Source organism: Natrinema hispanicum, from assembly GCF_004217335.1.
Lineage (GTDB): Archaea > Halobacteriota > Halobacteria > Halobacteriales > Natrialbaceae > Natrinema > Natrinema hispanicum.
This window is the reverse complement of sequence record NZ_SHMP01000003.1, coordinates 388997-444983: the sequence shown is the minus strand read 5'-3', so window position 1 is coordinate 444983 and position 55987 is coordinate 388997. Positions and strand designations below refer to the sequence as shown.

56 protein-coding genes (2 of these 56 cut by a window edge) are annotated in these 55987 nt (G+C 61.7%); 25 read left to right on the top strand and 31 right to left on the bottom strand.

Annotated features, from left to right (window positions below):
• A protein-coding gene (locus BDK88_RS02960; protein WP_130499102.1) for a hypothetical protein crosses the window boundary here: on the bottom strand, nucleotides 1–227 show its 5' portion. The gene continues 40 nt to the left of window position 1, outside the view; only the first 227 of its 267 coding nucleotides appear in the window; its start codon is at nucleotides 225–227; its stop codon lies off the left edge, out of view.
• Between the two features lie 123 nt (nucleotides 228–350).
• On the opposite strand from BDK88_RS02960, the gene BDK88_RS02955 reads away from it, so the two are divergent.
• Nucleotides 351–908 (top strand): Rieske (2Fe-2S) protein, encoded by a 558-nt coding sequence (locus BDK88_RS02955; RefSeq protein WP_130499101.1) that lies wholly within the window; start codon nucleotides 351–353, stop codon nucleotides 906–908.
• A 48-nt stretch (nucleotides 909–956) separates the two neighbouring features.
• Here the strand turns inward: BDK88_RS02955 and BDK88_RS02950 are convergent, their stop codons facing one another.
• From BDK88_RS02950 to BDK88_RS02940, 3 genes are all read right to left on the bottom strand, one after another.
• Nucleotides 957–1838, bottom strand: coding sequence for a TIGR01548 family HAD-type hydrolase (locus tag BDK88_RS02950; protein ID WP_130499100.1), 882 nt, complete (start codon nucleotides 1836–1838; stop codon nucleotides 957–959).
• A gap of 98 nt (nucleotides 1839–1936) precedes the next feature.
• A complete protein-coding gene (locus tag BDK88_RS02945; protein WP_130499099.1) occupies nucleotides 1937–2146 on the bottom strand; it encodes a TOBE domain-containing protein in 210 nt (69 codons plus the stop codon).
• Nucleotides 2147–2252: 106 nt separating this feature from the next.
• Nucleotides 2253–2654: a UPF0146 family protein gene (locus BDK88_RS02940; protein WP_207225246.1), complete on the bottom strand. Its 402-nt coding sequence runs from the start codon at nucleotides 2652–2654 to the stop codon at nucleotides 2253–2255.
• A 39-nt stretch (nucleotides 2655–2693) separates the two neighbouring features.
• On the opposite strand from BDK88_RS02940, the gene BDK88_RS02935 reads away from it, so the two are divergent.
• Nucleotides 2694–3215, top strand: coding sequence for an archaemetzincin family Zn-dependent metalloprotease (locus BDK88_RS02935; protein WP_008010665.1), 522 nt, complete (start codon nucleotides 2694–2696; stop codon nucleotides 3213–3215).
• Nucleotides 3216–3281: 66 nt separating this feature from the next.
• On the opposite strand, the gene BDK88_RS02930 is transcribed toward BDK88_RS02935, so the two are convergent.
• From BDK88_RS02930 to BDK88_RS02900, 7 genes are all read right to left on the bottom strand, one after another.
• Nucleotides 3282–4454, bottom strand: a complete 1173-nt coding sequence (locus BDK88_RS02930; RefSeq protein ID WP_130499098.1) for an extracellular catalytic domain type 1 short-chain-length polyhydroxyalkanoate depolymerase — start codon at nucleotides 4452–4454, stop codon at nucleotides 3282–3284.
• Between the two features lie 81 nt (nucleotides 4455–4535).
• The gene (locus BDK88_RS02925) at nucleotides 4536–6350 is read right to left on the bottom strand and encodes a ribosome biogenesis/translation initiation ATPase RLI (protein ID WP_130499097.1); all 1815 of its coding nucleotides are present in this window, start codon (nucleotides 6348–6350) and stop codon (nucleotides 4536–4538) included.
• 1 nt (nucleotide 6351) lies between these two features.
• Nucleotides 6352–6666 carry an EMC6-like membrane protein gene (locus BDK88_RS02920; RefSeq protein WP_130499096.1) on the bottom strand — a complete coding sequence of 105 codons (315 nt, stop codon included), beginning with the start codon at nucleotides 6664–6666 and terminating at the stop codon, nucleotides 6352–6354.
• Nucleotides 6667–6879: 213 nt separating this feature from the next.
• A complete protein-coding gene (locus BDK88_RS02915; protein ID WP_449406695.1) occupies nucleotides 6880–10029 on the bottom strand; it encodes a DUF7289 family protein in 3150 nt (1049 codons plus the stop codon).
• Between the two features lie 558 nt (nucleotides 10030–10587).
• Nucleotides 10588–11124, bottom strand: a complete 537-nt coding sequence (locus BDK88_RS02910; RefSeq protein ID WP_130499094.1) for a hypothetical protein — start codon at nucleotides 11122–11124, stop codon at nucleotides 10588–10590.
• Nucleotides 11125–11226: 102 nt separating this feature from the next.
• On the bottom strand, nucleotides 11227–11769 hold the full coding sequence (locus BDK88_RS02905; RefSeq protein ID WP_130499093.1) for a DUF7344 domain-containing protein: 543 nt from the start codon (nucleotides 11767–11769) through the stop codon (nucleotides 11227–11229).
• 130 nt (nucleotides 11770–11899) lie between these two features.
• Entirely contained in the window at nucleotides 11900–12784 is an 885-nt protein-coding gene (locus BDK88_RS02900; protein WP_130499092.1) for a bactofilin family protein, read from the bottom strand.
• A gap of 481 nt (nucleotides 12785–13265) precedes the next feature.
• Here BDK88_RS02900 and BDK88_RS02895 point away from each other — a divergent pair, with 481 nt between their 5' ends.
• The 6 genes from BDK88_RS02895 (at nucleotide 13266) to BDK88_RS02870 (ending at nucleotide 18789) form a co-directional block, all read left to right on the top strand.
• On the top strand, nucleotides 13266–13811 hold the full coding sequence (locus tag BDK88_RS02895) for a hypothetical protein (protein ID WP_165396897.1): 546 nt from the start codon (nucleotides 13266–13268) through the stop codon (nucleotides 13809–13811).
• 74 nt (nucleotides 13812–13885) lie between these two features.
• Nucleotides 13886–15070 carry a CARDB domain-containing protein gene (locus BDK88_RS02890; protein WP_130499775.1) on the top strand — a complete coding sequence of 395 codons (1185 nt, stop codon included), beginning with the start codon at nucleotides 13886–13888 and terminating at the stop codon, nucleotides 15068–15070.
• A gap of 162 nt (nucleotides 15071–15232) precedes the next feature.
• Nucleotides 15233–16411 (top strand): signal peptidase I, encoded by a 1179-nt coding sequence (locus BDK88_RS02885; protein WP_130499090.1) that lies wholly within the window; start codon nucleotides 15233–15235, stop codon nucleotides 16409–16411.
• 151 nt (nucleotides 16412–16562) lie between these two features.
• Nucleotides 16563–17747: a DUF5305 domain-containing protein gene (locus tag BDK88_RS02880; protein WP_130499089.1), complete on the top strand. Its 1185-nt coding sequence runs from the start codon at nucleotides 16563–16565 to the stop codon at nucleotides 17745–17747.
• A gap of 289 nt (nucleotides 17748–18036) precedes the next feature.
• Nucleotides 18037–18330 (top strand): MarR family transcriptional regulator, encoded by a 294-nt coding sequence (locus BDK88_RS02875; RefSeq protein WP_008010686.1) that lies wholly within the window; start codon nucleotides 18037–18039, stop codon nucleotides 18328–18330.
• Nucleotides 18331–18375: 45 nt separating this feature from the next.
• Entirely contained in the window at nucleotides 18376–18789 is a 414-nt protein-coding gene (locus BDK88_RS02870) for a hypothetical protein (RefSeq protein ID WP_130499088.1), read from the top strand.
• Nucleotides 18790–18837: 48 nt separating this feature from the next.
• Here the strand turns inward: BDK88_RS02870 and BDK88_RS02865 are convergent, their stop codons facing one another.
• Together BDK88_RS02865 and BDK88_RS02860 are read right to left on the bottom strand one after the other, a co-directional pair.
• Nucleotides 18838–19734: an NAD+ synthase gene (locus tag BDK88_RS02865; protein WP_130499087.1), complete on the bottom strand. Its 897-nt coding sequence runs from the start codon at nucleotides 19732–19734 to the stop codon at nucleotides 18838–18840.
• Between the two features lie 190 nt (nucleotides 19735–19924).
• Nucleotides 19925–20533 carry a hypothetical protein gene (locus tag BDK88_RS02860; protein ID WP_130499086.1) on the bottom strand — a complete coding sequence of 203 codons (609 nt, stop codon included), beginning with the start codon at nucleotides 20531–20533 and terminating at the stop codon, nucleotides 19925–19927.
• Between the two features lie 150 nt (nucleotides 20534–20683).
• Between BDK88_RS02860 and BDK88_RS02855 the strand changes: the two genes are divergently transcribed.
• The 4 genes from BDK88_RS02855 to BDK88_RS02840 all read left to right on the top strand — a co-directional run bounded on the left by BDK88_RS02855 (nucleotide 20684) and on the right by BDK88_RS02840 (nucleotide 24599).
• Nucleotides 20684–21424, top strand: a complete 741-nt coding sequence (locus BDK88_RS02855; protein WP_394342660.1) for a bacteriorhodopsin — start codon at nucleotides 20684–20686, stop codon at nucleotides 21422–21424.
• A 296-nt stretch (nucleotides 21425–21720) separates the two neighbouring features.
• Nucleotides 21721–22596 carry a bacteriorhodopsin gene (locus tag BDK88_RS02850; RefSeq protein ID WP_130499084.1) on the top strand — a complete coding sequence of 292 codons (876 nt, stop codon included), beginning with the start codon at nucleotides 21721–21723 and terminating at the stop codon, nucleotides 22594–22596.
• A gap of 166 nt (nucleotides 22597–22762) precedes the next feature.
• The gene (locus tag BDK88_RS02845; RefSeq protein ID WP_130499083.1) at nucleotides 22763–23545 is read left to right on the top strand and encodes a lycopene cyclase domain-containing protein; all 783 of its coding nucleotides are present in this window, start codon (nucleotides 22763–22765) and stop codon (nucleotides 23543–23545) included.
• Nucleotides 23535–24599 (top strand): Brp/Blh family beta-carotene 15,15'-dioxygenase, encoded by a 1065-nt coding sequence (locus BDK88_RS02840; RefSeq protein WP_130499082.1) that lies wholly within the window; start codon nucleotides 23535–23537, stop codon nucleotides 24597–24599. Before BDK88_RS02845 ends, BDK88_RS02840 begins: the two co-directional genes overlap by 11 nt.
• Before the next feature lie 292 nt (nucleotides 24600–24891).
• On the opposite strand, the gene BDK88_RS02835 is transcribed toward BDK88_RS02840, so the two are convergent.
• On the bottom strand, nucleotides 24892–26766 hold the full coding sequence (locus tag BDK88_RS02835; RefSeq protein ID WP_130499081.1) for a PINc/VapC family ATPase: 1875 nt from the start codon (nucleotides 26764–26766) through the stop codon (nucleotides 24892–24894).
• Nucleotides 26767–27102: 336 nt separating this feature from the next.
• Between BDK88_RS02835 and BDK88_RS02830 the strand changes: the two genes are divergently transcribed.
• Together BDK88_RS02830 and BDK88_RS02825 are read left to right on the top strand one after the other, a co-directional pair.
• Nucleotides 27103–28746 (top strand): globin-coupled sensor protein, encoded by a 1644-nt coding sequence (locus BDK88_RS02830; protein WP_130499080.1) that lies wholly within the window; start codon nucleotides 27103–27105, stop codon nucleotides 28744–28746.
• Between the two features lie 90 nt (nucleotides 28747–28836).
• Nucleotides 28837–29922: a M20 family metallopeptidase gene (locus BDK88_RS02825; RefSeq protein ID WP_130499079.1), complete on the top strand. Its 1086-nt coding sequence runs from the start codon at nucleotides 28837–28839 to the stop codon at nucleotides 29920–29922.
• Nucleotides 29923–29950: 28 nt separating this feature from the next.
• Here the strand turns inward: BDK88_RS02825 and BDK88_RS02820 are convergent, their stop codons facing one another.
• A complete protein-coding gene (locus BDK88_RS02820) occupies nucleotides 29951–30319 on the bottom strand; it encodes a hypothetical protein (RefSeq protein ID WP_130499078.1) in 369 nt (122 codons plus the stop codon).
• A 165-nt stretch (nucleotides 30320–30484) separates the two neighbouring features.
• Between BDK88_RS02820 and BDK88_RS02815 the strand changes: the two genes are divergently transcribed.
• The 8 genes from BDK88_RS02815 to BDK88_RS02780 all read left to right on the top strand — a co-directional run bounded on the left by BDK88_RS02815 (nucleotide 30485) and on the right by BDK88_RS02780 (nucleotide 38757).
• Complete coding sequence (locus tag BDK88_RS02815) at nucleotides 30485–32017, top strand: carboxypeptidase M32 (protein WP_130499077.1); 1533 nt, start codon at nucleotides 30485–30487, stop codon at nucleotides 32015–32017.
• Nucleotides 32018–32099: 82 nt separating this feature from the next.
• Nucleotides 32100–32843, top strand: a complete 744-nt coding sequence (locus BDK88_RS02810) for an SDR family oxidoreductase (protein ID WP_130499076.1) — start codon at nucleotides 32100–32102, stop codon at nucleotides 32841–32843.
• 57 nt (nucleotides 32844–32900) lie between these two features.
• The gene (locus BDK88_RS02805) at nucleotides 32901–33398 is read left to right on the top strand and encodes a hypothetical protein (protein WP_130499075.1); all 498 of its coding nucleotides are present in this window, start codon (nucleotides 32901–32903) and stop codon (nucleotides 33396–33398) included.
• Between the two features lie 134 nt (nucleotides 33399–33532).
• On the top strand, nucleotides 33533–34372 hold the full coding sequence (gene truA / locus BDK88_RS02800) for a tRNA pseudouridine(38-40) synthase TruA (protein ID WP_130499074.1): 840 nt from the start codon (nucleotides 33533–33535) through the stop codon (nucleotides 34370–34372).
• A gap of 161 nt (nucleotides 34373–34533) precedes the next feature.
• Nucleotides 34534–36327: an oligoendopeptidase F gene (gene pepF, locus BDK88_RS02795; protein WP_130499073.1), complete on the top strand. Its 1794-nt coding sequence runs from the start codon at nucleotides 34534–34536 to the stop codon at nucleotides 36325–36327.
• A gap of 123 nt (nucleotides 36328–36450) precedes the next feature.
• Nucleotides 36451–37683 carry a proteasome-activating nucleotidase Pan2 gene (gene pan2 / locus BDK88_RS02790; protein WP_130499072.1) on the top strand — a complete coding sequence of 411 codons (1233 nt, stop codon included), beginning with the start codon at nucleotides 36451–36453 and terminating at the stop codon, nucleotides 37681–37683.
• Nucleotides 37684–37819: 136 nt separating this feature from the next.
• The gene (locus BDK88_RS02785; protein WP_130499071.1) at nucleotides 37820–38299 is read left to right on the top strand and encodes a pyruvoyl-dependent arginine decarboxylase; all 480 of its coding nucleotides are present in this window, start codon (nucleotides 37820–37822) and stop codon (nucleotides 38297–38299) included.
• Nucleotides 38300–38358: 59 nt separating this feature from the next.
• Nucleotides 38359–38757: a DUF5811 family protein gene (locus BDK88_RS02780; protein WP_092930545.1), complete on the top strand. Its 399-nt coding sequence runs from the start codon at nucleotides 38359–38361 to the stop codon at nucleotides 38755–38757.
• Between the two features lies 1 nt (nucleotide 38758).
• Here the strand turns inward: BDK88_RS02780 and BDK88_RS02775 are convergent, their stop codons facing one another.
• The 3 genes from BDK88_RS02775 to BDK88_RS02765 form a co-directional block, all read right to left on the bottom strand.
• Nucleotides 38759–39163 (bottom strand): DUF6276 family protein, encoded by a 405-nt coding sequence (locus BDK88_RS02775; RefSeq protein ID WP_130499070.1) that lies wholly within the window; start codon nucleotides 39161–39163, stop codon nucleotides 38759–38761.
• Between the two features lie 43 nt (nucleotides 39164–39206).
• A complete protein-coding gene (locus BDK88_RS02770) occupies nucleotides 39207–39959 on the bottom strand; it encodes a V-type ATP synthase subunit D (RefSeq protein WP_130499069.1) in 753 nt (250 codons plus the stop codon).
• Nucleotides 39960–40067: 108 nt separating this feature from the next.
• A complete protein-coding gene (locus tag BDK88_RS02765) occupies nucleotides 40068–40271 on the bottom strand; it encodes a zinc ribbon domain-containing protein (RefSeq protein ID WP_130499068.1) in 204 nt (67 codons plus the stop codon).
• Nucleotides 40272–40334: 63 nt separating this feature from the next.
• Between BDK88_RS02765 and BDK88_RS02760 the strand changes: the two genes are divergently transcribed.
• Nucleotides 40335–40541, top strand: a complete 207-nt coding sequence (locus tag BDK88_RS02760; protein ID WP_130499067.1) for a hypothetical protein — start codon at nucleotides 40335–40337, stop codon at nucleotides 40539–40541.
• A gap of 46 nt (nucleotides 40542–40587) precedes the next feature.
• Here BDK88_RS02760 and BDK88_RS02755 read toward each other — a convergent pair whose 3' ends face one another.
• From BDK88_RS02755 to ahaH, 9 genes are all read right to left on the bottom strand, one after another.
• On the bottom strand, nucleotides 40588–42201 hold the full coding sequence (locus BDK88_RS02755; RefSeq protein ID WP_130499066.1) for a long-chain-fatty-acid--CoA ligase: 1614 nt from the start codon (nucleotides 42199–42201) through the stop codon (nucleotides 40588–40590).
• 182 nt (nucleotides 42202–42383) lie between these two features.
• Nucleotides 42384–43796 carry an ATP synthase subunit B gene (locus BDK88_RS02750; RefSeq protein WP_130499065.1) on the bottom strand — a complete coding sequence of 471 codons (1413 nt, stop codon included), beginning with the start codon at nucleotides 43794–43796 and terminating at the stop codon, nucleotides 42384–42386.
• Nucleotides 43797–43798: 2 nt separating this feature from the next.
• On the bottom strand, nucleotides 43799–45562 hold the full coding sequence (locus BDK88_RS02745; RefSeq protein ID WP_130499064.1) for an ATP synthase subunit A: 1764 nt from the start codon (nucleotides 45560–45562) through the stop codon (nucleotides 43799–43801).
• A 3-nt stretch (nucleotides 45563–45565) separates the two neighbouring features.
• Nucleotides 45566–45898: a V-type ATP synthase subunit F gene (locus BDK88_RS02740; protein WP_130499063.1), complete on the bottom strand. Its 333-nt coding sequence runs from the start codon at nucleotides 45896–45898 to the stop codon at nucleotides 45566–45568.
• Nucleotides 45895–46962 carry a V-type ATP synthase subunit C gene (locus BDK88_RS02735; protein WP_130499062.1) on the bottom strand — a complete coding sequence of 356 codons (1068 nt, stop codon included), beginning with the start codon at nucleotides 46960–46962 and terminating at the stop codon, nucleotides 45895–45897. Before BDK88_RS02735 ends, BDK88_RS02740 begins: the two co-directional genes overlap by 4 nt.
• Nucleotides 46959–47540, bottom strand: coding sequence for a V-type ATP synthase subunit E (locus BDK88_RS02730; RefSeq protein ID WP_130499061.1), 582 nt, complete (start codon nucleotides 47538–47540; stop codon nucleotides 46959–46961). Before BDK88_RS02730 ends, BDK88_RS02735 begins: the two co-directional genes overlap by 4 nt.
• Nucleotides 47541–47562: 22 nt before the next feature.
• Complete coding sequence (locus BDK88_RS02725) at nucleotides 47563–47808, bottom strand: hypothetical protein (RefSeq protein ID WP_130499060.1); 246 nt, start codon at nucleotides 47806–47808, stop codon at nucleotides 47563–47565.
• Nucleotides 47809–47810: 2 nt separating this feature from the next.
• Complete coding sequence (locus BDK88_RS02720; RefSeq protein ID WP_130499059.1) at nucleotides 47811–50039, bottom strand: V-type ATP synthase subunit I; 2229 nt, start codon at nucleotides 50037–50039, stop codon at nucleotides 47811–47813.
• Nucleotides 50026–50358, bottom strand: coding sequence for an ATP synthase archaeal subunit H (ahaH, locus tag BDK88_RS02715; RefSeq protein WP_092930519.1), 333 nt, complete (start codon nucleotides 50356–50358; stop codon nucleotides 50026–50028). The genes BDK88_RS02720 and ahaH overlap by 14 nt, the downstream gene beginning before the upstream one ends.
• Before the next feature lie 157 nt (nucleotides 50359–50515).
• Here ahaH and BDK88_RS02710 point away from each other — a divergent pair, with 157 nt between their 5' ends.
• A complete protein-coding gene (locus tag BDK88_RS02710) occupies nucleotides 50516–51139 on the top strand; it encodes a methyltransferase domain-containing protein (RefSeq protein WP_130499058.1) in 624 nt (207 codons plus the stop codon).
• A gap of 6 nt (nucleotides 51140–51145) precedes the next feature.
• On the opposite strand, the gene BDK88_RS02705 is transcribed toward BDK88_RS02710, so the two are convergent.
• Both BDK88_RS02705 and BDK88_RS02700 read right to left on the bottom strand, forming a co-directional pair.
• Nucleotides 51146–51643 (bottom strand): type IV pilin, encoded by a 498-nt coding sequence (locus BDK88_RS02705; protein ID WP_130499057.1) that lies wholly within the window; start codon nucleotides 51641–51643, stop codon nucleotides 51146–51148.
• Nucleotides 51644–51713: 70 nt separating this feature from the next.
• Nucleotides 51714–52943, bottom strand: a complete 1230-nt coding sequence (locus BDK88_RS02700) for a DUF7096 domain-containing protein (protein WP_449406694.1) — start codon at nucleotides 52941–52943, stop codon at nucleotides 51714–51716.
• A gap of 201 nt (nucleotides 52944–53144) precedes the next feature.
• Between BDK88_RS02700 and BDK88_RS02695 the strand changes: the two genes are divergently transcribed.
• Nucleotides 53145–54515 carry a helix-turn-helix transcriptional regulator gene (locus BDK88_RS02695; RefSeq protein ID WP_207225245.1) on the top strand — a complete coding sequence of 457 codons (1371 nt, stop codon included), beginning with the start codon at nucleotides 53145–53147 and terminating at the stop codon, nucleotides 54513–54515.
• 32 nt (nucleotides 54516–54547) lie between these two features.
• On the opposite strand, the gene BDK88_RS02690 is transcribed toward BDK88_RS02695, so the two are convergent.
• On the bottom strand, nucleotides 54548–55258 hold the full coding sequence (locus tag BDK88_RS02690; RefSeq protein WP_130499055.1) for a hypothetical protein: 711 nt from the start codon (nucleotides 55256–55258) through the stop codon (nucleotides 54548–54550).
• A gap of 282 nt (nucleotides 55259–55540) precedes the next feature.
• On the bottom strand, nucleotides 55541–55987 hold the end of the coding sequence (locus tag BDK88_RS02685) for a radical SAM protein (RefSeq protein ID WP_130499054.1). Its footprint extends 549 nt past the window's final position; only the last 447 of its 996 coding nucleotides appear in the window; its start codon lies beyond the right edge, outside the window; it ends in the stop codon at nucleotides 55541–55543.

Below are 55987 nucleotides of genomic sequence, written 5' to 3'. Positions count from 1 at the left end.
CTTTCTTCCTCGTTTTCGTCCGCTTCTTCCTCCTCGTCTTCGTCGGTCTCACCCGATTCTTCGTCCGCTTCACCTTCGACTTCGACCGTCGCTTCGACTTCGATCGTCAACCCGCTGGCCTCGAGTTCGGCCTCGAACTCGCGTTCGTCTCCGACCTCGATCTCGAGTTCGTTGGAATCCACTTCGACTTCGACCTCGACGTCGACGGTGACTTCAGTGTCGTCCATACCGACTCTTTGCTCGGCCATCCTATAGGAGTACCGCGCGTCGTCGGGAGCCGAACGCGTCTGCCATCGTTGGTGAGCGATCCGGCCCGGAACATATTTTTAGGCTGGCCAAAAACAATAGGTATGGCCGATTCCGTCCGGGTAACGCTCGAGGGAGCCGACGAATCGACGTCGATTCGCATCTACGGCGACGAGGGAGACGTTTCGACCGGCGACGCGACGTTTCGTTTCAGTATCGATGGTGGACACGACGAGGATGAAGACGAGGGTGCCGACAGTTCATTCACGGCCGAAGCAACCGATTGTGACGACCCTCGCCGTATCGCCCCGCTTGCAGATATCCCGACCCATGGAACGCTCAGGTGCGAGGCCCGCTCCGGGAATCGGGGGACGGAGCTGATCCTCCGCCGAGTGGGCGACGACGTGACTGCGTGGCGAAACTCGTGTCCGCACAAACCCGAGGTCAGGCTCGACCCCGGCTCCGGCGCGATCGTCCACGACGAGCAGCTGGTGTGTCACGAACACGGCGCGCGCTTCGAGTGTGGCAACGGCGTCTGTACAGCGGGTCCGTGTCGTGGCGACGCGCTCGACGCCATCGACGTGACCGTCCGTGACGAGAGCGTCTACCTGACCGACGATCGGTTTGAGTCATGCCGGCGACTGGACGATCCGACCGCGTGACGATAGCCGTCCTCTCTCCGACGAGCAATCGTGATCGGGCGTGTCGTCCTACGACTCGAGCCAGCCGGGAACGGCGTTGACCGATTCGAGCACCGCCGTTGCGCCTTCGCGCTCGTACTTTCGTCGCCCCTCATCGCCGGTCAAGCCGCCGGTCAGGACACCGATCCCGTGGTACTCGCGGTCGGAATCGGTCTCGCTTGCGTTGACTGCCGTTCGGATGTCGTCTAACGTGTCACCGACGAACGCAACGCTGGTCACGTCGAACCGCTCTGCGAGGGTCGTCAACGCTTTCGGGTGCGGTTTGCCCTCCTCCCAGTCGTCCATCGTGAACCGACGGTCGACCGGAATCGCGTTGTCGAGTCCGACCCGCTCTAAGGCAATCTCGGCTTCGGCCTCCGGCCGGCCGGTCAGCACACCCACGTCGTATTCCGCGAGCAACCGGTCGCGGGCCTCGCGCTCGAGTAACACCGGTTCGTCGTGGATAAATCCGGGCGTCTCGCGCTCGAGATCCGGCTCGCCGTCCTCGAGGCCGCGATAGAGTTCATCGCCGAGATACAGCTGCTGGAAGACGTCGCGAAGTCGCTCGCGGTCCCACCGGTCGGTTACACGCTGGGTCGCTTGGGCACCGATCGCCTCGCGGACGACGGTCTCGGCGGCCTCGAGTCCGCCGCCTGTAGCGGCGATTTCGTCGGTAAACGTCTCGAGCGACTCGTTATATCCTTCCTCGGTCGCGAGCACGTAGAGTGCAGCGGCGTAGGTGAGCTCCCAGTCGTTGTTGAACCCGCCCGCGTCTTTGAACTCCTGAATGTCGTCCTTGCGGATCGTCCGCCCATAGACTGCGTCGACGGACTCGACGATCGCGCGCCGGTAGGAGTCGGCGACGTCGACGAGCACTCCGTCGATGTCCAAGACGACGGCATCTGCGTTCATACCCGCCCTGACGAGGCGCTGGGAATAAAGGCGGTCGGATTCGCTTGCGGACACAGCGCGGCTCCCCGATCGGGACGAAAAGTACTCCTCGTCTTCGGTTACTCGTTTTCGATCATCACCGCTGTCGCCTTGATCACCGCGTTCACCTCGTCTCCCTCTGCGATTCCGAGGCGGTCTACTGAACTGGTCGTAATCACTGCTGTCACCGTCTGGCCACCCGTTGTCTCGACCGTGACCTCGGCCATGATACCATCCGTCTCGATCGACTGGACGGTTCCATCGAGTCGGTTCCGAGCACTCAATTCCATGCTGACCACCACCAGCACAGCGGTATTATAATCCATCCCGACAGCATCAACGGATGCGATTGCCGGCCCAGAACGGCGGTCACATTGTGACCGGCAGGCCGTTCTCTCAGTGAACCGCTCGAGCGACGTACAGCGTCCCGGACTCGATCGTCTTGCGCTCGACCGGCACTGCGGGCTGGTCTCCGCCGAGGGTCGTAAAGACGAACGCAGCGTCGACCGTCCGTGCGACCTCGAGTGCCGGCCGGTGAAGTTCCGGCGGCAGGTTCCGCGCGTAGATTGCGTCCGCGTCCGCGTAGACCGACGGCTCGGGATCGACGATATCGTCGCGCACGAACGTCACACCCGCTGGCACGTCACGGTCGTAGATGTCCGTTGCGGTGACTGCCACTCCGCGCTCGGCGAGCGCTCGAGCGAGGTCGGGCCGGCGGCCGATCCCGATTTCGACGACTCGCTCGTACGCAGTGAGGTAATCGACTATTGCGTCAGGATTCCGGCGAGAGTCGGCCATGGCGGGACGTTTATGCCACCCGCGGTCATAGCACTTGCTATGCTCGTCGATATCGTGCCGGTCGGAAACGTCTCCGCCGAGGTCAAGCGGGCGGCCTCTTCTGCACTGCGATCGGTCTACGACTGCGACGTGTCGATCAACGATTCGCAGTCAGTTCCAAACGGTGCGTATGACTCCGACCGGAACCAGTACTCCGCCGAGACGTTCATTCAACTGGCCGAGCGCGTCGGCCGCGGCACGAAGAATATCGCGATCACACCCCACGACCTCTTCTATCGGCGTCGAAACTACGTGTTCGGACTCGCGTATCTCGACGGCAGCGGCAGCGTCGTCTCTACCTACCGGCTCCAGACCTCGAGCGACGGCGGCTTCTCGAATCAAAGCGCCGCCGATATCTTCGAGGATCGGGTCCGCAAAGAGATCGTCCACGAGATCGGCCACACCTACGGCCTCGAGCACTGCGACAACAACCGCTGTGTGATGAACTTCTCGCCGACGGTCCGCGAGGTCGACATCAAAGAAGAGAACCTCTGTGGGAGCTGTCAGCGGTTGATTAGTTAACCACGTTCCGCCACTGTTTGTCGGTACGATATCACCACCGCAGCGATCATTGTCTCGCGTCGTCGGTCACCGCTCGAGCAGTCGCGAGACCGCCTCCCGTCCCCGCGCTTGCACTCGCGAGAGCCAGCCAAGCGAGACGGGGCCGACGACCGGCAGCGTCCACCGGGCGTCGGCGGCAGCCTCGAGTGTCGACTGCTCGTACTCGCTGACGAACTCCCACAGGAGGCGACTCGCGTCCGGCCCGTCGGGTGCGGTAAACCGACCGTCGGAACTGCCGCCGGACCACGCATGGCCCATGCCATCGACGAGCCATTCCTCGACGACGAGGGTTCCGGTCGCGTCGCGATACTGGCGTCTGGCATACTCGTACGGGCCGCTTGTGCCGGTCTCCACTCGGTCGGGCTCGATCTCGAGCGTCTCTTCGCCGCCGTCGACTCCGAGATGGCTCGCCCGGAGCGTGCCCTCGGTAAGCTGCCGGGCGTTGGTCACGTCGACGATATCGTCATCGGTCCCGTGGAAGACGATTGTCGGAATCGCACGCGAACGGTCGCCCATCGCCTCGTACGCTTCGATCCCTGCCTCGCGTCCGTCCTGCCTGTCGCCACGATACATCTGTGACAGTGCCGAAAACGCGCTTCCGACGGCGTCGTAGGCAGGTCCGCTGTGAACGCCCGCCGCAGCGAATAGGTCGGCGTATTCGACGATCGCTCGAGCCGCCATCGACCCGCCGGCCGAGAGGCCGGCGACGTACACCCGATCCTCGTCGACGGCAAACTCGGCTGTCACGCTGCGCGTGAGGTCGGCGAGCCAGGCGAGTTCACCGCTCCCGCGTGTGGCCTCCGTGTCGTCGTACCAGTTCCAACACCGGAGCGGGTTTCCAAAGCGCGACTGTTTCGGGTAGGCGACCAGAAACGTCTCGTCCGCTGCAACCTCGTTCATCCCGGTTTCGGCCGCAAACGCCGCTGGCGTCTGTCGACAGCCATGCAAGAACACGAGCAACGGCACCGGCTTGTCGGCGTCGTAGCCGGGTGGCACGTACAGCCGATACGATCGCCCGTCGTGGTCGCTGCCCAGGAACTCACCGGCAGCAGAACCTGGCTCCGAGCCCGCACGCTCACCGCCAGCCCGGACGGCGCGTTCGGCACCGAGCGGGGACGACTGCAACAGCTCCTTCGCACGGAGCAGCGTTCGGCGACCGACTGCGTCGTCGGTCGCGTCCGTGTCGTCACTGACGGGCATACTGCAGCCATGACTATCCACTCGAGTATAAGTTCTGGGCTCGGCGACTGATTCCGTCTCGAGAAGGGCCGATTTGTGAGCCTACGGCGCGTAGTAGTACTCGCCTTCGCTTTTCTGCTGGCGATCCAGCTGAGACTCGGGCTTGTTGATCCGCGGACGCGAGGTCCGTTCGTCACGACGGAACGTGACCTCGAGGTTCGCAAGGAACTCGTTCATGCCGTCGCGCATCGGCTGTGGTTGGCCAGCACGACCGTGGACGGCGGGTTCGCCGTCGAAGACCATCAGCCGGTCGGCGAGTAAGTCCATCATGTAGATGTCGTGGTCGATGACTAACACGGTGGCGTCCTGCTGTTCGGCATACCGACGGATCGCACTGGTTGCCTGCACGCGCTGTTCGACGTCCAGATGCGCCGACGGTTCGTCGAGCAGGTAGAGATCCGCCGAGTCAGAGAGACAGGCCGCAATCGCGACCCGCTGGCGTTCCCCACCGGAGAGATCCGAGAGGTTCTGCTCCATGATCCGCTCGAGTTGGAGCGGCTGGGCGATCTCGGTGTTCCAGTACGACGAGCCGAACTGGTCCGTGATCGAGGAGAGGAACGCGTCAACCCGCATCGGCTGGTCGATGGTGACGTACTGGGGCTTGTAGGAAATCTCGAGGTCGAGATCGGCATCGCCCTCGTCGGGCTCGAGATTGCCCGTCAACAGCTTCGCGAACGTCGACTTCCCGATCCCGTTGGGGCCGACGATGCCAAGCACTTCGTTCTCGCGAATCTCACCGCCTTCGATCTCGAGGCTGAACTCGCCGTCGCCGTAGCTCTTGGTGAGATCGGGATACTCGACGAGCGTGTCGGCGTGGCTCGCAGTCCGGGGGGCGTGTTCCTCGAACTCGATCGGATTCGGGCGAATCCGCATGTTCTCGTTCTCGAGATAGCCTGCCAGGTACTCGTTGATCCCGTTGCGGACCGATTTCGGCGAGGTGATGACACCGTAGGCCCCGGGCTCACCGTAGGCGACGTGGAGCGTATCTGCGAGCAAGTCCAAGATTGCGAGGTCGTGTTCGATGACGAGCATCGACTTGTCCTCTTCCTCGGCGAGTTCGCGGATCAGCCGTGCTGCCGTCACGCGCTGGCCGATGTCCAGATACGGCGTGATTTCGTCGAGGAAGTAGAAGTCCGTATCTCGAGCCAGCGTCGCCGCCAGCGCAACCCGCTGGAGTTCGCCACCCGAGAGGTCGTCGATCGACTGGTCCATGACCGGGCCGATCGAGAGCCGCTCAACGAGCGACTCGAGCGCACCGCGCTCGTCGGTTTGCTCTAACAGCTCGCGGGTGTTGCCGTCGAAGCTGTTGGGAATCTGGTCGACGTACTGGGGCTTTCGCGCGATGGTGACGTCGCCGTCGCGGACGTCCGCGATGTAATCCTGCAGTTCGGTCCCGCGGTAGGCCTCGAGCACCTCGTCCCAGCCCGGCTCGTCGTCGTGACGGCCGAGGTTGGGCTCGAGTTCGCCTGCGAGGATGCGAACGGCGGTCGTCTTCCCGATTCCGTTGGGACCCAGAATGCCAGTGACCTGCCCGTCCTGTGGTGCGGGCAGCCCGTACAGCGAGAAGGCGTTCTCGCCGTAGCGATGGGCGGGATCGTCCTGCAGCTCTTTCGGGAGATTGATGATCTCGATCGCGTCGAAGGGGCATTTCTCGACGCAGATCCCGCAGGTTTCGCCCAGACAGATCTCTTCGGAGATGTGGATCTGTTCGGGTTGGCCCTCGTCGGTCTCCTCGCCGCGGAGGGTAATACACTCCTTGCCAGTGCGATTCGGCGGACAGTAGTTCTTGCACTCGTAGCTACACCGGTCGGGCTGACATCGGTCTAGGTCTACGACGGCGATGCTGTCGTCTGCCATCTTAGGACGCCTCCGCAGTCAGCAGGATGCCCCACGTGACGAACCACAGCGCAAAGGTCATGAACGCGACGAACAGGTAGTGTTTCGTCCCGAACTCGTCTTCCTCGTAGATCCCCGCAGCGTTGATGAGAACATACTGGACGAAGATCGCGCCGAGGACGAACGCGAGCGCCTGCGTGTCCTGGGCGGCTGCCTCGGACACCCCAACCCAGGCCGCAGAGGCCAGCGCCGCGGCGACGCCCAGCAGCGCGGACAACGCCGTCACGCCCACCGAGCGGATGTGTTCGCGCCGGTCGCTGATCGATTCGGTCGACATGGGTGGATGTCTGCGGGCGGGGCTGAAAAGGCGTTCGGGTTGGGTTTCTTGAGGCGGCCAATTAACGTGGACTGGTTGCTGGCTGGACGAAGAGGTCGCAACCGACATTCAACCAACTCGAGGGCCTCGAGGCTGTCAACGACCGGAAACCGAACTGCTCCTTGGTCAGCCTGTCGTTCGAACCGAGAGTACAAGAGACGACGATCGGGGAATCTAGCCTAGGATGACGTTGTCTGACCCGATATTGATGTTGGTATCGTTAGTCATCGTCCCTGTCCCCGTGGTATCCGGATCAGAGTCGCCAGCCCCGATATCGGGTGAATCACTCTCGTCGACCTCACCATCGATGTTGAGTTCTGGGTCAGCGGGCGTTCCAGCCTCGTCGCCTTTGCCGGGATCGATATCTGCTTCGTTACCGTCGCCCGGAACAATCGTGATACTCGGTTTTCCGGGATTGACACCCGCTCGCTCGACTTCGACGTAGACGATCAGGTCGTTGAAGTTCGGATCGTGAGTGTCGTCAGGGTTTTCTTCGTAGGCTGCGGTCGCCTCGTTCCAAAGCGCGTCGATGTCGTCTTCACTCGTCGATTCGGTGTTCTCGAAGAGGAACACGAACTCTCCCGGACCGAGGTCGAGTTCGTTCCCCCCTTCTTCGACCAGGCCTCGCTGCTCGAGCACTTCTGTGGCACTCAACTGTTGTTCTTCTCCTGCTGGAAGTGCTGGAATCGTGTTATTCTCGGCGCTCCGGACCCGGACGTTCTGAAGATTGGCGTCCTGTGACGCGTCTATCGGGCCGAACGTTATCGATCCAGGGGCCCCGGGAACGTCATCGCACCATGTAAAGGCACGATCAGTCGGACCATCGTAGTGAGTGAGAGTGGTTGGATCTGTCGTTTCTTCTCGACAAATGCTATATCTCGTGTTCCTCAGAGTGAGCTCCGTTTTGTCTTTTACGGTGAACTCGTACGTGTAGCTGTCATCGCTATTGTCCTGCCAAGTCGGTCCGGTATTGATATTGTTTCCGCCATGGGGGTTTTCGAACGTGTGTGCTGTTTTCCCGTCGGCCACCACTTCGAGCGTCATCGGTGCTAGATGGTGAACGGGTACTATGTCCCACCCCCAACCGTCGCGAACCCACATTGAACCGTCTCCGGACACCTGCGAAGCAAGAACTTCCACACTCACGTTCGCGTCCTCGATGTCTTCGAGTTCGACACGACCCGGATCCACGCCGGCAGTGACGTTGAACGTTACTTCCAGCTTGTCGTCGTCCGTCTCGATCGTTGCGTCGTAGGTGCCGTCGACGAGTACGCTCTGGTTGATCGGAAGTTCGACGGTATCGTTCTCGCCGAATGATCGGTTGACGATTCCCGCGTCGATCGGTTCTGCGTAAGGGTCTTTTTTGAGGTCCTCGGGCGGATCACGGAGATCGAGATCAAGGGTGACATTCTGTTCGCCGTCATCGACACCCGTATTGTGCAGATCGGCCGTGATGGTGATCTCCTTGTCGCCGACCGTCGCGTTTCCGTTTGATAGTTCGAATTCGGTTCTTTGATGTCCAAAGTAAAACGTCCCAGTCTCGTTCAGACTGCTCTCTTCGGCTTGCACGTCGTACTCGTAAACCCTCCCGTGTTCGAAAGCGTAGTCGTCAGGATTGACATTGAATCCGACTGTCTCGCTTTCGCCGCTGTCAAGCGTCGTCGGTTCGTCGATTTCGATGCCTGCATCGGGAATCATCAGCGTAACGTCCTGTGTAACGTTATCGCTCGGATACGTGCTCATAACCCCTGCACGCACTTCGAACGGTGTTCCGTCGTCTTCGACGATCTGATCGTTCCCGGCACCCTCATCCTCTACGACAACGAACGCTCCGCCGTCGCCGCTGGCCGTTCCGACGACCGTTCCGTTCGCGATTTCATCGCCGTCAACCGTGACTGTGAAGCCATTGTTGCCCTGTGGCAATGTGCTCTTGTTTATTTCCCACTTGACCGTTCCGCTGGCACCGTAGTTGAGATCCAGATTCTGCGTGTCTTCGAATTCGAGGTCGTCGAACTCGAGGGTGATGTCCTCGCCCGTCGTGTTCTCGGTACCGACGTTTTGTACTTCAAGATCGATCGTCGCGTTCCCGTCTTCAACGTCCGGGTCAATCGTCCCGTCAGCAGGGTCGACGATTCTGAACTCGGTCCCCTTTTTACCGTAGTAGAACGATCCTGGATCGTCGAGTTCGTCATCTTCGGTTGCGACCGTGTAACTGTAGGTCTCGCCGTATGTGAGTTTGTGCTTGAAGTTACCCGGCTCGAACTGGACGAAATCTCCGCCAGCGGTTCGTCCGAGGTTCTCCGTACCACCGGGGCTAAGCTTAACCGACTCTGTGTCGCTTGTGACTTCTGTCCCATCATCTAGAATTGTCGCTGTAATTTGCTGTTCTTCTGTTGTGTCTCCAACATTCTCGATTACAGTGGCGACGCGGAAGAGCTGTGAACCGTCGATGACCGGCGGTTCTATCGGATCCCCGTTCGGAGCTCGGATTCCTCTATCTTCCTTTACAATAATCGACACAGGCCCGTCCGTCCGTCGGATTCCTTCGATCTCCACGTGGACAGTGTCGGAGCCAATCCTAGCTATTTCGACCTCATCGTATTCATTTGCTCCGAGCGCATCCTTGAGATAGTCGTACCACGCGTCTTGGTAGGTAGTGTCTTCGATACGAAACGCGATATTTTCGCCGTTACAGCTCCTCTTCTTTTCGATTTCTTCGGTCAGCGCCGCCGTCTTGTCCCAATTCGCTTTCGCAGCTAATCTGGAGTCACCGATGTCGCCCTTCTCGAATTGCATTACCTGAAGCCGTAATGACCCTGTTTTCTCACCTGACGCGTTGGTATAGGCGATGTTGGGCTCGGAGATGACTGTGGACGAACTGTCGGTGTGTTTCCAGATACCGCCTGCTTGGTGGACGATTTCGGTACCGTCTTCGAGGTCGTATTTGAGTGCGTTCAGTTCGCCCGAAGTGTTCACCGGTGCCACACAGCCATTCTCGAATGGCTTGTCCGTCGATTCGTTGTACCAAGAGACTGTCATCTCACCATCGTCCACGATCGATGCATCGGCGTCGGGTGGCACTGGAATTGATCGAACATCATCTGTTGTTGCCACCGTTGAGAGCGTGTGATCCGTCTCTGTCATGTACATCTTTGCCCGCTCCTCGCTAGTCTTGTCCTCAATCGCATCGAAAAATGGGACACCAGTGATAAGTAGCAACGCTACAGCGAGCATTACAATCATACTCAGAAGCGCGAAGCCGACGACTGGGGATACACCTCGTTTATCGGGTGACCTGTCTTTCAATATTCCCCTTAATTTCATCTTGTAGCCCTGTCGTTAACCCTATTTTATATACCTTATTGCCATTATAGGCGGTAAGGAAGTACTGTTCTTCCTCAAGGGGCGCTTGAGAGCGCAAAAACCGCTTTCGAGTGCAGTGAGAAATAAATATATCTGATAGTAATAGCCTTTCTAACCGCTCGGAGCAGAATCGCTATTCGATTCCATCACCATTAACGACTGCACCGTCGTCGATATTCGTATTGCCAACTGTAGTGATATCACCAGTGACTGTTACACCCCACGTGAGTATAATCTCACCATCGACATCGCTGCCCCAATCGATTGTGATACATTTTCTATATTTATCCGTAGACTTTCGAAAATATACAGTTGATTGAAAATTGAATCAATATAATTCTAATGGACTAAGATAAAATAATAGGCGGGTTTCACTGGTTGTGCGTGCCTGCGCTATCTCGATACCTCTTCATGTAGACGGTACCAACTGTATTGTCTCGATTAAATGCGGCCACGCGAATGGATGAAGGTTGACTCCTCCTAGAAACCCGTGATCACGCGATGACAACTCCATAACTCCTAGTCGGATATGCACTTAACGGTGACCTTCCGATCAAGTGTGGTAGAAAAGGTTCCAGCCCCGTTGCTGACTTCGAGTGATACCATCAGGTTCGTACTACTGGATATCTGACTGCCAAAGAGAGCCGGGCACCTGAAGTCGCCAGTTACGACTCGAAGACTATCGCCGGCTGCATCCTTTTCAATGTCGTCCGTGATGTCGTCTCCGTCTCGTTCAACGCGAAGATCTTTGACGAACAATTCATTCGACGCAGTCTGGTCAGTTATGATAGTAACTTCCACATTTTCATACACATAATAAAGTCTAAACTCATTCCAATTAAAATCTAAACGGTCAGAAGAACTACTTTGCAGTCGAATCACGCGATTCTGATCAGCGTTGGGATAGTCAAGCCCAACGTACGCGTCCGCGTCGGGTGCGGTCTCGACGCCAATTCCTCGATCGGCGGCCATCGAGTCGAACGCGCCGCTCGATGCAGCAAGTATGGCAGCTCCGACGACGAGCAATCCAAGCCCGAGTTTTGTGACGGTCTTCATATCGGCATCGGCGTTTGCTGTGTATTTCGAGTACAGTTCATGCAATATGACGTATCAACCGTCATTTAGACGATCCCCGATTTGGCTATCATGGCACCGTGCTTACGGAGGTTGTTCCATTTCTCCGAGCCGCATTCGCCGATTCTGTACCACATGAACGATCGCTGAGATGGCAAACAGCGCGAACACCAGCGTTGCCCAGCCAAGTTCGGAGACCGTCTCCGTTGGCACGACCTCGAGCCACAGCCCCCCCATCACAACCGAACCGATCACGGTCAGCCCCAGGTAGTAGACGCCCCACGGGATCGAATCGCCGGGCACGATGTCGAGGTAGACCTCGAGTTCGGCAGCCTCGTCGGTGAGCTCGATCGTTCGGTCGTCGAACTCGATGATGTTTGCGCGCTCGAGCGTCGGCAGGTGCGTCTGTTGCAACGACGTATAGACGCGCTTTCGCTCGGCGGAGGTGATTTCGTCGACTTCTTTGTCGAGCTCCCAGGCGGCAACGTGTTCGGCGAGATCACCGAGCGTGACGGGGTCGTCCTCGCGCTTGCAGTAGTGAATGGCGTAGCGACGGCGCTGATTGCTCAGCAGGTCGAAAATTTCCCCCTGGCTTGAATTCGACCGTGTTTCAGCTTGTGTCGCCATTGGCGCTCCTGTATAGAACTACGGAACTCACGACCAATAAGTACACTGTACTATCACGAACCGGTGGGAATCGCGCTCGAGCACGGCATGGCGTCCACGTCTGCGAATCGTCGTCCCACAGGTAGCAACATCAACACTGGACGCCGGGCAGGTCGGTCTGATTCTCGGAGATTGTACCGGTGACGACCGCGTTGTTCCTGACGGTGACTGTCCCACAAGCCATGACGTCGCCGTCGATTTTGGCATTGTTCCGAATGTCGACGTTGCCACCAGCGATGAGGTCACCGCTGACGGCGTTGTTCCGGATTGTAATATCGCCCTGTGCGACGATGTTTCCGCCGACGTTCGCGTTGTTGGCGATCGTCACCGAACCACCGCTTTCGATGTCACCGCCGACATTGACGTTGTTGTCGACCGTCACCGAACCACCGCTTTCGATGTCACCGCCGACATTGACGTTGTTGTCGACCGTCACATCGCCACCGGAAGTGACGTCGCCGTCTTCGTCGACCGAGACCACGACCGGCTCGGCAGTACAGTCCACGGGAACGAGCGCGGTCGTTTCTCGAGTCGCGTCCACGCTCGAGGCGTCACTCGACGCGACGAACCGTAGCAGCACGCGATAGGACCCATCGATCGACGCCCCATCCTCACACGCGAGGACGATGTCGAACGTCTCGGCGTCGCTGCCGGGCTGGACATTGACCGACAGTGCCGCCGACGTGACCGGATCGTTGCTATCGTCAGTGATCCCGACGATCGAGGCATCGACAGTGGCCGAGTCATCTCGGACGTTGTCGGTCACCGTATAGACGACCGTCTGCTCTCCGGGCGAGTCGATCGACGCTGACGCCGATTGGTCTTCGAGCCCGAGATAGGCACTCGAGTCGTCGGCCGTCGCGACGTTCACCCCACGGTCAGCGGCGATCGTGGCGAAGCCGAACGTCGGCCCGGCCATCGTCACAACTCCGAGGAGGATGAGCACGACCGCGATACCCGTGATTGGACGTGTCATGTTGAGATACTGTATAGTATGGGTAACCCGGGTGTTACGAGACGGCTCTACAGCCGGTGTTGTGCACCTGTGCCCGTACAATAGCTACGTTGCGAACGAATATAAGATTGCTGCACAGTCACGAAATCTCGTACGTCGGTTGCGACTCGTTGTGCCGTGACATTGGAGACAGTCGCCTGTCTTGTGTGCCAGCGACTGCCCCGGTAGTGACAGTGGTCGACGATCGCGAGTGTCTCGAGGTATCGTGGCGCTCGAGGGTGTGTGGTTTGTCTACATCCCAAATTCTCGAGACGCCCGATTTTAGCCGTTCAGGCCGGGCTTGAAGCTGATCGCGGTGTCGCTGCAGCGGGTATTATCAACCTTGAACAGTATCTCGGTACTCAATACAAAGTGGGTGGGGTGCTATGATTGAGATAGAAGCCACCCGGTAATCGATGGCCTTCGGTTGCCGGCGCAAGGCAAATACACGAAACACATAATCATGAGAACAAATCGCAAAAACGTCTTGATTTCACTCGGATTGATCGTCGCCATCAGTGGGGCCGCCCTCGGGTCGGGCGCATTCACGTCAGTTGAAGCAGACCGTGGTGTGAACGTCCAAACGACTGGTGATGCAGATGGCTATCTCGGGATCACTCCAGGAGACGATTATGCTGGAACTGCATACATCGAAAACGACAGCAGCAGTGGAGATCTCACGCTGAATCTTGGTCAAAACGGAACGACTCAGGGTGGTGGAACCGGTTTCAACCAGGAAGCGAATACTACTCTAGATGGACTGATCAAATTGACGAACCAAGGGGAGAACAACGTTACTGTTGGTGTTAGCGAGCCAGATGGTAGCATGAGTGATTCTGCTACCGTTGCGATTGAAGATACAGAGGTCACGTTCCAAATGGCGGAGGGACAAAAAGAACTTGCGCCAGGGAACACGACAACAATTAACGTCACCGTTAATACAGGATCTACCAGCCTTGAGGGAAGTACGTCTGCTGATGTCACCATCCACGCAGAAGATAGCACTTAAGTAAATTAGCGCAATTGCCTGACTTTCTCCTTAACTATCTTTTCACTTCCAAGTTTCTAGACTAGGTGAGTATCATGATCCCGGTCAAACCAACCCTCGCCGTTGTCTTCCTTCTCATTGCTGGACTCACGGTATCGACCGCTGCCGTGACCCTTGAGGGTGATAGCACCGGAGAGATTATTCTCGAGCCCGCATCCTCACCGAACGGCAACTACGCCGCGGTCGAGGACGGCCAACTCGAGCTCAGCCTCGAGAAACTCAACGACCGCGCAATCACACGCGCGAACAACGTCTTCACGATCACGGTCACCAACGAATCCGTCGACCGGGTCTGGATCGAGCATAACGTCACTGGGCTCACGTTCTACCACGGGAACGATCTCACAAACACAATCAGCAAATCGAATCCGATTGAGGTCTCTTCCGGCGACACCGAACACATCGGCGTTGCCATCGACACTCACGTCGCACAGGAGGGAACGGAGACGTTCACAGTCACGGCACAGTACGCCGACAACGAAACCGAGCCGGACCAGTCCACGGGGGGTTCGGGAGGTGCAAGCGACTCGAGCTCGTCACCCTCACCAGCGATCGAACACTCCACTGTCACTGTCTCGCCAACGACGGTTAGCGCCGGCGACACGGTCACGGTGACCGCGACTTACCGCAACGTCGGCGATGCGCTAGGCCAGACGACGGCGCAGGTAACCGTCGACGGCATCGTCGTCGATCAGCGGACGATCGTCCTCGAGCCGGGCGAGGAACGAACGGTCACGTTCGAACGCACGATGGACTGGCCTGGCACACACGAAGTCGGCGTTTCGGGAGCAGGCAGCCAGTCGGTGACCGTCGGGGGGCCGCCGATCGACGTCGTCACCGCCAGCGTCGATCGCACAACGGTCACCACAGGGGACGCGACCACCGTTCGAGCGACCGTTACGAATCCGACCGACAGGGGGGTCGATCGGACGCTCGAGGTGGCAGTTGACGGCATCGTCGTCGACAGCCGAGCCGTCTCGATTCCAGCACATAGCGAGCGGACGGTGACCTTCGAGCGGGAACTCGAGACACCGGGTACCTACGAGATCGCAGTCAGCGGCGTCCCCGCAGGCGAGGTAACAGTCGAGGAGCCGGGGGGATTTTCACTGCAGAACCGTGACCTCTCGCCCGCGACGACGGCGGCGCTCGCACCGCCGGCGACGGCGGGGCTGTTGTTCCTGGCAGTCGCCGCCAACCGCCGGTGGTCGATCTTCGGGTAGTGACGGCGTCGAACGTCGATGATGCCAGTCCGTACCGTCGCAGAGGGGCGTCGACGTGTCACCCCTCGAGTCTGGTAACTCGCGCGGGCTTTAAGACTGCTGGACACGAACAATCGGTATCCTGAACAGTCAGCCACGTATGATCGTCACCGCTACCGATCGATGACTGCGTCCACCATCGTCTCGAAGGCGCTCGGGTATGCCGCTGCGCTGTTCGTCATCCTGTTGCTCGTCGGCCAGCTGCTCGGTCAGCCGATCCTGCTCGGCTACGTCGCCACCGGCAGCATGGAGCCGACGATGGACGCCGGCGACGGGTTCGTCGCCATCCCGAGTGCCGTCACCGGTGACGTTCAGGAGGGCGACGTCGTCGTCTTCCAGGCGAGAGAACTCCACGACGGCGGGCTGACGACCCATCGCGTGGTCGGCGAGACTGAGGGTGGATATATCACGAAAGGCGACGCCAACCCGTTTACCGACCAGGATGGTGGTGAACCGCCAGTCACCGACGGGCAGATCGTCGCCGAAGCGTTGCAGATAAACGGCGAGGTCGTGACGATCCCGTACCTCGGAACCATCGTCATGGGCATTCAGGGTGTGGCAATGGCGGCCGCCAACGCCGTCACATCGGTCTTCGGGATGGCCACGACGTCGTCGAACGGCCTCGGCTCCATGCTGGTCGCGATCGGCGTCGCCCTGCTCGGCTTCGGAATCTTGCTCGAGCGAGTCGGGCCCGCGCGACGCGAGACAACCAGACGGCGCTCGCGCGAAAACGTACTGGCGTTTTGGAGTACGCTCGGACTCATCTTGCTCGTGTTCGTCACGCTTGCGACTGCGGCGATGGTCGTCCCGTCGGGGACCTACGAGTACGGCCTCATTAGTACCGAGTCGCCAACCGACGATCCACAGATCATCGAACCCGGTGCGACGACGGAACTCACTCGATCAGTCGATAACGCCGGCTATCTGCCGGTGGTCGTCGTCCACGAGGCTGAAAGCAACGGGATCAGGGCCGACCCCGGATGGCAGACGGTTGGCATCCGCGGCAGCGGTGAAACGACAGTGCGACTGTCCGCACCCGAGGAACCCGGCGAGTATACGCGCTCTCTGGGGGAGTATCGCTATCTCGCCGTGTTGCCCCCGTCGCTGCTGGTCTGGCTTCACGGCGTCCATCCGTTTGCCGCGATCGCGGCGGTCAACGGTGTCGTCGTTGGCGTCACCGTCGCGATTATCGTCTTGCTCTTTGGGAGCGGCGATCTCCGGCTGCGATCCGGCCCCGATCACGTGTCGCTCTCGACCCGGCTCGAGCGGCGGCTTCGAGCGTGGCTTCGCAACCGCGAGTAGCTCGGGCCACTATTCTTATGATGATCGATTGCTTCGGGGTACGTATGTATTGTCCCGATGACCGACCAGTTCGAAACCGAACGGGTCGGCCAGCGGGCAGGTTCGACCGACGAGGCCGAATCGGGCGAGACAGGGACGGTGAACACGACGGATGATCGACAGTCCACGACTCGAGTTGGTGCTTGCCAGATCCGGACGGGAGATCGCGATCGTGCTGGCTGTCGTTGGCGTCCTGTCGATCGCTGCGACCGGCTGGGCCGTCGCGAATCCGGTGACGACGACGACACCGCAGTTCGATGAGGAACGCGTCACGACTGACGTCGGGACGAGTGCCGTCGTCACCCAGAACACCACGCTCTGGACGGAAGGCGACCGGCTCACTGATAGCCCGGTCTATATGCTCAACGAGTCGCCGGAGCTAACGATCCACCCCGAGACGCGGATACAAAACGCAAGCGGGGGGACGCCTATCGAGGACGGTACTGTCCGTCACGAGCTGGTGCTTCGGTTCGAAGCGGTTCGAAACGACGAGTCGTTTTGGAACGAGACACGGCCCGTGTTGCGCGAGTCGCCGTCGATCGACAACGGCGTCGCGACGTCGAACGCGACGATCGATATCGAAGCTCTCCGCCAGCGACAACGGCAACTCGAGCGCGAGGTCACCGGCGTCGGCTCGATCAGGTTAACGATGGAATTTCACACCGAGTACGATACTGGCCGTCATCAGGGATCGATGACGACGACGACGCCGGTGACCATCACGGACGAAGCCTACTGGCTCGGCGGGTCGCTGTCGGAGTCCGCAACCCACAGCCATCAAAGCGGCAGTACGCGGACGACCGAGTCTCGGAGTCCGGCACTGATCGGTGGACTGTCGGTGCTCGGGACGCTCGCACTCGCCGGTGCCGTATTCGTTACCCGCCGGTCGCCCGCGGATATCGACGCCGCCCGTCGGGCGGTCCACGAACAGCGCTACGCCGAGTGGATCTCACAGGGGTCGATTCCGATGTGGATCGGCGATCATCACGTCGCGCTCGAGACGCTCGAGGACGTCGTCGACGTCGCGATCGATACGAACGAGCGGGTCGTCCACGACGAGCAACGGGACCTGTTTGCGGTCCTCAGTGACGGCGTCATCTACTACTACACCGACCGCGGCCTCTGGGAGGAGACTGCCTGGCCGGAGATGGATCTCCGGAGTCAGTCGTCCACCGTGGAGGCTGACGGTGAGTTGCCCCCCGGCGATGCCGCCGAACTCGAGGGAATCGACGAGTTCGCGGATGCTGACGATCCGGATGGCTTCGAGGACGACGAGGAGATCTGGAACCAGCTGTAACGCTCCGTTTTGTCCTCACACGGCCACAGAGCATGACAGTCAGAAATCGATACTGGCCAGGCCACGGATGAGGGTGACGCGCCCGCAGCGGTTTCCGAGCCGCTTAAATGACTTCTTACTGAACGGTGGTCTCCATCGTTTTCACTGCCTGCGTCGCTGTTAGGATGCGAAAACTGCCTGCTGAGCAACTGACGACATACTTTACGGACAGAAAAATACAGGGCAGTATCACGATCTTATTTTTGGTAAGGCTCAACTTTTATACTGCTGGGGACGTTCGATTCGTAGTATGGCAGAGACCGACGGGGAGGAGATCGAAGACTTGCCACCAAGTGCGAAACTCGTCTTCAAGGTCCTCGAGTACGACGGGCCCTTGACACAGAAACAGATCGTCGAGGAATCGATGCTCTCAGCCCGGACGGTACGATACGCGCTCGAGCGTCTCGAAGGGATCGGGATCGTCGACGAGGATATCTACTTTGCGGACGCTCGGCAGAGTCTCTATCGGCTCGAGGAACCGGTCGCAGCCGACGGGAACGGTGTCGAGGAATCCCCGAAAAAAGACGCCTGCTGTGCGGAATAACGGCCGGAACGTCAGGATTATCCCCAAGCGGTGACCGTCTCCGATATGGACAAAGCGCGGCTTCCGCGGTGGGCCTGGCTGATGATCGGGCTGTTTCTCGCGGTGCTGGGTTCGAATCTGCTTAACCTGCTCGTATTGGTACCGGCAGTGCTTCCGGAGACGTACCGATCGATTACGGTTATCGCCGCGATGGCACCGGTCTTGATCTACGTTGGCGTCTGGTACGACGAGGAGCGCCAACCGTACTGGACGCAGTCGCGGGCGAAAATCGTCGGCGATGTCCTGTTCGTCGTGACGGGAGCGATACTGGGGTCGGCGACCGCACTCGTGGCACTGGTCGGCATTGGGTTCCCCAGCACGGTGCTGGACATCCTCGCGATGACTGCTGGTTTCCTTCTGGCATGGGGGCTGTTCTGGTGGCGCAATCCGACGCTCTACGACGTCGACCTCGAGCGCTAACGCCGTTCTCTCGTGTGAGCGTTCGACGGGTGGTCAGTCCAACTGGGCTCACGTCCTGTCGCGACCGGCGATCCCTGGCGTTGGCGGCACGGTGCGTTTGTGTTCCGTCTCGGCGTATCGCGACGTGATTTCCGCGGCCGTCTCGCGGTCGATTCTGAGTCCGACAACGGCCTCCTCGAGCGGGCGTCCCTCTTCGACGACCCGATACAGTAAGGGATCGATGACATTGTAGCGTGCGCCGAGTTCGCTGGCGTCCGTCTGGGTCGCCCAGAACCCTGCCGTTGGTTCTTTGGTGATGATTCGGCGAGGGAGACCGATCTGTTTGGCAAGCGCCCGGACCTCCGTCTTGTAGCAGTCGCCGAGCGGATGGATGTCGGCCCCACCGTCGCCGTACTTAGTGAAGTAGCCGAGTAGCCGCTCCGAGCGGTTCGCCGTCCCGAGGACGACCCGTGACTGGCGGTTCGCCGCGTAGTAGGCCGTCAGCATCCGCAGGCGCGCCGTTGCGTTCCCGAGTTCGTGGTTGCGCTCGTTGGGCCGCTCGTCGTCGGTCGACGGCTCGAGGTCACGTCCGACTGTCTCTGCGAAACACTCGAGCAGCGGCCGCAACTGGAACTCCTCGAAATCGATCCCCATGCCGTCGGCGATCGTGCGGGCATCACTGACGTGGACGCCGTCGGTCATGTGACAGGGCAGTCCCAGTCCGAGGACGTTCTCGCTGCCGACAGCCTCGACCGCCAGCGCTGTCGTCAGCGTCGAGTCGAGCCCGCCGCTCATCGCGACGACGACGCCCTCGGCGTTCGCGTCGGCAACGGCGGTGCGGATTGCCGCTCGGATCGACTGTCGAACGACTTCCAGCTCGACCGCACTCGTGATGAAAGGCCCGGCGTAGGTCTGTTCCTCGCCGATAGCGGATCGGCGATCGTTCGCAACTACGTCGCCCGTCATAGCTTCGTGATCACAACCATAGGCTGTTTTAATGAAACATCTGTCGCATATATGTATGCTTTCCTTAAACAGATATAGGATATATGCGTTCTGGCGAGACGTTTGGAAACCACCGGCGTTCCGGATCGGCTGGTCCAGACTCACGACGTGGTGGATGCTCGAGACGGTCTGGCTGCTCTGGGCAGCGTTTTCACTTCGACGCCGACGCGAGATACTGGCTGACAACGTAGACGGCACCGGCACCGATCGCCGCTGCCGCGCCGACTGCGATCACGGGAATCGGGACACCGGTCTGTCCGTACGGGTTTCGGGGAGCGGCGTCGATGACCGCCTGGAACGTCTCGCCGCCTGCGTGGCCAAGCGAGAAGAAGCCGACTGTGAGCAGGATGGCGAATCCGCCGGTCGCCAACCCGAACATCGACGCGACGTCCTCGACGTTCAGTAACACGTGCACCTGTGACTCCGAGAGCTGCGGTTCACGGCTCCGGCGAACGATCGCGACCGCGACGAGACACGCTGCGGTTCCGAGCTCGATGCCGCCGGCGTACACGCCGAGCCAGAGGACGAGCGGCGATGCCCACAGGGGCTCGCCGCCCGGGAAGGCTGCTTGAACTGATGTCGGGTAGGTGGCCGTGATCGGCACGACGAGTGCGAGCGCGAGCAGCAGGCCGCTCTGGTAGACGAGTTTCTGTGGAATCCGCCGCTTGATCAGCGCGTATCGCTCCACTCGAAGTCGTTCGTACGTCGACTCGCCGAGGAGTGCGTCCGCGATCGGGTCGTTCGGATCAGTCGAGGTCATCGGTTTGGGGCGTGATCGGCCGTCGGGCCAGATGGCCGAACACAGGCCGTCAAAATATACACTCCGATTTCGTGTCCAGCGTTAGAATTCTGGACATACACTCCTGTCTAAGGGTTATCTTCGTTAGGCCCAATTGGTATATTATGTGCGATGGTACCCTTAGTCATGACCGCACTAGTCGGTCCAGAATCCCTGTGGCTGTGGATCGGAACGATCGGAATGACCCTCGGAACCCTGTACTTCATCGGTCGGGGGCGCGGTGTTCGCGACCCGAAGATGCAGGAGTTCTACATCATCACGATCTTCATCACGACGATCGCCGCAGCGATGTACTTCGCCATGGCGACAGGCTTCGGTGTCACCGAAGTGATGGTCGGCGACGAGATGCTCACGATTTACTGGGCACGCTATGCCGACTGGCTGTTCACGACGCCGCTCCTGTTGCTTGACCTCTCACTGCTGGCGGGGGCAAACCGCAACACGATCGCGACGCTGATCGGCCTCGACATCTTCATGATCGGGACCGGCGCGATCGCGGCGTTCGCGGCGACCCCCGGCACCCGGATCGCGTGGTGGGCCATTAGCACCGGTGCCCTGCTCTCGCTCCTGTACGTGCTCGTCGGGACACTCTCGAGGAACGCGCGCGACCGGCCGTCGGAGGTCGCGTCGCTGTTTGGCACCCTGCGCAACCTGGTCATCGCACTGTGGCTCCTTTACCCAGTGGTCTGGATCCTCGGCACCGAAGGGACGCTCGGCATCCTTCCGCTGTACTGGGAGACGGCCGCGTTCATGGTGCTCGACCTCTCGGCGAAGGTCGGCTTCGGCGTGGTCCTGCTCCGGAGCCGCTCCGTCCTCGAACGGGCCGCCACGCCGTCTGTCGCGGCCGCGTGACGACTCAGCAGGACGCTTCCCCGCTTCCCGACGACCGCTGGGGAACGGCCGACCACGGAGCCAACGCCGCTTCGACCGATCGTCGTCCCGCGCGACCGGTTCAGTGGGCATGGGCATCCCGTGATCGAGTCGGAAACGAACGCTCGAAACAGCCGAGTGCGACGCTACGTACTGCTTGGCTCTCGATGAGACCGCAGCGCTGGTCGCCACCGCACGCTGACCGCTCAGCACCGATGATGTTCCGCATCGGGACGGACACCTGTTTATGGGTAATGATGGTGCAGTAACGTGTGCGCATGCAGTCACTTATCGCGTCCGCGCCCGCCGTAGGGGCACGCGCGCTCCAAACCGGCCCGACAGACGCGGAACTGTTCGAGTACGTCTTCGGTGGCGGCAACACCCTGCTCGCGCTGTCGTTCGTCGTCAACATCGCCCTCGCCGGACTCACGATCCTCGGAATCGTCTATCTCGGACGGTCGCTTACCGATCCGCGCTCGAAGACAATCGCGACCGCGCTGTTACTGATCTCGGTCGTCTCGATCTCGAGTTATACCGGCCTTACGTCGGGGCTGACACTGAGCGTCATCGAGATGCCAGCGGGCCACCCGGCTGCGGGTGCGACGACGGCCGGCGAGAGCGGCGTGCTGGTGATGTGGGGTCGGTACCTCACGTGGACCTTTTCTACACCGTTCATTCTGATCGCGCTTGGGCTGATCGCCGGGTCGAACTGGACGAAGATCCTCACGACCTGTGCGTTTACGATCGCGATGTGTGTCACCGGCCTGGCGGCCGCCCTAACGACGTCCTCGCTGGTGCTGCGCTGGTGGTGGTTTGTGCTATCGTCGACCTTCTTCCTCGTGATCGTGTACGTCATCCTCGTCGACTGGACCGCCGAAGCCGAACGGACGGGGACGTCGGACCTGTTCCGGACGCTCAAACTCCTCACCGTCGTCGGCTGGTTCGGCTATCCGATCCTCTGGGCACTCGGCGTCGAAGGGATCGCGATCTTGGACGTCGCGATCACCTCGTGGGGCTACAGCATCCTCGACATCATCACGAAGTACGTCGTGACGTTCCTCGCTCTGTCCTATATCGTCGACGAACCGGAGTCGATCACCGGCGGCTCGGACTACGGTGCTACCCTCCCCGGGTCCAGGGTGTCGGACGACTGATTGTCCCGGTCTTCGGTCGGTTCGGGTTCCATGTCGGCACCGGCGCGCCGTCTCGAGCCCCGATCTGGCCTAACCAGTTCGGATTTAGGGCTTTGTCGGCACCGACCCTAGCCCGACCACGGAGCCCGCTCTCTGCAAAGAATCGGCGAGACACGCTGCCACGCTCATGACCGTTCCACTCACGTACTTCGGCGTTCACCTGACGTTCATCCTCCCGCCGCTTTTGGTTCTGGGCTGGCTCGCGCGCCGACGCGATCGGGCCTGGTGGGGCGTGCGGCCGCTCTTCGGACTCGCCATCATGATTGGCCTCGCCGTCGTCTACACGACACCGTTGACGAATCACCTGATCCCCGAGGGTGTCTGGTGGTACGGCGATGGTGCGGTTATCGCAACGATCTGGCACACGCCGATCGAGGAGTATACCTTCTTCATCCTTCAGCCGATGCTGACCGCGTTCTGGTTGTTCCAGTTGCCGGCAACCGCCGATCGATCGCTAGCGATCCCCCTCACACACCGGCTGATCGGCGTCGGGGGCGGCCTGTCGATCGCTGGTGTCGGCTTGTTGTTGACCGCCAACATCTCGACGTACTATCTCGGATGGCTGTTGCTCTGGGCTGGGCCGATCCTCGCCATCCAGTGGGGGTTCGGTCTCACGTACCTCTGGGCCGTCCGTCGACCGCTGGTGGCCGCGATCGCTGTCCCAACGATCTATCTCTGGATCGTCGATCGCGTCGCGATCGAACTCGGCATCTGGGTCATCTCGGACGCCCACACGATCGGCTTCGCACCCCTAGGACTCCCAGTCGAGGAGGCACTGTTCTTTCTCGTGACCAATCTCTTCCTCGTGCAGGGACTCGTCATGTACGTGTGGCTGCTCGAGCGCGTCCACGAACTCCCGTCTCTCACCAGGGTGGCGACCCGACTCGCCGCACGCTCCGATGAGCGGTGACACAACCCAGAGTGGTATTACTTCCCACACAGATGCCACAGCCCGTCGGCTGGCGGCCCGCCTGAGCCTCGGCGTCGGGCTACTGCTCATCGTCGCTGTCGTCTCGATCACGATTTTCGTGGGCTCGCCGCCGCTTGCATACCAGTACGTTCCGCTGGCGCTCAGCGTCGTCGTCCTCGGGCTTCCTCACGGAGCCGTCGACCACCTCGTGTTACCGCGGGCTCGAGGGGATCCCGTCACCTCGCGGTCGCTCGCGTTCGTCGGCGGCCTCTACCTGCTGGTCGGCTCCGCGTACGCCGCCGTCTGGTTTCTCGCCCCCGTCGTCGCGTTCGTCCTCTTTATTCTCATCACGCTCGTCCACTGGGGGCAGGGCGATGTCTACTCCCTGCTCGCGCTCGTCCGCGCCGACCATCTCGAGACGCGGGCCAGTCGCCTTCTCGCCCTCGTCGTCCGGGGCGGGCTTCCGATGCTCGTCCCGTTGGTCGCGTTCCCGACCCAGTACGCCTTCGTCGCCGAGACGCTCGTCGGACTGTTCGACCCCGACGCAGCGGCCGCGCTCGAGCCAGCGTTCTCCCAGCCGGTTCGGGCGGCCGTCGCGATCGGCTTCGGTTCCCTCATCGTGCTCGCGACGGGTCTCGGCTTCGCCAGGACGAGTGGCGGCGATCGCGGCCCGTGGATCATCGACACCGCGGAGACGATCGGGCTCGTCGCCTACTTCGCGATCGTCCCGCCGATTCTCGCGATCGGGCTCTACTTCTGTTTCTGGCACTCTCTCCGGCATATCCTCAGAACGATGCTCGTCGACCCCGCCGCCGGCGCAGCGCTCGAACGCGGGGCACTCGGTGCCGCGTCTCGTCGTTTCGTCCGCGATGCAGCGCCACTGACCGCGGGCGGCCTGCTCGTCCTCGTCGGGATCGGGCTCTCAGTCCCGCGCACGCCTGCGACCGTCCCCGATGTCCTCGCGCTCTATCTGGTGACGATCGCCGTCCTGACGCTCCCACACGTGGTCATCGTCACGTTGCTCGATCGAGAACAGCGGCTCTGGTCGCCGTAGGACGGTCTGGGCACACTCACGAAGAAAACAAAAAGCCGTTTGCTCGCTGACTCCCTCTACGACGGAACGACCGTGATCGGCGCTTTCCGGTCGATCGCCCGCTCGAGTTCCTCCGCGATCGCACTCCCACGCGCGCACCTTTTTCCGCTCGGGTGCGCTCACTTCGTTCGCTTACCGCTCGCGCAAAAATCTGCCCTGCGAGAGCAAAGCTCTCGCTGGCCCGTCGCTCGATACACTCGCGACGACATCAAAAGAGCCGCTCGTTCGCGTCGCTCCCTCGCGGTTCGACCGCTTACGAGGGGACGACCGTGACCGGGTCTTTCCGGTCGATCGCCCGCTCGAGTTCCTCGGCGATCGCACTTCCGCGCGACACCTGAATTTCGCCCCCGCGGCTCACCGTCGCCGTAAAGAGGTAGTCGCCGGCGGCCTGGACTTCGACGGTTTCGCCGTGGTTGCCGTCGACGGGGATAACGATGTGCCGGGAGGTGATCTCGGGTTGGACCATCTGGCCGGCCTGTGACCCGCCACCGGCGTTGTTTGCACTCGCGCCACCACCACCACCGCCGGCACCGTAGTGGGGATTCTCGTCGTGGGTGCGAACGTCGATGTCGATCCCCAGCCGGTTTTCGATGTCGGTGATCCGGCCGCCGCCTTTGCCAATGACACTCGAGATATCGTCTTCTTCGACGTAGACGACGGCTCTGTCCTGGCTTTTGAGGTGGACGTCGACGTAGCCGCGGGCGATCGAGCGGATCTCGCGTTCGATCTCCTGTTTGGCGATGCGGTCAACGCCGGACTCGCTGCCGGGGCCGCCTTCCTCGTCTTTCAGCGGGACGGTGACGACCTGGCGGTTGAAGGTGTAGATCTCGTATTCGGGCTCGCCGGTCTGGAAGTTCGTGACCTGGATGACCGGCCGGGCGAGGTCCTCCTCGGTGAGTCCGGCGGGCACTTTGACCGTCGTCCTGACGTCGTAGACCGTCTCGACTTTCCCGGCTTCGATGTAGACGACCGTGTCGGCGACCTGGGGAATCATCCCGAGTTCGACGCGGCCGACGAGCCGCTGCAGCGAGTCGATCGGGCGGGTCGCGTGGACGACACCGATCATGCCCACGCCCGCAAGCCGCATGTCGGCGAAGACCTCGAAGTCGTCGGTCTTGCGGACCTCGTCGTAGATGGTGTAGTCCGGCCGGACCATCAGCAGGGCGTCGGCCGTTTTGGCCATTTCCCCGCCCAGTTCGGTGTATTGGGTGATGTCTGGGCCGACCTGCAGGTCCCGTGGTTTCTCCATCGTCTTGACCGAGTAGTCGTGATCGGAAATGTAGCGGGCGACCGCCTGCGCGAACGTCGACTTCCCGGCCCCGGGCGCACCCGAGATCAGGACGCCGCGCTGGCGCTCGAGCAGCCGTTCTTTGAGTTCGTCGGCGTGCTCGTAGTCGTCGATGTCCGTCTGGGCGATCGGCCGGACGGCGGTGATCTCGATGCCGTCGGAAAACGGCGGGCGGCCGATCGCGATCCGGTAATCCCGGAACTGGACGATCTTCATGCCCGGCTCTGACAGCTCGATGAAGCCGTCGTGGGCCTCTTTGGCACCGTCGATGACTTCGCGGGCGTACTCGTCCATCGTCGCCTCGTCGAGTGGCTCGTCGGCGATCTCCTCGTAGTGCATCGCGCCGAGTTCGCCTCGTTTGGCCCGCGGGATGGCGTCCGTTTTCAGATGGACGCTCATCGTCTCGTCGTCGAAGTATTCCTCGACGGCCAGCGTGCCGACCCGCCGAACCTCGGGGGAGACGTGTTCGACATCGAGTCCTTTCGCCTGTGCGACCTCCGCCTGGACGACGTCGCTGGTGACGAACGTCGCATCGAGTTCCTCCGCGAGATCGCGGATCAGGGCGTCGATTTCGCCTTCGGAGGCGTGGCCTCGTTCGATCGCGCTTGGCCGCTCGCCGACGTACTCGAGGTCGACGACGCCCTCGTCGGCCAACTCTGCCAGCCGCTGGAGCTCCTCTAAGCCGTCCCAGCCGCTGTCGAGTCCGTCGTTGGCCTGCGCCTCGAGTTCCGCGACGACTGCTTCGGGGACACAGATCGTCGCTCCCTCGAACTGCCCGTCTTCGATTGTCGCCGAAACGCGGCCATCGATGACCACGCTCGTATCCGGCACGACGTTCATACGTAAACTGGTTCACGTACGCCTATAAGGGTTTCACAGGCGGTACGAGGCGGATGCGATGAGCCGGCCGTAACGTGGGGGCTATTGAGATACTGATACGACCGGACAACAGTCAGTGAATACTCGATCGCGTCTCGACGGCTGTCGCCGTCGGCGACAGCGTCGTGGGTGCGATCGAGGGATGGACCGTTTTATCCGGTCGTATGAAACACACTGCACACCCGATCCCCAGACCATTCGATCGGTATGAACATCGTTTCAATTGTCATGGTATGTCTTCTTATTCAGCGGGAACATCAATGGAACCTTAACTGACCCACTCACTAGCAGTTTCGTATGCAACCGGAGCAGACGTTTGGTAAGGGGGGTCTCAACGGTTTTCTTGACGTCGACGAACTCGTCGATCGGATCGGGCTTGACGAAGACGAAGTCGAATGGCGAAAGCACTTCATCGGATTCGATGAAATCGATGAACAGCGGCTCTCGGACCTCGAGCCGCTGTTACGGGACAATCGCCAGGAGATTTCCGACGACTTCTACGAGAACATCCTGCAGTACGAGGGCACGCGGAAGGTCATCAACCGGTCGCCGAAGGGTGTCGAGGGGCTCAAACAGACCCAGCAGGCGTATCTGGTCTCGCTGGCGACGGGAGACTACGACCTGTCGTATTTCGAGAACCGGACCCGGATCGGCAAACTCCACGAACTGCTCGATATGCCCCTGAAACACTACGTGGGGCAGTACGGCGTCTACTACAATCTGCTGCTCTCGCGGATGAACGAGCGGGTCCAAGATCAGGTCGTCGATGCGATCGAAACGTGGGCCGCTGAACGCGACGCCGACAGCGGCGAGGGGGGTCTCGGCAGAGTCGTCGGCGCACTGGGATTCGGCGGCGACGAGGAGGTCGACGACAGCCTCGAGGAGTCGTTCGAGGCGGCTGTCAGGGATGCTATCGACGACGGCATGATGGACATCCTCTCGCTGCTCCGGATCATCAACCTCGATATGCAGATCGCGACCGAAACCTACGTCGACTCCTACGCCAAGCGACTCGAGGAGTCGATCGACCGTCGGAAGCGCCTCGCCAACGAGGTCGAAACCGACGTGCAGGCCCCGCTATCCGAACTCCACGAGTCGAGTGAGGTGGTCTCGAAGCGCGCCGAGGCGATCAGTCAACACACCGAGTCGCAGGCTACCGGCGTCACGCGAGCGGCACGCGAACTCGACGAAGTGAGTGCCGCGGTCGAAGAAGTCGCGAGCGTCGCCGACGAAGTCAGCGACGAAAGCGCCCGAACCGAGCAACTCGCTGCCGAAGGTGTCGAAGCGGCCGACGACGCCTTGGACGAACTCGAGGCGATCGAGAACGCGACCGACCGCGTCGCAGACGCCGTCGACTCGCTTGCAGAGCGGACCCAAGAGATCGACGAAGTCGTCGACCGGCTCGACGATCTCGCCGAGCGAACGACGGTGCTGGCAGCGAACGCGAAGATCGAGTCCTCCCGTGGGGGTGGTGGTGACGGCGACACGATGGGTGTGATCGCCAACGAAGTGCGCTCGTTCGCCGAGCAGACGAAATCGGACCTCGCGGAGATCGAAAGTGCCGTCGAAGCCGTCCGCGAGGACGCCAGCGCGACGGTCGCGACGACCGAGGAGACGGTTGCTCGCGTCGACGCCGGCACCGATCGGGTTAGGGAGACCGTCACCTCGCTCGAAGCGATTCACGAGTCGGCACAGCAGACGGCAACGGGAATGGAAGACGTGACAGCGGCCGCCGACCAGCAGGCCCGTGGCGTCGAAGCAACGGCCGAGACGCTTGCAGACCTGTCACAGTCGGCCGACAAGGTCGCGAGTGCGGCGGAATCGGTCGCTGCGGCGAGCCAAGAACAGACGGCCAGTCTCCGCGAGGTACGCGACTCGGTCGCGCGGCTCACCGACGAGGAACAAGACCAGGAACCGCCAGTCTACGACCAAGTGGACTGACAACGAACGGGTTCACCGTTTTCACCCGCGAGACAGCAGCCGCCACTCGGTTCCGGTGTACTGAACACGACAGCCAGCGATGGTCTCCGCATGACTCTCGTCGAGTTGACGCGCGAACTCGTTTCGATTCCAAGCCACGGCGACGAGACTGCTGCCGGTGAGTTCCTCGAGTCATGGCTACGCCAGGAGACCGACGCCGACGTGCGACGAGACGAAGCCGGGAACGTGATCGCGCGGAAAGGCAGTGGCGACGAGACGCTCGCACTCGTTGGCCACCACGACGTCGTCGAGCCGGCCGATTCGCAGGTCGCCGAGACTGGCGACGAGTACACCGTCGAGGAACGCGACGGCCGCCTCTACGGTCGTGGAACCGCGGATATGAAAGGTTCGCTCGCGGCCGCCTTGCTTGCGTTCCGTGATGCTTCCCCTGCCGGTGAACTCGTGTTCGCGAGTTTCGTCGGCGAGGAAGTCGGCGGCGTCGGCGCACGGCATTCGATCGAGCAGGGGTTCGCGCCGGAGTACGCCATCGTCGGCGAGGGCTCGACGAACTACTCGGGGCCGGACGTCACCGATGTTGCCATCGCACACAAGGGACGACGCGGAAGTACGCTCACCGCACACGGAACCGCGGCCCACGCCAGCGAGGCCGACGCCGGCGAGAACGCCATCTACCGCGCGACGGACGCGATCGACCACGTTCGCAACCTCGAGCCCCCGTCGGTCGACGTCGCGGGCGAGACGCTTGTGGGCAGTCTCACTGTCACCGAAATCGAAGGCGGGTCCGCGTGGAACGTCGTCCCTGCACAGTGTGCGTTTACCGTCGACGAGCGGACGGTACCCGGCGAGCGCGCCCCTCTCGAGCGCGTCGCGGACCGCGAGGGCATCGAGTGGACCGTCGATCAGGACTGGCCGCCGATGCAGTGTGAGGACGCGGCCTTTGCTGACGCGGTGCTCGAGGCCGCAACGGCGTCACAGACGGCCGACCCCGAACACGTGACGAAGCCCCACGCGACCGACGCGGGCTGGCTCTCAGACGCCGGCACGGAGTGTGTGATCTACGGCCCGTCCGAGCCCGGCGAGGCCCACACCGACGACGAAAGCGTCTCGATCGCTGTTCTCGAGCGGTGTCGCGAGACCTACCGGCGGGCCGCGGAGACGTGGCCGCCATCGCGATAACACAGGCGACGGCACTGCTCTCGGTCGGTCAGAGCCCCGGAACGCCGACCGCACCGAAACTCGTGATGCCGACGACCGCGAGCACGTAGAGGACGATCAGGACGGTCACCCAGGCGACGAGGCCGATCATCGCCGCGGCGGTCCAGTCACCGGGATACCGCCAGTTGATGACCGCGACGTAGGCGAGTAAGACGATCAGCGGGCCGACGAGCGGAATCCAGCCGACCAGAAAGCCGACGATCGCCCAGACGATCGCGCCGATCAGCGCAGTGACGATGGCGTGATCGTAGCTTGTCCGTCCGACGATGACGCGTGCGCCAGCGTAGATACCGAGTGCACCGATCAGCAGACTCACGAGGAAGACGATGACTGATGCGACTGGTGATGCGATTGCCATACTGGTAGCTACGTATCTCGGCGGAACAGACCGTTGCTTGCACGTTCTGCCCGCTCTCACGGACTCCCACCGAGAGACGACCTCTCGGCTGCGACTGTCCGTGAGTCCCTCGAGCGACACCCGGAACCACGACGTTGATACTGTATCCGACCGAATGGGACGGCTATGGCGACCGATCAGGCCGGAAGCGACGCGAGCGAAGGTGACGCGTACGAGCAGTTCGAAAACCGAGTCCGGCGGATCTCGAACGTTGGCAACGCCGCCGGCATCCTGCGGTGGGATCAGGAGGTCGTGATGCCCGACGAGGGAACGCCAGCGCGCGCCCAACAACTCTCGACGCTGTCCTCGCTCAGTCACGAACTCCTGACCGCCGACGAGACGGGGCAGTTACTCGATGCCCTCGAGGACACCGCCCTCGGAGACGAACAGGCCGCGGTTGTCCGCGAGATCCGACGCCAGTACGACCGCGAGACGAGCGTTCCCCAAGAACTCGTCGAAGAGATTTCCGCGACGGCGTCGAACGCTCATCCCACGTGGAAGCAGGCTCGCGAAGCGGACGATTTCGAGGAGTTCGCACCGACGCTCGAGAAGCTGGTCGAGCTCAAACGCGAGTACGCCGCCCACATCGACCCCGACGCCGATCCCTACGCCGTGCTCTTTGCGGACTACGAGCCATATATCGACCTCGAGACTGCCGAACGGGTCTTAGAGCGCCTGCGCGAGGAACTCGTGTCGCTGATCGACGCGATCCAGGACAGCGATGCCGACCTCGCCACGGACGCCTTCGCGGGCGAGTTCGACGACGACGATCAGGAAGCGCTCGCCCGCGACGTGCTGGGTTCGCTTGGCTACGACTGGGACCGAGGACGGCTCGATACCGCGCCACATCCGTTCTCCTCGGGGACGCAGTTTGACGCCCGCGTGACGACCCGCTTTGACGAGGAAGATCTGCTAGGGTCGATCACCTCGACGATCCACGAGTTCGGCCACGCAAACTACACGCTCGGGCTTCCTGACGAAGGGTATGGCACACCGCTTGGCGAAGCTCGAGACCTGTCGGTCCACGAATCCCAATCCCGCCTCTGGGAGAACCACGTCGGCCGCTCTCGGCCCTTCTGGGAACACTTCCTGCCGGTCGCCCGCGAGCGGTTCCCGAGCCTCGAGGACGTCACGCCCGAGGAGGCCTACGAGGCCGCCAATCAGGTGTACGACGACAACCTCATTCGCGTCGAGGCGGACGAACTCACCTACCACCTCCACATCGTGATCCGCTTCGAGATCGAGCGTGACCTGATCCGGGGCGACCTCGAGGTTTCGGAGGTCCCGCAGGTCTGGAACGACAAGTACGAGGAGTATCTGGGCGTCCGTCCCGAGACGGACACGGAGGGCTGTCTGCAGGACATCCACTGGTCTCACGGCGACTTCGGCTACTTCCCGACGTACTCGCTAGGCTCTGTCCTCGCGGCACAGCTGTACGCCGCCGCCGAGGACGACCGCGGGCCGTTCGACGAGGAAATTCGCGAGGGCGAGTTCGACGATCTCAACGGCTGGCTCCGCGAGCACATCCACCAGCACGGCAAACACTTCATCACACCCGAGCTGATCGAACGGGCCACCGGCGAGGAGTTGACCGCCGATTACTTCCTCGAGTACGTCGAGTCGAAGTACGGCGACCTGTACGAGCTCGAGGACTATTAAGCGCCGACGAGCCGGGTGCTCCGTTGGAGTCGGGCTTCCGAGACCCCCGTCTTTAGGTCGGTGTCGGCCGATTCATGACACCATGTCCGAGCCACTCGAGCAGGACACGGTGATTGTCACAGGTGCGAGTTCCGGGATCGGCGCGGCGACCTGTCGAGAACTCGCTGCAGCAGGTGCCAACGTCGTCCTCGCGGCACGAAGCGAGGAGCGGCTGGAAGCAGTTGCCGACGACCTCGAGGCCGAACACGGCGTCGAGACGCTAGTCGTCCCGACGGACGTCCGCGAGGAGGACGATGTCGACGCGCTCATTGAGGCGACCGTCGACCGCTTTGGCGGGCTAGACGTGCTGGTCAATAACGCGGGACTGGCCCGCGGGAGCGACGTCGAGTCGCTGACCACCGAGGAGTACGAGACGATGCAGGAGACCAACGTCGACGGCGTCTTCTACGCGACGCGGGCGGCGATTCCCCACGTCCGCGAGGGTAGTGGACATCTCATCTTCGTCGGCAGTTTCGCCGGCCAGTACCCACGGCCGTTCAACCCTGTTTACGCCGCGTCGAAGTGGTGGGTCCGCGGCTTCGCCAAGAGCGTCGCGGCCCAGGTCGGTGACGACGGCGTCGGCGTCACGATCGTCAATCCCTCCGAAGTCCGCTCGGAGTTCGGGGCAGCCGACGGCGACCCATTCGCTGAGCGCTTCGACGAGGGCGAGGTGACCGAACCCGAGGAAATCGCCGAGGCGATCCGCTTTGCCGCGAGTCGAGCGGGCTCGAGCGTGACCGAACTCGACCTCTACCGGCGGGACAAGTTCGCCGACACCTTCGAATAAAACGAGGGTGGGTGTGCCGGGTGTGGACTCACCCGTCCGTGGCTCTCTCCCTCGAGTATGCGATTTTCCATTCCAGGCATCCCAGGCATATACGTCGACACTGACGGGAAATCGACGGCGAAAACCGTTGCGCTGACCGCCGCTGGCCGTCGAGCACCGAAACCGCAGGGCTACGCCCTCCAGTTCCTGCCATACCTCTGGTCGTTCGACATCGACCTGCGTGAGGTCCCGACAGAGCATCCAATTCAGTACCTCCACCCGGAGGGCGCACAGAGCGTGGGAACGCTCACAGACCAGCGCGGCGTCCGTGGTGTCGGCACCGAACTCGAGTCGGTGCTGCGGTTCGCCTGGTCGGTCAATCAGGAAGTCGAGTCGGCGACCAGCCAACTGCTGGGGATGTCGTCCGACGACGACGGCGTCACCATCGAGATTCAAGACGGGGCTATCACTGCCGACGGCTCGCCACTCGAGACCGACGAATTCGATGTCGGCGAGACCGAGATCGAGATCGACGATGCAGACCCTGATGGAGACGACATCGACGACGAACTGTAACGGTTGACCGAGGCTATCCCCAGATCGGTCTCGAGATCGGCGCGCTAATGTTCACGCGCTCTCCGCATTGCTTGGTCTACCCGCCGCCACAGCGAACAATATAACCCGTTGGCCCCGCTGGATCGACTCGAGCAATGGGACGTCGCGCGTTTCGGATCGCCTACGACGGGACGGACTACTACGGCTACCAGCGCCAGCCCGACGTTCCGACCGTCGAGGACACGATTTTCGACGCGCTCCGGGCACTGGGGGTCCTCGAGCCCGACGCTACCAAACCCGACGGCTATGCTGCCGCCGGCCGCACAGATGCGGGTGTCTCCGCGCTCGCCCAGACAATCGCGCTCGAGGCCCCCGACTGGCTGACGCCGCGGGCGTTGAACGCCGAACTACCGGCCGACGTACGCGCATGGGCAAGCGCCGATGCGCCGGCTGACTTTCACGCGACCCATCACGCGCGCCGCCGGAAATATACCTACCAGCTGTACGCGCCATCTGACACCCTGGTCGATTCTCAGCCAGCTCCGATCGACGACGAGCGCTTTCTGACCGCCTGTGAGGTGCTATCCGGTACGCACGACGTGGCGAATCTGACGCCGGACGACCACAACACCGAACGCACCCTGACGCTCGAGGCAGCCCGGGACGGCGACTATCTCGTCATCACTGCCAGCGCAGGCGGGTTCGCTCGAGAACTCGTCAGGCGACTCGTCTCACTGGCCTGTGAGATCGGGACCGGCGAGTCTCCGCTTGCGAAACTCGAGCGCGTCCTCGAGCCTGAACCGCTGCCTGGTCCCGAGGGAATCGCGCCGGCACCGCCGGAGCCGCTCGTCCTGACCGACGTGGTCTATCCCGACCTCACGTTCGAGATCGACGAGGATGCTGCCGAGAGCGCCCGCGCCGTGTTCGATCGGCGTCGCATCGAGCGACGAACGGGTGCGCGAGTCGCCGGCCAGATCGCCGACGGGATGCGGTAGCGTCGGGCAGATTGACCGCGTCAGACGCCGACCCATCGTCGTCTTTCGCTCCCTCGCTCGAGCGCAGTCACGACTTCTGTGCTCTCCTCACGGACCCATCACTGAGACACACCGTGAAAGGGTCCGACACGCTTTACCGCCGGGGCTCCGAAATCGAGGCTATGAGTTCCGTTCCCGACCGCTCCGAGGTCGACGAGGACTATACCTGGGACCTCGAGAGCATCTACGCGACCGACGACGACTGGGAGGCCGCCTACGAGGCTGTCGCCGAGCGCGTCGCGGATCTCGACGCCTACGAGGGACAGACGACCGACGACGCCGAGACCCTCCTCGAAGTCCTCGGGTTACGCGACGAGATCATGCGCGAGGTATCGACCGTCGCGGCCTACGCCCGCATGCGCCGTGACGAGGACACGACTGACCAGCACTATCAGGCGTTGACCGCCCGCGCACAGTCGCTTGCGGCCGATGCCCAGTCTGCAGCCTCCTTTATCGACCCCGAAATTCAGGAGCTGACTCGCGAGGAGTTCGATGAGATGGTCGAGGCCGAATCCGACCTCGAGACCTACGACCACTACATCGATGACGTGCTCCGGATGAAACCCCACACGCGCTCGGCCGAAGTCGAGGCGCTGCTGGCCGATTTAAGCGAAGTGACCGGCGCGACGGGCGAAGTATACACCATGCTCTCGAACGCCGATATGGCGTTCCCGACCGTCGAGGACCCCGAGGGTGAGGGCGTCGAAATCACGCAGAGCAACTTCACGAACCTGCTCAAGCGGCCCGACCGCGAGTTCCGCAAGCGCGTCTACGAGAACTACTTCGACGAGTGGGAGTCGGTCCGGAACACGGTCGCAGCCAGCTACAAAAACAGCGTCAAAGCAGACGTCAAGACGGCACAGGCGCGCAACTACGACACGGCACGCGAAGCCGCCCTCGACGGCCCGAACGTCCCCGTCGACGTCTACGACACGCTCGTCGACACTGTCCACGACAACATCGACAAGCTCCACCACCACGCCGAACTCAAACGCCAGGCACTCGACGTCGACGAACTACGGATGTGGGACCTCTATATGCCGCTGACCGGCGACGAAGGCTCCGACCTCGAGTACGACCAAGCCAGCGAGTACGTCGTCGACGCGCTCGCGCCGCTTGGCGAGGAGTACCAGTCCCGCGTCGCCGAGGGGCTCGACTCCCGGTGGGTCGACGTCTACGAGAACGAGGGCAAACAGTCCGGCGCGTACTCTGGCGGTACCTACGACACCCAGCCGTTTATCCTGCTGAACTACCAGCAGGACATCGCCTCGATGTACACGCTGGCCCACGAACTCGGCCACTCGATGCACTCCGAACTCACCAAAGAGGAACAGCCCTACGTCTACTCGAGCTACGAGATCTTCGTCGCCGAGGTCGCCAGCACGGTCAACGAGGCCCTGCTGACCAACCACTTGCTCGAGACCGTCGACGATCCCGAGTTCCGCAAACACGTCTTAAACGAGTTCCTCGAGCGCGTGCGCTCGACGCTGTATCGCCAGACGCTGTTCGCGGAGTTCGAACACGAAACCCACCGCCTCGAGGAAGACGGCGAACCGCTCACTGCCGATCGGCTGGACGACCTCTACCGCGGACTCAAAGACGACTACTACGAGCCCGCCGTCATCGACGACCGGATCGCCCGCGAGTGGATGCGTATCCCGCATTTCTACCGGGCCTTCTACGTCTACCAGTACGCGACCGGTATCTCCGCCGCGCTCGCGATCGTCGACGACGTCTTGGAACGCGGCCAGCCCGCCGCCGAGGACTACCTCGAGTTCCTCCGGCGGGGCTCTCGTGAGTACCCCCTCGAGCTGCTGCGGATCGCTGGCGTCGACATGAGCAGTTCGGACCCCATCGACCGCGCGCTCGAGACCTACGGTGAGCGCCTCGACGAATTCGAGTCGCTGCTCGACTGAGCCAGCCGGTCTGAACTAACTGAGCGCTTGCACTCGCCGGGTCGATAGGGGCGACAGGTATGTGACCCCCCTCCGCGACCCAAAGGCACATTTACCGTCCACATCTTATCGGCGTGTATCAGGATGTCTCGAAGCCCGTCTATTCCCGACCGACCTCACCGCGATATCGACTCCGATCTTCCCGACGACGAGCGGCTCGAGGCGCTTCGCGGGCACTACGAGGACCTCGTTGATGTCAACGAGCAGCTTTCAGAGCAGCTCGACGACGCCGAGGACCGCCGCGAGCGCTTGCAGGGGAAAGTCGATCGGATCGAACGCGAAAACGAGATGCTCAAGAGCTCGTCGCTGTACATCGCTACCGTCGAAGACGTCCTCGACGACGAGCAGGTCATCGTCAAACAACACGGCAACAACCAGGAGGTGCTCACCGACGTTTCCTCGCGGATGGTCGACCGCGTCGAGGCCGGCGACCGCGTTGCAGTCAACGACTCCTTTGCGATCCAGACCATCCTGAACGCCGAGACCGACGCGCGCGCTCAGTCGATGGAGATCACCGAAAAGCCCGATGTCACCTACGACGACATCGGCGGCATCGACGAGCAGGTCCGCGAGGTCCGCGAGGCAGTCGAGCAGCCGCTGTCCGAACCCGAACTGTTCGACGAGGTCGGCATCGATCCGCCAAGTGGCGTCCTCCTGTATGGCCCGCCGGGCACCGGGAAGACGATGCTCGCGAAAGCCGTCGCACACGAGACCGACGCCACCTTCATCAAGATGGCCGGCTCGGAACTCGTCCGCAAGTTCATCGGCGAGGGTTCGCGACTCGTTCGCGACCTCTTCGAGATGGCTCGCGAACGCGAACCCGCCATCATCTTCATCGACGAGATCGACGCGATCGCGACACGACGCACCGAGTCCAAGACCTCTGGCGACGCCGAGGTCCAGCGGACGATGATGCAACTCCTCAGTGAGATGGACGGCTTCGAGGCCCGCGGCGAAATCAGAATCATCGCCGCCACTAACCGCTTCGACATGCTCGATCGGGCCATCCTCCGCCCCGGCCGGTTCGACCGCCTCATCGAAGTGCCCGAACCCGACGAATCCGGGCGCGAGCAGATCCTCGAGATCCACACCCGCGACATGAACGTCGCCGACGACGTCGACTTCGCCGAATTGGCCGCCGACACCGACGGTTACTCCGGGGCCGACATCGAAAGTCTCGCGACCGAAGCCGGTATGTTCGCCATCCGTAACGACCGCGACGAGGTCACCCACGACGACTTCGTCGACGCCTTAGAGAAGATCGAAAAAGACGACTCGAGCGACGTGGTTTCCTCGGCGGGGTATTTCTACCAGTAGCGCTGTTACACCTCACCGCTTTTTTGTGTCCGTGTTCGGAGGCACGCGACCGCACCAGACACCAGCCTGGCTCACCGCCACATGGCAGCGCCGCTCGGATCGCAACGCCTTACGCCGCTCGGCCCCCAGTTCGGATATGAGCACGATTCGAGTCGTCTGGGGGACCGCGTCGGGCCCCACGGCGATGTCGTCCTACGACGCCGCACTCGCCGATGCCGGCGTCGAGAACTACAACCTCGTCTCGGTCTCGTCGGTGATCCCCGCCGAGACGTACGTCGAGGCCGTCGGTACCGCCCCCGACCTCGGCCCAGCCGGCGAGCGCCTGACCGTCGTCGAGGCGCGGGCGACAACCGCCGGCCCCGGTCGCGCAAGCGCCGCGCTCGCGTGGTCACAGTCCGTCGACGACGGCCCCGGCCTGTTCTACGAGACGTCCGGCGAGATGGACCGCGAGGACGTCGAACGCCGGGTCCGCGAAGGGCTCGCTGCGGGACAAAAGCTTCGCGACTGGGAGTTTACCGAGCCACGCGTCGCCGTCGAGAGCCACCAGGCCGATTCGGGCCGATATACGACCGCTGTCGTCCTCGCAGTGTACGGCGAAAGCGACCCGATCCTGTAGACTGCTCGAAGGCGAACCCTTTTCAGCCGGCAGTTCGTTGCTACGGGTACACACTTCTCATGAACGGAAATACGCCGTATGCAGGGCTACCGGGCGAAACTGGGGCTGGGCAGCGTGCCGCGGCGGACGTTCCGGACCTCTCGAGTGCGCAGAAACGACTGCTTCACCGCGACGTCTCGCGGATCGCTTCGCGCACGCGCGAGTTCCTGCCGAACGAATACGTCGTCGATGCCGACGTCTCGAGCGGGATGACCGGCCCACAGGTCACTGTCGCCGTTCGGCCGCCGGTCGGTCACGCCGTCAGCGCCGGCTTCACGCCCGACCTCGAGGACGCCGTTGCTGCCGAGGAGGTTATCACCGCCGACGAACGCGACGAAGTCGCCCGCGGGCTGGCAGCTAGTGCCGCTCTGCAGGTGAAACAGGCCGTCAACGATAGCGTCCGCCCGACCGGAAAGTAACCTAGTAGAGCAGTTGCTCGAGCTGGTGGCGTCGGCGCTCGAGATCGATCGCTGGCTCGACCGATGGATCGGCGATCAGTCGGTCAAGTACCAGCAACGGATCCGTGCCGGCTCGTTCGACTTCTCTGAGTAAGAGTTCGATTGCGGTGCGGTTCGTCGCGAGTGACGAACACAGCCCGAGTGCGAGTACAAGCGGAATCGCACGCTCGGGTTGTGTCGGAAACGCATCGCTGACGCGTGCGAACTCGGGATCGCTTTTCGCTGTTGACGCTTCAGCCGACGCTGGCTCGAGGGTCAGACAGTGTGGACAAAACGTAACGACGCTGGCCTCCGACGGCGCGTTCTGTCGATAGTCGTCCGGAACGGTAACCGAAATCGTGGCCGTACCGCAGTTGGAACAGGCCATCGGAATCGAATTTGTGGGTGCCGATCGTGACACTCAGCGTGCTTTACTGGTTGGCTGTCGGGGATTGTGCCGCGGTATCCGGCTGGATGTCCTCGAGATCTTCTTCCGTCTCCTCGTCGACTTCCTCGGCTTCTTCTTCTTCGGCTTCTTCCTCGCGGGCCTCCTTCTCTTCTTGCTCCTTTTTCTCCTTGATCTTCTTCAGGCGGAACGTTTCCTCGCGTTCTTGCTCTTCGAGTTTCTGCTCGATGTACTCCTGGTTCTCGTAGAGCTCCGGAAGGAGCTTGAACTCGAGGGCGTTGACGCGCCGCTTGGTCGTCTCGATCTCACGGAGCATCTTCTTCATCGCCGTCTCGACCTCGGCGGCGAGGATGATGCTCTCTAAGAGGTCCTCGTAGGCTTCTGCGGCCTCGTCGATGCGGGCGGACGTGCCCATGATCCCGTAGCCACGCTGGTCTAGGCTCTTCGAGACGCGCGAGGACTCGATCTGCGGGACCACGACGCCCATGATGTTCTTGGACTCGGTCGTGATCTCGGGGTTTTCCTGCAGCGCCGCCGCGGCACCGCGGACCGCGACGTCACCCTCCATCGCGCGAGCCATGTTGATCTTCTGCTGGGCCTCCTCGTAGTCGTCGGCGAGGTCGCCGCGGACGTCCTGGGCTTTGTCCAGAATGTCCATGAACTCCATGATGAGCCCGTCGCGTTTCTTCTCGAGCGTGCCGTGTCCCCGCTCGGAGAGCTCGATGCGATCCTCGATCGCCATCAAGTTCTTGCGGGTGGGCTTGACATCGTTGGCCATCTTGTGGGGGGATAGCAGTCCCAGTCGGATAACTGTTTACAGTTTCCGCGCGTGCTCGCGCCCGTGTACGGGAAATCGATGGGGTCGAAGTGGCCCGATTGGGGGTAGCTACCCGAGAAACAGATCGACCATGTCGCCCGATGACTGTCCCTTGTAAAGCTCCGAGTAGCCACAGCTCGTACAACTCACGACGTGAAACCGCCGATTCTGGACGTCGAGCAGCTTCGATAACCCGCTCCCGGTCGTCGAGATCTCGTCGATTTCCGTCTCCGTGTGGCCACATTTCGGACAGCCGCGCTCGTCGTCTCTCATAGATTCGGATTTCTGTCAATAACATAAAGTCTTTGTGCTCGGACCGATGAGCACTCCCAAGCTATGTCAGTCGCTCTTGTCCTCGTCGTCGTGATGGCGCTCGTCGTTCCGTTCCTTCTCTGGGTACTGATCGACCAGGAGACATCGAACCCGACTGTCGTCGATCGCACGGAGGCAGAACGGATCGCGAAGGACCGCGGCGGCCAGCAGTCGTCGACCGACAGGACAGCCGACGATGACGATGAACGAGACGAGTATCGGTCGTTTTGAGCTGACGGTCACTCTGAGGAGACGAGACTAAGCCACGACAGCCGCATTATCCCTGTCCAACCATTCGGTCTTCGTCTTCCCACTCTTCCTGCCGGAGTTCGTACTTCTGGACCTTGCCCGTCGCCGTCGTCGGCAGTTGCTTGACGAACTCGACCCGGTGGACGGTCTTGTAGCCCGCGAGGTTCTCGCGGGTGAACTCCTCGAGTTCCGCCTCGGTCACGCCCGGCTCGGTCGGATCGCCGCTTGCGGGCACGACGAACGCCTTCGGCGTCTCGCCCCACTCATCGCTGGGTGCCGGGATCACCGCCACGTCAGCCACCTCGGGGTGGTCGAACAGCGTATCCTCGAGTTCGATACTCGAGATGTTCTCGCCACCCGAGATGATGATGTCTTTCTTGCGGTCCTGAATCGAGATCATCCCGTTCTCGTCGATGGTGGCGAGATCGCCCATGTGGTAGTATCCCTCGATCCGGTCGCTGAAGGCCTCCTCGGTCGCCTCGGGCTTGCCCCAGTATTTTTCCATGATCTGGTTGCCGCGGACGACGACCTCGCCGAGTGTCTCGTCGTCGCGTGGGACGTCGTTGCCGTCTTCGTCGACGACTCGGATCTCGGTGCCGAGATAGGCCAGGCCTTGCCGTTTCTTGATCCGGAACCGGTCGTCACTGTCGTCGGAGAAGTGCCGGCGAGCGTCGGAGGAGGTGATCAGCGGGCCGGTCTCGGTCGCGCCGTAGACGTGTTTCAGGTACCAGCCGAACTCGTCTTCGACCGTTCGGATGGTCGCCTCCGGCGGCGCGCTGCCGGCAGTCGCGAGTCGGACATCGGCGTCGCCGGTCGTCTCGGGCTCGTTTTCCTCGTAGTAGTCGATGAGCATATTCAGCACCGTCGGCGCGCCACACATGTAGGAGATATTTTCCGAGCGGACGGTCTCGAAGATCTCCCCGGCGTCGATCCCGCGCGTACAGACGTGTTTCGCGCCGATGCCCGTCACCGCGAAGATGTGCCCCCAGCCGTTCGCGTGGAACATCGGCAGCGTCCACAGATAGACGTCGTCGTCGCTCAGGTTTTGGTGGCCGACCGTCAGATAGGCGTGAATCGTCTCACAGCGATGCGTGCGACAGACGCCTTTCGGATCGCCCGTCGTCCCCGAGGTGTAGTTGATCGTGATGATCTCGTCTTCGGCCATCTCGGGGCGGTCGTAGTCGGTGCCCGCCTCCTCGAGTACCGTATCAAACGCTTCCCAGTCACCGTCGACTGCGTCGGTATCGTTCGTGATGAACGTCTCCGTCGGCACGTCGTCACGGATCGCCTCGATCTTCTCGGCGTAGTCGTAGTCGGCGTAGATCGCGTCGACACCCGCGTCAGATAGGATGTACGCGAAGTCGTCCGGCGTCAACCGATAGTTCAGCGGTGTATGGATCGCACCGAGTTGCATGATTCCGTAGGCCGCCTCGAGGTGATAGTGGGTGTTCGGGTCCAACACCGCGACGCGGTCGCCTTTCTCGATGCCTCGGTCTTGGAGCGCTGCGGAGAATCGATCGGCGCGCTCGCCGAGTTCGTTGTACGTAAACCGTTCCCCCGTGGTGGCGACGACTGCCTCGTCGTCGCCGTAGTGCGTTCGCGCTCGGTCTAAGAACTCCGGCACGAGCAATGGTTTGTGCATACATACCACAGATTGGCGGCAGTATATACGATAGTTTCGATTAGACAGACATCTGATACCAATCGCCGCGACTGCCGCTCGGTGAGACGTCGGTCACTACTGGTGATCTCGCGAGCCACGACGCGCCGCGGTGACGACACCTGAAAGAAAGGATCGAAGCGATGAACGAAGCGAGCGACGGCTCAGTCGGCCTGTACGGCTTCGGCCGTCTCGTCTTCGCGGTAGTGCTCTTCGATGAGTTCCTCGTCGATCCGGTTGAGTTCCGTCTTCGGCAGGTCCGAGAGCAGATCCCAGCCGAGCTCGAGCGTTTCGGCGATCGAGCGGTTGGTGTCGTACCCCTGCTGGACGAACTCTTCCTCGAAACGGTCGGCGAAGTCGAGGAACTTGTTGTCCCGCTCGGAGAGGGCTTCGCGACCAACAATGTTCACGAGGTCGCGCAGGTCCTCACCCTCTGCGTAGGCGGCGTACATCTGGTCGGAGACGTCGCCGTGGTCCTCACGCGTGAGGCCCTCACCGATCCCGTCGTCCATCAGCCGCGAGAGGCTTGGCAGGACGTTGACCGGCGGCTCGATACCCTGGCTGTTCAGGTCTCGGTCCATCATGATCTGGCCTTCGGTAATGTAGCCAGTCAGGTCCGGGATCGGGTGGGTGTCGTCGTCGCCGGGCATCGTCAGGATCGGGATCTGCGTAACCGAGCCTTCCTTGCCCTCGATTCGACCGGCACGCTCGTAGAGCTGTGCCAGGTCGGTGTACATGTACCCGGGGTAGCCACGTCGACCCGGAACCTCCTCACGTGCGGCACCGATCTCACGCAGTGCCTCACAGTAGTTGGTCATGTCCGTCAGGATGACCAGCACGTGGTAGTCCTCCTCGAAGGCCAGGTACTCGGCCGTGGTGAGCGCGAGTCGCGGCGTGACCTGTCGCTCGACTGCAGGGTCGTCCGCGAGGTTCATGAAGACGACGGAGCGCTCGAGTGCGCCCGTGCGCTCGAAGTCGTCCATGAACTCGTTTGCCTCTTCGGCGGTGATCCCCATCGCACCGAAGACGACAGCGAACTCGGAGCCTTCGCCGTCGCCTTCTTCTTCTTCAGGCACCGTCGCCTGACGAGCGATCTGCAGTGCGAGTTCGTTGTGGGGCAGCCCCGATGCGGAGAAGATCGGCAGCTTCTGACCCCGAACCAGCGTGTTCATGCCGTCGATGGCCGACACACCGGTCTGGATGAACTCCTCTGGGTACTCCCGAGAGAAGGGGTTGATCGCTTCGCCGACGATGTCCTGTCGCTTGTCGGGGACGATCTCCGGGCCGCCGTCGATCGGGTTCCCGGAGCCGTCGAGCACCCGCCCGAGCAGATCCTCGGTGACGGGCATCTTCATTGTCTCGCCCAGGAAGCGAACGGAGGCGTTGCGGTCGATCCCGCCCGTGCCTTCGAACACCTGGATCGAGACGATACCCTCGCTCGATTCCAGTACCTGTCCGCGAAGGGTGTCGCCCTGTGGGGTCTCGATTTCGACGATTTCGTCGTACCCGACCGGCTCGTCGACCTCGGCGAACACCAGCGGACCGCTGATTTCCGTGATTGTCTGGTACTCTTTCATTGTTAGTACAGTGCGCGGAGTTGTTCTTGGAGGTCGTTCTCGATCTCGTCGATGAACTCGTTCCACTCTTCGGCCGTGCCCATCCGGTTGAGCCGCGGCGCAGCGTCGACATCCTGGATCTCCTCGACTGGGACGCCAGCCTCGAGTGCCTCGAAGGCCTCGTCGCTGAACGTGTTGATCGCCTGGAGCATCCGGTAGGTCTTCTCGGGTTCGCAGTAGGTGTCAACGTCGTGGAGCGCGTTCTGCTGGAGCCATGCCTCACGCAGGTAGCGTGCGACCTCGAGGGTCAGCTGCTGGTCTTCCGGCAGCGCGTCCTTGCCGACGAGCTGGACGATCTCTTGGAGTTCGTCCTCCTCGTCTAACACGTCGACGGCCCACTGGCGAACCTCGGGCCAGTCGCTTTCGACGTTCGATTCCCACCACGGGTCGAGCTGGTCTTTGTACAGCGAGTAGGACTCGTTCCAGTTAATTGCCGGGAAGTGCCGACGCTCTGCGAGGTCGGCGTCCAGCGCCCAGAACGTCTTGACGATACGCAGGGTGTTCTGCGTGACTGGCTCGGAGAAGTCGCCGCCGGGCGGCGAGACCGCACCGACGACCGAAATCGAGCCTTCGCCGCCGTTCATCAGCTGGAACTTGCCGGCGCGCTCGTAGAACTCGGAGAGTGCAGCCGCAAGATATGCGGGGTAGCCCTCTTCGCCGGGCATCTCCTCGAGTCGGCTCGATATCTCCCGCATGGCCTCTGCCCACCGCGAGGTGGAGTCGGCCATCAGTGCGACGTCGTAGCCCATGTCGCGGTAGTACTCCGCGATCGTGATCCCGGTGTAGATACAGGACTCACGGGCTGCGACGGGCATGTTCGACGTGTTGGCGATGAGGCAGGTCCGTGCCATCAGCGGGTTTCCGGTCTGCGGGTCAGGCAGTTCCGGGAAGTCCTCGATGACCTCGGTCATCTCGTTGCCACGCTCGCCACAGCCGATGTAGACGACGATGTCCGCGTCGGACCACTTGGCGAGTTGCTGCTGGGTGACGGTCTTCCCGGAACCGAACGGACCGGGAATCGCCGCCGTCCCACCCTTCGCGAGTGGGAACAGCCCGTCCTGAATGCGCTGGCCGGTCACGAGGGGCTCGGTCGGCGTCTCCTTCTCACCGGCGGGCCGGGCTTCACGAACCGGCCACTCCTGGTGCATCTGGATCTCTTCGCCGTTGTCGAGTTCGACGATGGTCTCCTCGACCGTGTACTCGCCACTCTCGACGTTCGTGACTTCGCCACCCTCGTAGTCCGGCGGCACCATGACCTTGTGGTCGATGGTGATGGTCTCTTCGACAACCCCGACGACGTCGCCGGGTTCGACCGTGTCACCTTCCGTGACTTCAGGATTGAACTCCCACTTCTTCTCGAGGTCGATCCCGGGGGCGTCGACCCCGCGGTCGAGGAATGCCGTCCCCATCTTCTCCTCTAAGACGTCAAGCGGGCGCTGGACACCGTCATAGATGGAGTCCAGCATGCCGGGTCCGAGGTCGACGGAAAGGGGCTCGCCCGTGTTCTGGACGGGTTCGCCCGGGCCGACGCCGGAGGTTTCCTCGTAGACCTGAATCGTGGTCAGGTTTCCTTCGATCTCGATGACCTCGCCCATCAGTCCTTCGTCGCCGACGTAGACGACGTCGTTCATCCGGGCGTCGAGGTCCGTAGCGGTCACGACAGGACCACTCACGCTTTCGATTACACCGTCTTCGTCGACGGATTCGATGTCTTCTGCCTGGCTCATAGTTTAGCTGTCTTCGTCCTCTTCCATCAGGTCGATACCGATTGCGCGTTTGATCTGCTCGCGCAGGCCGCCGCCACCGGTGCCGCTCCCGATCGTGACGACGACTGGCTCGACGCTCGTTTCGACCTCCTGGCGAACGTTACGCGACAGGTGCTCGAGGTCGCCGTCGTGCATGACGACGATCCCGACGCCCTCGTCTTCGAGGGCCGCTGTCGCGGCGTCGTCTAGCTGTTCGTCTTTCTCGTCGTCCGGCACGTTCTCGAAGCGACTGACCCCCGCGAGGCGGAAGCCGGTCGTAAACTCCGGACTGCCGACGACTGCGATTTCCTGGCTCATAGCACCACCAGTTCCTCTTCGATCTCGTTTTCGTCGAGTCCGACCTCTCGGCCCCGTGCGATGGCACGGATGTTCTCGACCTCGCGTTCTTTCGCGAGGATGTACGACAACACGGCCGAAACCGAGGTCGGGTAGATGCTCGAGAGCGTATCCGAGTACTCGAGTAACGCAGCGTCTAGTGCGTGCTCGAACTGGATAAGGCTGTCAGCATCGCGCAACTGATCGAGCGCCTCCGAGAGGCGGTCGCCGTAGCGGCGGTCCTCGGAGATGTGATCGACGAGCGCGTCGTAGTCGCCGACGAGCCGGTTGAGATCGGACTCGTCGAACAGGACGCCACCGTCGATGTAGTACGCCGCAGGGTCGAGGTCGGCACCACTGCGGGCAAGCCGAAACGCGTTCCGGGCGTTCCGGAAGTCGATCTCGGCTTGCAGGAACTCGATATAGTTCGCGACTGGGCCTTCCTGTGGCTCGTCGCCCGCTCCGCGGGAGAGGTCTTCGAGCAAGTTCTCGTAGAACTCCCGGTCTAAGGCGTTCTCGAGGGGGACGAGCGCGCCCGTCTCCTCGTATTCCTCGAAGGCCTCGGTCAGTGCCTCGTAGTACATCGTGCCGTAGAGCACTTCGATCGCGTCCTCGATCGTGTCGGTCTCGAGGAGGCGATCGATCGTCCGGTCGTCGAGTTCGCCGGCGCGGATGAGGTCCGTGCGGATCTCTTCGGGATCGCTGTCGGTGTAGATCCCGCGGAAGATCGTCTTCAGGTTCCAGACGTCGAACTTCCGGAGGTACCGAGCGATGAGGTCGTAGAGTTTCCCCTGCGACCAGTCGATCATATCCTCGAAGTGCTTTGCGAGATTGCGGTTGAGCGCGTACTCGATCAGGTCGACGCCCGAAAAGCGCGTTCCGAGCTCGTTGATCTCGCGTTCGTACTCGGTCTCCTCCATGAACCGCGCGATCTCGCTCGGCCCCATCCGGATCAGCTTGCGGTAGTCTTCGTCCGAGAACAGCGAGGCTCGGCGTGACCGGACGCGAGCGTTCACGTATTCCGGATTTGAGGCACCTGCGCTCATTGCTCGAAGAGTCGGTTGCTGATCTCCTGAAGGTTGTCTTCCCACACGTCCTCGAGAACCGAGTCGAACGTGTTGTTGACTCGGACACGGGACTGCTCGCTCTCGACGACGACGCCGCCGAGACAGTCGACGTCACCGGCGTACTCGTAGCCGTCGTACTCGTCGACGATCGACTCGAGCAGCGCCTGGTCGTCGCTACGACCGTAGACGCTGACGTCGTCGTCCGCGTCGAACTCGTCGCTTGCGGCCTCGAGCAGTTCGCGGGTCAGTTCCTCGCGAGTGTCGCCTTCGAGGGCGGCGAGTTCGTCCTCGACTGCCTCGTTGACCTCTCCGAGGACGTCACGGCGCGCCTCCAGGCGCTTCTGTTTCGCCTCCAGCTTCGCACTGGAGAGACGCTGTTCGCGGAGTTGATCGATCTCGCGCTCAACTTCCGCTTCCGCGTCGGCGAGGATTTCCTCGGCGTCTGTCTCAGCGGCCGATTCGATCTCCTCGGCGCGCGTTTCGCCCTCAGCGCGGATGTCCTCCGCACGCGCGTTGGCCTCTTCTCGAATGTCTTTGACGACTGTGTCCAAACTCATTGGTGAAGAAGGGGGGTTGCTTTTAGACGATGAAGACGACGACCAGGGCCAGGATCACGAGCGTCTCTGGGAGGACGGTCATGATCAGACCTGGAACGAACATGTCGTCGTCTTCAGCGATTGCGCCGACTGCTGCCGCGCCGATACCACGCTCGGCGTAGCCCGCCGCGAGCGCCGCGAGGCCGACAGCGATTGCCGCTGCGCCAGAGTTTTCGAGGGTTGGTCCGGCCGCCTGTGCCGCCTGCAGTGCGATGTCAAGTTCACTCATTGTTAGTAGTCCTCAGTGTGGTTTCGATCGGTTCCGAACGGTTCGTAGTTCTCCCCACCGCCTTCATAAAACTTGTTAAAGAATTCGACGTACTCGAGACGAACGGCCTGTAAGCCGGCGCTTGTCACGCCAAGTGCTAGCACGACCACGTGTCCGAGTACGAGAATCACAAGTCCGCCGAGTAGGGCAGCAGTGCCCGAGTGCATGAGGCCGTTGAAGACGACCTCAGCACCCTCGCCGTAGTGTTCGGCGACGTAGCTCGGCTCGTGCGTTCGAAGGAAGTGGAACTCGCCGTTGGGGTCCTCGTACGCGCCGAAGAACAGCAGGTTGACCACGAACGCCATACCGGCCTTCGCGAGCAACACTGCGCCCATCCGGGTGTACGAGAAGACGTTCACGACGACGTCGAGCGCTTCGACGGCCTCGACGGGTTCGCTGACGATCAGCATCACGAGGCCGATCAGGAACATGAGCAGCGGTGCTGTCAGCTCGAACCCGAGTCCTGGGACGGTGAACAGTCCCAGTCCGGAGAACCCAGTGAAGCCAATCGGGAACGGTCCGCCGCTTGCGAACGTCTCGTACAGGAAGTCCGGCTTCGCGGCCTCGCCCTGGGTCGAGAAGATCCAGATCCAGATGCCGTTGAGCATCAGGATCCACGATCCGCTGTGGAACAGGGCATCCTTGAAGCCGTGGCTAAGGTTCTCGAAGAAGTCCAGGATGTATCCAATGTTGAGGTGGAGAATCCCGGCCAGCACGCTAATGACCATCCAGCCAAGCGCGAAGTCGGCGGCTGCCGGCTCGAGTCCCTTGTTCAGCGGCAGCAGTTCGACGTTGCTCCAGACGACTGCGCCCAGGACGTGCAGGCCGAAGATTTCGCCGTACACGAACCCGAAGATGGTCGTGAACAGACCAGCCCAGACGGCGACACCGCCGAGACTGGAGATCGCGTCGTTGTCGACCTGCGTTACCATGTAGCCCCCGATGGCCATGTAGATGATGCCGTAGCCGGCGTCACCGATCATGAACCCGAAGAACAACGGGAACGTCAGGAACAGGAAGATCGTCGGATCGAACTCGCTGTATTTCGGCATGCTGACTGCCTGCACCAGCACTTCGAACGGCTTTGCCGGACCCGGATTGTCCTGTACCGTCGGCGGCTCGTCGCCCATCGTGACCGTCGATCCGCCGTCAGTAACTGCCTTCTGCTGCTGCTCGTCCGCGTCGGCGGGCGATTCGTCTTCGTCGGCCGCCGACTGCGTGCCCTCCAGATCCGTTTCAGTGTGGGCGTGTGCGCCGTGGCGGTCGTAATCGGCCCGCTCGAGTTCTTCGATCTCGACGCTGTCGCCGACCGCGTCGCTCAACGCAGCGACGAGTCGGTCGTAGTCGCCGGTCGGGATCCAGCCTTCCGCGACGAACGCGCGATCGGTCGTCGCGAACTGCAGCGGCGCTTCCGCCTGCTGAACCTCCATCGTGAGGTGTTCTTCGACGCGAAGGAGGAAGTCGGCTTCCGCCTGCTTGATCTCCTCGAGCTCCGTGTCGAGTTCGTCACGTCGGGTCTCGAGGGACTGCTTTTCATCCTCGAGATCGGCGACGTACGCCTCGGGGCTCTGTTCGGTCTCGGGCACCCCGTGGCGGGTGACGTCGACGCCGACGAGCGCGTCGTCGATCGGAGCCTCACCGGCGTCTTCGGTGGGTGCGGCGACGACCGCCACGACGTCACCACCGGTGAACGTCTCGAAGGTCCGAATCTCGTCGGACGCGCTGACGGCTTCGTCGATTGCGTCGACGTTGCCTTCAACGACGGCGACGTCGACCGATTCGTACCCCGACAGCAAGTCGAGGTCGATGCCCAGTTCGGCAAAGGGCGCGACGCGGTCGATCTTCTCGTCGACCTGCCGCAGTTCGTTGGTGAGCTCGCCGCGGCGATCGTCGAGTTCGTTGACCCGCGTGCGGATCTCCTCGAGTCGCTCTTCCCAGCCCTCGTCGATGCTCCCTGGTTCGGCGTCGTCGGCCGACACGTCCAGGGTGCTCTCGAGGGCGCGGACGGTCACCAGCTTCTCGGATGCCTGATCGGCACCGGCGATGGGGTTACCGTTGTCGAACCCCTCCCATGAGCCGTCATAGTCCGAGAGATGTACCAGGTTCAGTCCGTGGATCGTCTCGATGACCGTGGGCATAACGCCCCGGGAACCGGTCACCGAGACCTTGCTCATCCGTTCAGGTCTGAGCATGGACGTCCTCCTGGAACAGTTCGACGACGTGGTCGGTCACTTCGTCGACCCGGTTTCGGGCGCGCTCGGCGAGTGCCGCGCGCTCCTGTTCGCCTTCTTCGAGGACCTGCTCGCATTCCGCATCGATCTCTTCGCGAGCCTCCTCCAGGCGGCGCTCCTTGAGCTCCTGCGCCTCCTGTTCCGCTTCTGTGCGAATTTCCTCGGCACGTTTCCGGGCCTCGGCTATTCGCTCGTCGCGGTCGTTTTCTGCCAGTGCGACGATCTCGTCGGCCTCGTCTTCGGCCGACTGAATTCGTTCGAGAACCTCTGGCCTCGGCATACTCTAAGCAATCAGACGTTTGCCAGAGCGTGTATATGGTAGTTGCGAAAGTGACTCAGTGGCTGTCGTTCTCGAATATCTGGTAATCCCCTATTAGTCGCATCTCATAGCGCCGAGAACAGCAGACATATGTCGATCGGATCGAAATCGATTACTAATGGGACTTCTCGAGAACAAGGCCCGTGCCCGACTGTTTTATAAGTACCTCTCGCGGGTCTACGATCAGGTGAACCCCTTCATCTGGACCGAGGAGATGCGCGACGATGCCCTCTCCCTGCTCGATATCGAGGAGGAGATGACCGTCCTCGACGTCGGCTGTGGGACCGGCTTCGCGACCGAGGGGCTGCTCGAGCACGTCGACGAGGTCTACGCGCTCGACCAGAGCGAACACCAGCTCGCACAGGCCTACGAGAAGTTCGGCAAACGCGCGCCGCCGGTGAACTTCCACCGTGGCGACGCCGAACGACTCCCGTTTGCGACCGACACGTTCGATGTCGTCTGGTCGTCGGGTTCGATCGAGTACTGGCCGAACCCGATCCTTGCGCTCCGGGAATTCCGCCGCGTCCTCAAACCCGGTGGGCAGGTGCTCGTCGTCGGCCCGAACTATCCCGATAACGTCGTCAGTCAACTGCTCGCTGACTCGATCATGCTCTTCTATGACGAGTACGAGGCCGATCAGATGTTCAAGACCGCTGGCTTCGAGGACGTCAAACACGCCTTTATGGGCCCATCGTACGATCCCGACGTCGCGATCACGACGATCGGCCGCGCGCCGGAATAGCGGCGCTTAGCTCGCTGTCGTCTCGAGTGTCGCTACCTGTCGATCGTCGACGACGAGCGTGACGGTGACCGAATCGCCTGTTGTAAGCGTCGGCCTGTTCGTCCCCGCGATCGAAACGCCGGCGCGCTCCCCTGCTGTCCACGTCGAATCGCTTTTCGCATTGAACGGGCCGTCGGGCGCACCATCGAACCCGCGCGCGCCGACGAACGGAACCGGCGGTTGTGCGGTCAGCTCCGTGCCGTTGATTGCGATCGTCACCGACAGCGTCTCGACGTCGATGTCATCTCCTGCGCGGTGTTCGATCACGATCGCGGCGCTGTCGCCGTCAGCCGAGAGTTCGAACGTCGCGGTTGGGCCGGCTGGCTCGAGCGCCCACGCACCAGCACCAACGGCGACGATCGATGCCAGACAGACGGTCAGCGCTAGCAGCAGGATGATACCAAGACCCTGGCTGATACCGCGCGACCTGCTCTTGGCGATCGTGCTGGGCTCTTTGTTCGCCATCACGACCGTCTGGCCGCGTATTACCGTATAAAGGTCCGCTTGCCCGTCGACCGGGCGCTGGTCGGCACCACTAGCTATTCGAAACGGGGACGGTGACGTTGGATCCCGTCGGCCGCTCTACCGTGAGTTCGTATCCGCCACTGGGTGGGACATACCAGAGGCTGCCATCCGCGTTCGTTTCGCCGACGTCGAAGTCGCTGATCGTGATCGGTGCTGTAACTGGCTCGCCGGTCTCTCGGTTGGTTACAGTCACTTTCCGCGGGCCGTTTGCGGCCGTCTTGTCGACGACGATTTCGAGCCCGTCTTTCTGCCACTCTTGTTGCCGAACCGGTGGCAAGATCTCTGGGATCAGTGTCTGTAGCTCACGATGAATGTCTCCTGTTCCGCCATCAAGGTACGCTTTGAGCTGGCCTTGCTCGTGGGAGATGTCGATCTGGTACAGCTGTGCCGTCGTGTATTCGCTCACCGATGGTGACTGCCCCGTATCGTACGCCCAGGGATAGAGGTCATCGCTGTGCCCGTATGCCTCCGGGAGATTGGCGAACTGGGTCGACATCGATGTATCCCGGTTGTCGAATCGGGTCGCTTCGCGGAGGTAGTCCTCGTCGAGGGTCTCGAGAACGTATCCGCTCTCGGATGTCTCGACGGAGATATACTCGATTGCTCCGTTTCCATACGCGCTCGACCAAAGCTGGCCGCGGATTTGGGTGCGATGCATCTTGAGTTTGTCTTGCTGGTCTGCAACCGATAGTGAACTCCCAGAAACACGATCCGACCGCTCTTCGAGTGTATCGAACGCTTCGGAGAGGGCTGCTGCTTCCTGATAATTTCGGAGCAACGTTTTCAGCAATTGTCTACTCGAGAGGTCCCCAGCAGCGTGTGCTCTCACCGCCTGCTTTTCGCGTTCCCTGAGTGTATTCGAGCGGTCTTTCAGCCGGTCGTATGTGGTTTGGAGCAATGCACGCCGTTCTTCGGTGGTTGCATTGTTGAACTGTCGATCGAGCGTGACGTACTGGGTGTGATCGATCCGAAGCTCATCGTCCGTGCTCGCGAGCGCGACACCAAGGTCAGGGCCGTACTCGGCGTACTCGCTTCTGGCTGCTCCCTCGAGCGAGAGCCGGTTCGTCGTATTCGACACTGGCTGGAGCCCGGAGTCGGCCGGGTCGATAGCCGCTACCTCATGCTGAACCGACATCGTTGCGGGTGCACCTGCTGAAGATCCGGATGTCACCATCCCTGGGACGACAGCCAGGGATGAGACGAGAAGTAATGCGAGGAGGGGCGGAATCGAGCGGTTCATCGTCGAATCGTAACCTCTCCTGATACAAAAACTGGTCGCACTGCTATTGACCCACGAGGCTGAGAAATGAACGTGCCCTAATCATGTATTGACACTGAATTAGAAGCGCTCTCCGTCCTCGAGCCGCTTCGCTTCCGCTGGTAACGCTTTATTTTTCGATGGAAAGTGTTTTTTCCCCCGGGAAACCACCCGTTGATACGCATGCGGGTATCCACCGCCATCACAGTTGCCCTCTCAGCCCTCCTGGTGGCGTCTTTCCTCGGGACGGTGGTCGCTATACCGGGTGCAGCCGCTTCCCCCGCGCTTGAACAGACGGCTGCAGGTTCCGATCGGTCCCGTGTATCATTGGACCACGTCGCGTCTCCCCTTTCGAGTGATTCTCACGCGTTGTCAGTCGATCAGTCAGTATCGGTTCCCACTGCAGTACAGTCGACTGGTTCGACTCCGGAAGCGACGCCAAAGCAGGTCATTCGGCTCACCGTTCGCGATAATGGGGACGTTCGATGGACAATCGAAAGTCGGTTTCTCCTGACGAACGAGAGCGAAGCTGATTCGTTTCGAGCGTATGCCGACCAGGTCACGGCCGGCGAGCGAACTGTTGGGCTCTCACCCGAGCAGTTCGAACGCTTCCGTCAGATCGCTCAACGGGAAACCGGTCGCGAGATGTCGATCAAAGACACCCAGTGGGACGAACCGCGCATCATTGAGCCACCGGCCGACGGTGACGGCAGCGATGAATCAAAGTCCACCACCGAGAACGCCCGGATCGGGGTGATCTCCTATTCGTTTACCTGGACCAACTTTGCGACCGTCGACGGTGATCGAATCCACTTCGGTGATGCGTTTCAGACGGATGATGGAACGTGGATGGGACTGACCGCAGGACAGCGTCTCGTCGTCGAAACACCACCTCAATACGCCCTCGAGACGCCGACATCGCTCACCTGGGATGGTCCCTATGAGTTTACCGCCGACGAACTCGAGATCGTGTTCGTTCGGACCGGAACCCTTCCGTCGTCGATGTCTGGCTGGCTGATCGGGGGTATCCTCGTGCTCATCGCTACCATCGGAACCGGTGGCTACCTGTTGGCGAAACGTGACGGCAGGACCGAGCTTCCGATCCCGATCGATCGACTGCCGTTGCCCGAACGGCTCGGGTTCAGCGACCGCGATACCGACGAGCACGCTGCTCCAGCGACGGAGACCGCCAGCAGGTCCGAGTCCGTATCCGGATCTGGGGACTCTCTGGCCGGCTCGGAGTCAGCTGACGGGGCCGTCGCAGGAGAAAACGATGCTGACCGTGGTCGCGGAACCAGTCTCGAGTTCGAGGATGCCACCCATCAGGATGTCGACCCCGAGCTGTTAAGCGACGAGGAGCGTGTCCTCCGTCTCCTCAAACAAAACGGCGGCCGGATGAAACAGGCGTCGATCGTTTCGGAGACCGGCTGGTCGAACGCCAAGGTCTCGCAGTTGCTGTCGAAGATGGACGACGATGACGAAATCGAGAAACTCCGCATCGGACGGGAGAATCTCATCACGTTGCCTGGCGTCGATCTGACTAATTTCGACTGATCGACCGGATCGTTACCATCCGGGGCCGATACTTAGCTCTCGGTTGACTCCGAATCGGTGGCGGTCGAATTCGAACCGTCGGCGCTCGTATCCGGAGTGTACTGAATCTCTGTGCCAACCGAGGCGTAGATGTCGTCCCAGTCTTTGTCTTCGTCCATCAGGAAGACTTCGACGGTCAGCGGGCCCGCGCCGAATTCTTCGATCCCTGCCGGTCGAACGTCGATGTGGAACGTCCCGTTTTCGTCCATCCTAACCTCGTCCGTTCGTTCGATAATCTTCCGGTTGTCCTCGCCTTCGTTGATCTTGACGAAGAAGTACGGCTCGCCCTCTAAGTCGCCGTGTTCAGCCGGATCAACGTCTTCCATGCTGGTGTTGGCGACGACCTCGAGGTTGAAGTTCGAGTATCCGTCACCGCTTTCTGCGGGCACTTTGTCGACGAACGTGACGGACTCGATTCGGTCCTCGCGTTTGTCTTCCAGCGGCCGATTCGGCTCTTCGGGCGGATACCACGCTGCATCGGTGGTGTCATCGCTACGATCCGTGCTCGTGTCGTCCTCGGTTCCGTTCGGTTCGGCAGTCGAAGTGGTGTTCGCATCGGCGGATCCGTCTGTGGCTGGTTCGGTCACTGACTTCGTATCGGTCTCGTTTGCCGGTTCACCGGCTGGGGTACCCCCGAGGGCACTACACCCGGAGAGGGCCACAAGCAGTGCAACGGCGACAACTGCGGCGTTTCGGAATTGCATCGTAGTCACGTCTTCTGGGACAGCGCCATTACTACAGCCTCGATAAGCGGCTGCCACTCGATCGACGGCGAACGGATCGGAAACGGACTGGAACGACCGTTTTCGGGTGTTGTACGCTGCGGGACGGTCGTTATACGGTGCAAAAGACCGCGCGCTTACCCTGTTCGTTCCCGATCAGGCCGGCGGCGTCCGCTCGACGACCTACCACGTACACCGTTTTCCGCTCGAGTTCGTTCGACGCACTCTCGCGCAAAAATCTGCACCAAAAACCGCTTGTGGTCCCTACGCTAACGGCGTCCGCTCGACGACTTGTCCGTCATAGGTCGGATACTGCTCGACGATCTCACCGTCCTCGAGATCGCCTTCTTCGATCATCTCCTCTAAGAGCCACCAGGCGACCTCGACGTGGTTCGTCTTGACTGTGTAGAACTCCTCGGGGACACCAAGCGCCTCGAAGCGTTCAGGATCGGCATAGGTCTTCCCGTAGACGAGCGTGCCGTCGTCGGTGATGTCGTCGAACTCGCGGCGGACGTTGCGGGCCATGCGTTTCAGGCGGCGGCGGTGCTGGGCTGCGTCCTTGAACACGGAGGTACAGAAGTAGACTCGCTCGTGGTCGCCCATGACCTCGAGGATGTCCTCGCGGTCGCCGTCGACGGCGCTCATGTGGTCCTCCTTGAGTTCGTACCCCTGTTCCTGCATCCGACGGTAGTTCCCGTCGCTCATCTCGAA

Bases quoted from the DNA above. Each gene is read 5' to 3' on its own strand.
- truA (WP_130499074.1), top strand. From the start codon at position 33,533: ATGGGACGTCGCGCGTTTCGGATCGCCTACGACGGGACGGACTACTAC.
- BDK88_RS02855 (WP_394342660.1), top strand. From the start codon at position 20,684: ATGGTACCCTTAGTCATGACCGCACTAGTCGGTCCAGAATCCCTGTGG.
- BDK88_RS02780 (WP_092930545.1), top strand. From the start codon at position 38,359: ATGAACGGAAATACGCCGTATGCAGGGCTACCGGGCGAAACTGGGGCT.
- BDK88_RS02730 (WP_130499061.1), bottom strand. From the start codon at position 47,540: ATGAGTTTGGACACAGTCGTCAAAGACATTCGAGAAGAGGCCAACGCG.
- BDK88_RS02915 (WP_449406695.1), bottom strand. From the start codon at position 10,029: ATGAAATTAAGGGGAATATTGAAAGACAGGTCACCCGATAAACGAGGT.
- BDK88_RS02930 (WP_130499098.1), bottom strand. From the start codon at position 4,454: ATGCCCGTCAGTGACGACACGGACGCGACCGACGACGCAGTCGGTCGC.
- BDK88_RS02750 (WP_130499065.1), bottom strand. From the start codon at position 43,796: ATGAAAGAGTACCAGACAATCACGGAAATCAGCGGTCCGCTGGTGTTC.
- BDK88_RS02840 (WP_130499082.1), top strand. From the start codon at position 23,535: ATGAGCGGTGACACAACCCAGAGTGGTATTACTTCCCACACAGATGCC.
- BDK88_RS02920 (WP_130499096.1), bottom strand. From the start codon at position 6,666: ATGTCGACCGAATCGATCAGCGACCGGCGCGAACACATCCGCTCGGTG.
- BDK88_RS02945 (WP_130499099.1), bottom strand. From the start codon at position 2,146: ATGGAATTGAGTGCTCGGAACCGACTCGATGGAACCGTCCAGTCGATC.
- BDK88_RS02745 (WP_130499064.1), bottom strand. From the start codon at position 45,562: ATGAGCCAGGCAGAAGACATCGAATCCGTCGACGAAGACGGTGTAATC.
- BDK88_RS02760 (WP_130499067.1), top strand. From the start codon at position 40,335: ATGTCAGTCGCTCTTGTCCTCGTCGTCGTGATGGCGCTCGTCGTTCCG.
- BDK88_RS02735 (WP_130499062.1), bottom strand. From the start codon at position 46,962: ATGAGCGCAGGTGCCTCAAATCCGGAATACGTGAACGCTCGCGTCCGG.
- BDK88_RS02880 (WP_130499089.1), top strand. From the start codon at position 16,563: ATGATCGACAGTCCACGACTCGAGTTGGTGCTTGCCAGATCCGGACGG.
- BDK88_RS02725 (WP_130499060.1), bottom strand. From the start codon at position 47,808: ATGAGTGAACTTGACATCGCACTGCAGGCGGCACAGGCGGCCGGACCA.
- pepF (WP_130499073.1), top strand. From the start codon at position 34,534: ATGAGTTCCGTTCCCGACCGCTCCGAGGTCGACGAGGACTATACCTGG.
- BDK88_RS02755 (WP_130499066.1), bottom strand. From the start codon at position 42,201: ATGCACAAACCATTGCTCGTGCCGGAGTTCTTAGACCGAGCGCGAACG.
- BDK88_RS02720 (WP_130499059.1), bottom strand. From the start codon at position 50,039: ATGCTCAGACCTGAACGGATGAGCAAGGTCTCGGTGACCGGTTCCCGG.
- BDK88_RS02845 (WP_130499083.1), top strand. From the start codon at position 22,763: ATGACCGTTCCACTCACGTACTTCGGCGTTCACCTGACGTTCATCCTC.
- BDK88_RS02775 (WP_130499070.1), bottom strand. From the start codon at position 39,163: ATGGCCTGTTCCAACTGCGGTACGGCCACGATTTCGGTTACCGTTCCG.
- BDK88_RS02815 (WP_130499077.1), top strand. From the start codon at position 30,485: ATGGCGACCGATCAGGCCGGAAGCGACGCGAGCGAAGGTGACGCGTAC.
- BDK88_RS02935 (WP_008010665.1), top strand. From the start codon at position 2,694: ATGCTCGTCGATATCGTGCCGGTCGGAAACGTCTCCGCCGAGGTCAAG.
- BDK88_RS02825 (WP_130499079.1), top strand. From the start codon at position 28,837: ATGACTCTCGTCGAGTTGACGCGCGAACTCGTTTCGATTCCAAGCCAC.
- BDK88_RS02770 (WP_130499069.1), bottom strand. From the start codon at position 39,959: ATGGCCAACGATGTCAAGCCCACCCGCAAGAACTTGATGGCGATCGAG.
- BDK88_RS02740 (WP_130499063.1), bottom strand. From the start codon at position 45,898: ATGAGCCAGGAAATCGCAGTCGTCGGCAGTCCGGAGTTTACGACCGGC.
- BDK88_RS02810 (WP_130499076.1), top strand. From the start codon at position 32,100: ATGTCCGAGCCACTCGAGCAGGACACGGTGATTGTCACAGGTGCGAGT.
- BDK88_RS02785 (WP_130499071.1), top strand. From the start codon at position 37,820: ATGAGCACGATTCGAGTCGTCTGGGGGACCGCGTCGGGCCCCACGGCG.
- BDK88_RS02690 (WP_130499055.1), bottom strand. From the start codon at position 55,258: ATGCAATTCCGAAACGCCGCAGTTGTCGCCGTTGCACTGCTTGTGGCC.
- ahaH (WP_092930519.1), bottom strand. From the start codon at position 50,358: ATGCCGAGGCCAGAGGTTCTCGAACGAATTCAGTCGGCCGAAGACGAG.
- BDK88_RS02805 (WP_130499075.1), top strand. From the start codon at position 32,901: ATGCGATTTTCCATTCCAGGCATCCCAGGCATATACGTCGACACTGAC.
- BDK88_RS02955 (WP_130499101.1), top strand. From the start codon at position 351: ATGGCCGATTCCGTCCGGGTAACGCTCGAGGGAGCCGACGAATCGACG.
- BDK88_RS02895 (WP_165396897.1), top strand. From the start codon at position 13,266: ATGAGAACAAATCGCAAAAACGTCTTGATTTCACTCGGATTGATCGTC.
- BDK88_RS02820 (WP_130499078.1), bottom strand. From the start codon at position 30,319: ATGGCAATCGCATCACCAGTCGCATCAGTCATCGTCTTCCTCGTGAGT.
- pan2 (WP_130499072.1), top strand. From the start codon at position 36,451: ATGTCTCGAAGCCCGTCTATTCCCGACCGACCTCACCGCGATATCGAC.
- BDK88_RS02830 (WP_130499080.1), top strand. From the start codon at position 27,103: ATGCAACCGGAGCAGACGTTTGGTAAGGGGGGTCTCAACGGTTTTCTT.
- BDK88_RS02850 (WP_130499084.1), top strand. From the start codon at position 21,721: ATGCAGTCACTTATCGCGTCCGCGCCCGCCGTAGGGGCACGCGCGCTC.
- BDK88_RS02865 (WP_130499087.1), bottom strand. From the start codon at position 19,734: ATGACGGGCGACGTAGTTGCGAACGATCGCCGATCCGCTATCGGCGAG.
- BDK88_RS02705 (WP_130499057.1), bottom strand. From the start codon at position 51,643: ATGGCGAACAAAGAGCCCAGCACGATCGCCAAGAGCAGGTCGCGCGGT.
- BDK88_RS02905 (WP_130499093.1), bottom strand. From the start codon at position 11,769: ATGGCGACACAAGCTGAAACACGGTCGAATTCAAGCCAGGGGGAAATT.
- BDK88_RS02950 (WP_130499100.1), bottom strand. From the start codon at position 1,838: ATGAACGCAGATGCCGTCGTCTTGGACATCGACGGAGTGCTCGTCGAC.
- BDK88_RS02860 (WP_130499086.1), bottom strand. From the start codon at position 20,533: ATGACCTCGACTGATCCGAACGACCCGATCGCGGACGCACTCCTCGGC.
- BDK88_RS02890 (WP_130499775.1), top strand. From the start codon at position 13,886: ATGATCCCGGTCAAACCAACCCTCGCCGTTGTCTTCCTTCTCATTGCT.
- BDK88_RS02925 (WP_130499097.1), bottom strand. From the start codon at position 6,350: ATGGCAGACGACAGCATCGCCGTCGTAGACCTAGACCGATGTCAGCCC.
- BDK88_RS02900 (WP_130499092.1), bottom strand. From the start codon at position 12,784: ATGACACGTCCAATCACGGGTATCGCGGTCGTGCTCATCCTCCTCGGA.
- BDK88_RS02870 (WP_130499088.1), top strand. From the start codon at position 18,376: ATGGACAAAGCGCGGCTTCCGCGGTGGGCCTGGCTGATGATCGGGCTG.
- BDK88_RS02710 (WP_130499058.1), top strand. From the start codon at position 50,516: ATGGGACTTCTCGAGAACAAGGCCCGTGCCCGACTGTTTTATAAGTAC.
- BDK88_RS02875 (WP_008010686.1), top strand. From the start codon at position 18,037: ATGGCAGAGACCGACGGGGAGGAGATCGAAGACTTGCCACCAAGTGCG.
- BDK88_RS02885 (WP_130499090.1), top strand. From the start codon at position 15,233: ATGACTGCGTCCACCATCGTCTCGAAGGCGCTCGGGTATGCCGCTGCG.
- BDK88_RS02835 (WP_130499081.1), bottom strand. From the start codon at position 26,766: ATGAACGTCGTGCCGGATACGAGCGTGGTCATCGATGGCCGCGTTTCG.
- BDK88_RS02695 (WP_207225245.1), top strand. From the start codon at position 53,145: ATGCGGGTATCCACCGCCATCACAGTTGCCCTCTCAGCCCTCCTGGTG.
- BDK88_RS02765 (WP_130499068.1), bottom strand. From the start codon at position 40,271: ATGAGAGACGACGAGCGCGGCTGTCCGAAATGTGGCCACACGGAGACG.
- BDK88_RS02910 (WP_130499094.1), bottom strand. From the start codon at position 11,124: ATGAAGACCGTCACAAAACTCGGGCTTGGATTGCTCGTCGTCGGAGCT.
- BDK88_RS02700 (WP_449406694.1), bottom strand. From the start codon at position 52,943: ATGAACCGCTCGATTCCGCCCCTCCTCGCATTACTTCTCGTCTCATCC.
- BDK88_RS02940 (WP_207225246.1), bottom strand. From the start codon at position 2,654: ATGGCCGACTCTCGCCGGAATCCTGACGCAATAGTCGATTACCTCACT.